The following is a 46,153-nucleotide window of genomic DNA, read 5'->3' on the forward strand; positions in this document are numbered from 1 at the left end:
ACGTCACGGGGCTGACGGTGAAAGATTTTGAACTCCTCGTCAGCCTCGGCGTCTTTAACAGCGCGCTGATGAACGATGCGGTGTACAAGTTCAAGCGCTATGAAGATCCAAGCCTGGTTTATACGGGTATTAACCGTCACGAAGGGGAAGATATTGGGCTGTACGATACCGTTTTGCGCCGCTCCGATGACTGGCTAAATCAATCTTTAGCCTAGGAAAAGGTGGCAATAGAGGCCTCTGTGGGCAGTGGTAGCCGAAAGAGATGACAGGCGTTGAGAGTTGTCTGCCGTTCTAGTTCCGCAAGGTCACATTGTCGCAGGCGGGCTACGGCTTCGGCCACAAAGCGCACATAGCTGGGTTCGTTCCGCTTTTCACCCCGCTTGGGCACAGGGGCCAAAAAAGGACAATCGGTTTCAATGAGCAGGCGATCGCTGGGAACTATCTGCGCTGAGGCGTGAATTTGTTTAGCGTTCTTAAAGGTGACCGTGCCGCTAAAGCTAATAAAAAGACCCAGATTGAGAAACCATTCAGTTTCTTCGGGAGTTCCGCCCCAACAGTGCATGACCCCTCGAACCGGACCGCGATCGCGCACAAATTGCTGCAGCAGATCCCGGGCCGCCGCCGCTGCTTCGCGACAGTGGATGATCACGGGTAAATCCAATGCCTGGGCGACCTCCAACTGTGCCCAAAAGGCGGCCTCCTGTTGCTCGCGGTTCGTGGCTTTGTAAAAGTCTAGGCCGGTTTCGCCAATGGCCACCACCTTGGGTTCATTGCTGGCAAGGCTGGCAATTTTCTCCTTGAGTTCTGGCTGCCACTGCTGGGTATCCAAGGGATGGAGACCCACGGCCATAAACACTTCTGGAAACTGGGCACTCAGGCGCTGAATGGCTGGAAATTCCTGCGGTTCGACACAAGCATGCACCAAACGCACCACCCCCGCCGATCGCCAGCGCTCAGCTACTGCTTCCAGATCGGCCGCGTACTCTGGAAAATTCAGATGGACGTGGGTATCCACCAACATGGGGATTAGGCGGCAGGTTGCAGTGTTTTGTTGAGAATCCGTGTCAAGCGCGCCTTGCGACGGGCACCGGTATTGCGATGGAGAACGCCGCGCTTAACGGCTTTGTCAATTTTGCTAAAGGCTAAGTTCAGGCGTTGGTGGACTTCCGCCAGTTTTTCTGGGGTGGGGTCGGCGCTGTACTGACTAATGGCATTCAAGTAATTTTTAATCAAGGTACGCACTGCCGAGCGATAGGCCTTGTTGCGCAGACGGTTGCGCTCAGCAATTTGGGCACGTTTAGCGGCAGATTTAATGTTAGCCACAGCTCACCTGATGATCAATCACACGTTAAGAACAAATAACCATTATAACCGTTGACTGAGCGATCGCAAGATCTTGGCCGCTAGCATGGCGGCCCCAAAGCCATTGTCAATATTGACAACACCAATGCCGGGGGCACAGGAATTGAGCATTGTGAGCAGCGCCGCCAAACCAGCAAAGTTCGCGCCATAGCCAATACTGGTGGGCACCGCAATCACGGGCACTGAGACTAGCCCCGCCACCACACTGGGCAGTGCCCCCTCCATACCGGCAACAACAATTAGCACCGCCATCTGCTCAAGGCGATCGCGCACACTCAAGAGGCGATGAAGTCCCGCCACCCCCACATCCCAAAACCGCTCAACGCTAAACCCTGAGAGCTGCAACGTCACTGCCGCCTCCTCGGCCACGGGCAGATCCGCTGTACCGGCACAGACCAAACCCACCTGAAGCGGAAACTGCGGCGGCAAAATGGGGGCTGTACTGCAAATCTGTGCCTTTTCAAAATAGTGCAGTCCCCCAAGGCGCGATCGCACCGCCTCAAAAACCTCTGGGGAAATACGCGTGGCCATCACACAGGGATAGTGGGGACGCATCCGCTCCAGAATTTCAGCAATTTGCTGGGGGGTTTTCCCAGGCCCCCAAATGACCTCTGGAAAGCCCGTGCGCTGCTGCCGCTGGTGATCAAGGCGCGCGAAATCGCCAACGGGTTCGTAGGCAAGGTGTTGCAATTGGCGATAGGCCGTCTCTACAGTCAGTTCTCCTTGGGCAACTGCCGTCAAAATTTGCCGCAGTGAATCGGGCATTTAGCCTCCAATCCCCAGCCGACCAGCCAGCCCCGGTGCCATTGGAATGAGGGTAGCTGCCATCAAGAACAACAACAGCAGCCCCAAACCGGCACGGGTATCGTCCGGTTCTGTTATTTCATCGAGACTGGGCTGATCCACATCCCGCTGCAATAGCAGGATCACCAACGCCCAATACAGGGCCAAGGGGTTGACAATTGCCACCAAGCCCAAGACCACAAGGGTAATAATCGTCAGTCGTTTGGCGGTTTTCGTACCGTAAATAGCTTGAATAATCCGCCCGCCATCCAGTTGCCCTGCAGGCATCAAGTTCAAAGCAGTCATGATCAGCCCCAGCCAGCCCAGAATCACCAAGGGATGCACCATCACCACTTCGCTGTGCAATTGCTGCCCCAAAAAGAGCTTGGCGATCGTCCCCACTAAAATCGATCCTTGGAAAAAGAGGGTCGGCACCTCTAAACCCTGACCTGTGGGCGAGAGGACAAAGCCAATGCTCAACAGCAGCAGCGAAACACTACCGGCGGCGATCGCCCCCGCGGCCCCCATATCAAACAGTTGACTGCGATTGGCCAGGAAGGATTCAAGGCGGGTCATCGCACCAAAAGTCCCCAACTGCCACGCCGGCAAAAAGATCGGCGGCCCCAAGCGTGCCCGATAGCGTTTGGCCATTAACCAGTGGCCCACCTCCCGCACAGCCGCAATGCCAAAGAGGCCGAGGGCAAAGGGGAGCGATCGCTGAAAGAGGCCGGCAGTAGGATTCCCCAGTAGGCTAAAGCCCTGCAAAATGGCACTGGTCTCGAGACAGGTGCCCAGGGTGGCCACCGCCAACAGCACCGCCGCTAGCTTTTGGAGCTTGCCGGAGCGGATCGGCTCAGTGGTCATCGGCAAGATGACCACCATGGGCTTGCCCTCACTATTGGGCACCATAAAGAGGCGATAGCGATCGGGCAAGGCGGCCTGTAGTCGTTCGGTGAGTTGCTGATGCACCGCTTTAGCCTCACCCCGCAGATTCCCTGGACAGATCACGCCTCCCTTGTAGGGAATGTAATCGGTGGCAAAGTAGGTATCAACACTAAAGATGCTTTGAATGGCTTGCAAATCCTCAGGGGGAAGGCTAGGTTTCTCGGTAGGCGGCGCGGCGGTTGTCTGTTCTGTGGTGGCTTGCTCCAGTTCAGAACGCCCAGAAGCAGCCAAGGGGAGTTCTGCGGTGACTGCCAGCGATCGCAACCACCGCCCCAGGGCAATATAGGCCACAATCGAAAACACCAGCCCAAAGAGGACGGCGGCAAAGTTAATCACAATCCCAAAGCTGAGGCTGCCGAAAACCACCAGCCAAGGAAGCATCAGGACAAGGGTTTGCAGCCATGCCACTATCCCCATCTTGCCATAGGGCAGGTTGCGGTAGAGTCCCCAGGCCAATAGGGCGATCGCTCCCGCCAATAAGCCTACCGTAACTATCATGGATTACCTCCCGTATCTGTAAAGGTTAGCGCGTGGCCATCGCTGTCAGTTGGGTTAGCACTTGACTGGCCCGCTCCGTAAATTGCTGCATACCATTGGCATCAAAGGCCCGCTGGGACATCAAGGCCAAATCGTAGATATACTGACACAGCTTTTCGACCAATGTACCCGTTTCTGAGGTGCCGCTGGTTTGAATAATCGTTCCTTGGTTAAGGCTGAGGAGATTTTGCACCAAGGGATGGGCGGTGTTGACAACTAAGATATGCTCCTCCGGCAACTGCGCATTAGCTTGCTGCTGCATCATTGCCATCATCTCCTGCATCCGCCGACTGGCTTCAGGGAGTAGGATCATCGCCGGCGGGGCATCGGCCTTGAGGGCCTCGGTGCGGATTGTCAGCTTTGGCTTTTTCAGCACGGATTCAAAGAGGGCTTTAATCTGCTCACTGCGGGTTTTGTTGGTGGTGGGGTCAATGAGTTCGCTCTCTTTGCTCTTATCAATCAGGGTTTCATCCAGCTCCGCATCCACCCGCAGAAACTTGACATTGCTGTAGTTCTGCTCCAGCCACGGTACAAAGTGAGTATCAATAAAACTGTCCATAAAGAGAACTTCAATCCCTTGGCTCTTGAGCAGTTGCACATAGGTGGCTTGGTTCACCTCATCGGTGCAGTAATAGACGCGATTGCCTTGGCGCTCCTTGTTGCGCTCTAGGTATTGTTTGAGGGTGGTATAGGTTTTGCCATCCACTTGAATGCCCCCCTCAGCTGCCCAAACGTCGTCGCTGTCTTTGGAGGTCAATTCGGCAGTGGTGCGGTAGATGAGAATGTCTTCCACCTGCTTTTTGAACTTCTCATCGTTGATGGAGCCAAATTTAACGAAGGTGCCAAGGTCTTGCCATAGGCGCACGTAGGCAGCGGGGTCTTCGCGATATAGCTCCTTCAGGCGATCGCCCACCTTCTTGGCAATGTAGTCAGCAATTTTACGAACAGTGCGATCGTTTTGCAGGAAACTGCGGGACACATTTAGGGGAATATCGCTACTGTCAATCACCCCCCGCAGAGGCAGCAAAAAGCGGGGAATGATCTCTTCGCAGCTATCGCTGACAAAGACCTGATTGCAGTAGAGCTTAATTTGCCCCTTGGTGACATCAATATCGGGGCGCAGCTTGGGGAAGTAGAGAATCCCATTCACCACAAAGGGGTAGTCGGTATTGAGGTGAACCCATAGCAGGGGGTCTTCTTGGAAGGGATAGAGATAGCGATAGAACTCCAGATAGTCCTCTTTGCTGAGGCTATTGGGGGCACTCTTCCACGGCGCAATTTGTTTATTGATTTGCTCCCCTTCAAGTTTAATGGGAACGGGTAAAAAGTCACAGTACTTGCGAACCAACTCACGAATACGGGCTGGCTCTAGATACTCCAATTCACTGTCTTGAAGCGTCAGGGTGACTGTGGTGCCCACAGTGGTGCGCTGGCCATCGGAAAGGGTAAATTCCGTGGAACCATCACAGGTCCAATGGACAGGAACGGCGCCTTCACGGTAGGAAAGGGTATCAATTTCCACACGCTCAGCCACCATAAAGGCGGAGTAAAACCCCAATCCAAAGTGGCCGATGATGGCGTTTTCCCCTTCCCCTTTGTACTTTTGCACGAATTCCTCGGCACTGGAAAAGGCCACTTGGGTAATGTATTTTTTGACTTCCTCAGCGGTCATGCCGATGCCATTGTCGGCGATCGCTAACTTTTTGTTTTCTTTATCAATCGTGATCGTCACTTCGGGGTGATCCACATCGCCGCTATATTCCCCAGAGCGTGCCACCATCCGCAGTTTTTGAATGGCATCGACGGCGTTAGAGACCAGTTCCCGCAGGAAAATCTCATGATCGGAGTAGAGCCACTTTTTAATGATTGGAAAAATGTTCTCAGTGTGGATTGAAATGGTTCCCTGTTCCAACATGATCCTTCCCGTGAGTGTATTCTTGGTCAGACAACCTCTAGTGTATCGGTAGGGGTTGCCCTTCCTGTTGGCGGAAAACCGATCCCTCCAATGCTTCCCAAAGACTGACAATGACGTGATTAGCCACTAGAAATCCCTCTGGCTGTGTTAAGTGCAGGCGATCGCCCGCCAAAGAAAGCAACTCTGGAGACATTTTTACCGCTGCTGCCTGTAGGGCCTCAACCCAGGACGCAGGAAATTCAGCCGCCAAAGCCCTCAAAGACAGGCCATCGCTGAGGCGCAAGCCCAACATCAGGGTTTCCAACCAGCGATCCCACAGGGAATCTGGACTCCCTTGATTGAGACTCTCTGGTAAGCTTTGTAGCCATTGATAGTATTCACGGCGGGTACGCGGGCGGCTGAGACGGCGATGTTGGAGATAACTGGTGGCGCCCATGCCAAAGCCATAGTAGGATTGATTGCGCCAATAGACTTGATTGTGACGACAGGCAAACCCCGGTTGGGCATAGTTAGAAATTTCGTAGTGATCGTAGCCCGCTGCTGTTAACATCTCGTGAGCAAGGTGATAGGCGGCGGCAGTCTGATCGTGGCTGGGTAGGGGGGCTGCTTCGGGTTGATAGCGTTTGCTGAAGACGGTTTTTGGCTCAATGATGAGGTCATAGATAGACAGATGCGTTGGCTTGAAGGCGATCGCTTGCGCTAGGGAGGATTGCCAGTCTGCTAAGGATTGTTGCGGCAGGCCCGAAATTAGATCCATGCTCCAGTTTGCTACCCCCGCCCTATGAATCATCTCAACTGCACGCTCAACATCGGCCCCATCGTGACTGCGGCCACACAGCCGCAATAGCTCACTGTCAAAGGCCTGTACGCCCAAGCTGACACGATTGACCCCTGCCCTGAGATAGCCCTGCAATTGTTCTAAGTGAAATGTCCCCGGATCCATTTCCATGGAAATTTCCGCTCCTAGGGCAATGCCCATCTGGCGATCGAGGGCTTCCAGCAGTTGGCCAAAGTATTGAGGCGGGACTAGAGAAGGCGTTCCACCACCAAAAAAGATAGTTTGCAGCGGTAGCCCCTCAGTGGGGGTGTGGGCAATTTCTTGACACAGCGCCGCCACATACTCTTGAATCAGTGAGTCCGCCAGCGTCGGAGAATCTCCCACCACCGTAATTGGAAAGTCACAGTAGAAGCAGCGGCGCCGACAAAAGGGCAAATGGAGGTATGCAGCTGTAGTCATAGGCGTCTTCACTGGTTTTTGCCCCTATTGCGGAAAGAGTCGTTTCAGGGCCTCCTCTAGGGTGGGTGCCATCACAATCCGCTGATTATCCATCACGATGACCCGTGCCAAGGTGGGCAGTCGATTTTGATCGGCTTCGAGGTAAAGGGGTTCAACATACAGGAGCGATCGCTGGATGGGGATAATGAGGAGATTGCCCTGCACCGATCTTGACCCTTGGCGATTCCAGAGGGAAATTTGCTGCGAAATGACGGGGTCCTGATTGATCCGCGCCTCCATTTGTTCAGGACCAAAGACCAGTTCTTGCTTGGGAAAGACGTAGAGCAGAAGCTTGCCATAGTTCTGGCCATCGGAACGAGCCGCTAGCCAACCAATGAGGTTGGGACGATTCACGGGCGTAAAGGGGACCAGGAGAATAAACTCCTCCGTGTAGCCAATGGGCAGCTTGGTAATGAGATAGTAGGGGGCAACCGCTTGGGGTTTTTCGCGGTAGATCTCCTTGGGAATCTGCCAGAGGTCTTCGCGGTTGTAAAACACCACGGGATCGGTCATGTGGTATTTCAGGAGCTGCTCGGACTGCACTTGCAGCAGATCAATGGGATAGCGAATGTGGCGATAGAGCTGGTGGGGCATCGTACTCAAAGGATGAAAAAGGGTTGGGAAGATCCGCTGCCACGTGCGAATCATGACATCCTCAGGTTCCACCACATAAAAGGTGACATCGCCGTTATAGGCGTCCACCACCACTTTCACAGAGTTGCGAATGTAGTTAAACGAGTGCTCCCCCGGATCGCTGTAGGGATAGTAGCGACTGACGGTATAGGCATCAATCATCCAGTAGAGATAGCTGACCCCCGCCGTGCTCGAGCTAGTAGCAATCTCCTGTTCAGAGCGTGGATCAGCCACAACAAGGTAGGGCTCACTGTCAAAGCGCAGGAAGGGGGCGATCGCCCGCACGCGATCCTGAATCAATCGCCGAAAGAGAACCCGTGAGTCTGGCCGCAAGTTGGGGGTCAACAGGAGTTGCCAATCTCGAAAATAGACACTGTAGACCAAGCGTCGCCACCAACTGGCAATGGGCACACCCCCCGTGCCGTCATAGTGGTTATAAACATTTTCAGCCCCCCGCGGAAAGTCCAGTTCCGGGACCTCAGAGGGGACAAAGATATAGGTATTGGTGAGTTCACCGTAATAGATCCGTGGGTAGAAAAAGGGAATACTCTCCCGAATCTGTGGGGGATTGACCAGTAGCTCACCCGTATCGCCAATATCGCGAACAAAGTACTTGGGCAGACCATTGGCTTCCGCCGTATTTACCGGACTGATCGTGAAGCCATAGCCGTGGGTAAACACGAGGTGCTCATTAATCCAACTGCGGGCAAACTGCTGAACCGCACTGTAGTCCACTTCACGAGCAGCAATGAGGACTTGGCGAATTTCTGATTGGTCTTGATCGGGAGCCAGTTTCAGATAGTAGCGATCCAGAAAAGCCGCTGGAAACCGATAGTAGGAGCGCAGTTGTTGCAGTTGGCGGTTGGTTTCGAGAAGGGGGCGGGTATCCCAAAGGCGAATATTGCGGGTGGTGGCCGCATTGGCAGCAATGATTTCGGCATTCAGGTTATTTTCCGGCTGGAAAGGTTCCACCCGCATTTTTTCAAGGTTAAAACCTTCGCAGGTGTGGGTAAGGGTGCGTTGAATGTAGGGGAGTTCCCGTTGCAGTTGGTTGGGTTGAACAATGGCTGCTTCAATGGCTGTGGGTAGGAGCCAATCTACAATCAGGATGACCACCAGATAGCCCAAGGTAAAGCCAAAGAGGCCAGGGGCAATGGGGCCCAACCGCCGCTGCCCTTCTCCGCCCCGTCGAATCGCTGACCAAGCCAACAAACAGGCAACGGCAAAGGCTGAGGCCGAGAGCCAACCATAAAGGGGTAAGCGTACGGTGACATCGGTATAGCCTGCGCCAAAGGCTGCCCCCTTGGTCGAATAGAGAAGTTTATAGCGCTCTAGCCAGAAGCTAAGGGCCACTGTGGCAAAGACAAAGGCACTTAAGCCCTGTAAATGCCGCCGTTGCGATCGCACGAAGCCGAGGAATTTGCCATGACTGAGACTTTCATTGGCAAGGAGATAGCCCAAGGCCGTTCCCCCTAAGCCGACAACACTGAGGTTCACCAACCATAGGCGCAACAGTTCCCACAGGGGGATTTGAAACAGGTAAAAGCTAATGGAATGGTGAAAGAGCGGCTCAGTATGGGGATCACTGGCGGCAAACAGTCCCTTGAGGACAACTGGCCAACTGAGGCTGGCGATCGCCCCCATCGCGAGGCTCAAGAGAATGCCCAATCCCTGAAAGAGACCTACAGGCAACCACAGCCCCAGTATCAAGGCCACCAAACTCAGCCCTAGTAGCCAAGGATTCTGCACCATTTGCAGCGATAGCTCCGCCACCCGCCAAACACTCAATTGCGGCAGCAAAGGGCTGTTAAATGTCATTTCTGAGCGCTGTTGCCACAGTTGCAGCGCGATCGCCCCAATGTGGTAAGTTGCAACAATGAGCAGCCAAGTTAAACCGCCAGCACACAACAAAAGCCGCCATAGCCCCAGCCCCCGATAGGTACTCTGTGCCCTCAGAACTGGATCAAGGGTCACCGTACGTTGCCGCAGCAGCCAGCGTTGCTGCCAGCCATAGAAAAGCTGCGATACCCCCGCAACCGCCAGAAACAGTAGGGCTTGAACACTCCAGCGCTGCCAAACCACCGCCAAATAGCCCAGTTGATGAAACCAAAGGCTCTCGGCAATCAGGCGGCACAGCCCCACCCCAAGGGCGATCGCCAGCACCAATGCACAGAGCCAGCGCAACCAACGGGGCATGAGCTGTACAACGGCGAGCGACGGCATCAACCTCGAAAACTCGAAAAATCGTTAAAAGTAGGGTACAGTGCAGCTAGATACGTTCCTAAGGCCAGTTTAGCGATTTCACTAAGCGATTTCACTATGTTCTTGCGCTCAGGACTTGTTGCCCTTTTGAGTTTGATCCTGTTTCTTAGCCCAGCAGCCCCCAGTTGGGCCCTCGGGGGTGAATTGCCGCCCCTGAATGCCCCCGCACCCGACTTTTCTCTTCCCAGCAGTGTCAACGGTCAGCTCATTTCCCTCAAGGATTATCGCGGTAAGTGGGTGGTGCTGTACTTTTACCCCAAGGACTTTACCGCTGGCTGTACTCTTGAGGCCCAACGCTTTCAGCGAGATATTGAGCAATTTCATGTCCACAATGCCGAAGTCATTGGCGTCAGTGCCGACTCCGTGGACTCCCACGCAGATTTCTGTGACAGTGAAGGCTTGACCTTTCCCCTCCTATCTGACCCCGATGGCCAAGTCAGCAAAGCCTATGGTTCGTGGTTGGGGTTTGTCTCGCTGCGCCACAGTTTCATCATTGATCCTGAGGGCATCCTGCGGGAGCGCTATGTGAAAGTGAACCCCGCTATTCACAGTCAGGAGGTACTGGCTCGCCTCGAGGAACTGCAGCAGCAAGTATAACTCTATTGCTGCGGTGAGGGTTCAGGGGTCGCTGGAGATTCCTTTGGCACCTGCTGGGCCGCCCGCTGAATGGCATCTTTATACTTGGCAGGAGCTAATTCCACCGCTTTAGCATAGAGGGAAGCCGCCTCGGTCTTTTTCCCCTGTTCCGTCAGTGCCATCGCTTGGGCAAGCACTGGGCGAAAATCGTTGGGATTTTCTTTGCCAAGATTTTGGAAAAGGGTTAGCGCCTCATCATAGCGTTTTTGAGTCATATAGACATCGCCAAGCAGGAGTTGTACAGCCGTGACATCCACGCTCCCCGGTTGGACTTTATTGGCTTGCTCTGCTCCTTGGAGGGTCTCTTCAATCAGACCAATGGCAGCTTGAGGACGATTTTCCTTGAGGTAGAGATCCACCAGTGCCCGCAGGGCATTGAGGTTCCCCGGCGATTTAGCCAAAACCCCTTGAAACGTTTGGGCAGCCCCCTCGCGATCGCCCGTTTGTTGTTGCGCTTGCCCTAGGAGAATGGCATAGTCTGTTTGTTCGGGTCGCTGAGCCGCCAACCGCCGCAGGGGGTCAATGACGCTGGCAATCTCTCCTTTGCCCAGTTGAATCAGTTGCAACCGCGCCAGCACTAAGCCTTCTAATGCTGTGGCATTGTTAGGTTCCCGCTCCAGCACCAATTGATAGCCCTTTTCTTGGGCTTGCAGCTCTGCAACTTTGTCCCCAGCGGCAGGACTAGCCATCGGGCTTGGGGTAGCTTGGGGTGGCGTAAAGGCACTAGTGAGCAGAGGCATCACAGAAATGGCAATGAAGGGAATCATCCCCAATAGCAACACGAACAGGGTGATCCATTTCTTGCGCATTTTGCCTCCTAACCAACGTTTCCCTTGCCAGTATGATTCTAGCCTAGGGGGCATGGTCATCACTGCCAATTTTCATTTGGCTTCCCCTTGCTAAAATTTGAAAAATTCCTCGGAGAGCTGCCATGAGTGAACTAACGCCAGAAACCATCAATTGTGCAGAGGCCTGTGTCAATGGCTGTGTCTTGGGCGATCGCTGTCCTAACCGCGAGTACATTGCTGCTGCCAGCAAGTTTATGCATGAGACCCCCCTCGATCAGATTTTGCAAATTGCAGCAGATAGCTACCCAAAACGCCTCTTGGCCTCAATTGAGCGCGATCGCCAGCGAGCAGCAAACCCACCCCAAGAATAACTCCAGCTGTTGATGTCTCGTCTGCGTGCATTGCAGGGGTACTTGCTCCTGCGGCTTTTACTTGCGCCACTCATGCTGTGGACAATTGTCACCGTCGTCTTTTTGCTGCTGCGAGCCACGCCAGGAGATCCCGTGGATGCGATTTTAGGCCCCCGTGCTCCGGCCGCTGTAAAGGAGGCCTTGCGGCAACAATTGGGCTTGGCGCAACCCCTATGGCAGCAATACTTGAATTATTTAGGGCAACTTCTGCAATTTGATCTGGGAACCTCCCTCACCAGTCAAGGGGAAGCAGTCACTAGTATCATTGCCAAGCATTTTCCGGCCACAGCAGAATTGAGCCTCGTCAGTCTGGCGATCGCCTTTGGCTTAGGAGTGCTCATTGGCAGTCTCGCTGCGGTTAAATCCGGAACTGCTTGGGATATGGCTGGCCGTCTCTTTGGCATCATTACCTATGCCTTGCCCCTCTTTTGGTTCGGGATGCTCCTGCAACTGCTCTTTGCGGTGAAGCTGCGTTGGCTTCCCTTGGGCAGCCGCTACCCCATCACCGCAACACCCCCCCAAGGCCCCACTGGGCTGTACATGCTTGATGCGCTCCTGAATGGCAATCTTCAGCAACTGGGAACTGCGTTGACCTACTTGCTTCTACCTGCGGTCACGCTGGCGATCGTCCTCAGTGGCATCTTTGAGCGCATTGTGCGGGTGAATCTCAAGCAAACGTTAGTGGCAGATTATGTAGAAGCCGCCCGGGCCCGTGGTATTCCTGAACATCGAATCCTCATTCACCATGCCCTCAAGAACGCCCTAATTCCCGTGATCACGGTTTTGGGCTTCACCCTTGCCAGCCTCTTGGGAGGAGCAGTGTTAACAGAGGTAACCTTTTCTTGGCCGGGACTGGGGCAGCGACTCTACGAAGCCATTACTCTGCGGGATTATCCGACGGTGCAAGGAATTGTGGTTTTCTTTGCCGTGATTGTGGTCGCTGCCAGCATTCTCATTGACGTGGTCAATGCTTGGATTGACCCCCGCATCCACTACTAACTTTTTGGCACCTACCGATACAATAAAGAGCGAAACAACGTAACAAATCTTAAAGCTAGGAGGTTATACACCATGGCTCTAGCCGTTGGTACACCCGCCCCCCCCTTTACTGCCAAAGACACCCATGGCAACACGGTCTCCCTCAGTGACTTTGCAGGTAAAACCGTGGTGCTGTACTTTTACCCCAAGGATGATACCCCCGGCTGCACTAAGGAGGCCTGTAGCTTTCGCGACAACTATGCCGCCTATCAGGACAAAAATATCGTCGTTTTGGGCGTGAGTGCAGATGACGAAACCTCACACCAAAAGTTCACTGAGAAATTTAACCTTCCCTTCCCCCTGCTGGCGGATGTTGATAGGTCAATTATCAAAGCCTACGACGTGGATGGGGGCGGCTACGCCAAGCGAGTTACCTATGTGATTGACGGCAATGGCATCATTTCCCATGTCTATACCAGCGTGAAAACCGAGACCCACGCCACCGACATTTTGGCGGATCTTGGCTTGTAGGCCACTCCAATAAAGGCATCATTAATAAACATTAATAAAGTAATAGTGAGGCGGCTAGAGCAGCTCTGGCTGCCTTTTTGTTAATTAATTGAACGGAGAGAGAGGGATTCGAACCCTCGGTGGCATCACTGCCACACTCGATTTCAAGTCGAGCGCATTCGACCACTCTGCCATCTCTCCCAGCATTCTTTATTTTAGCCTTAGTTCGAATGCCAAGGGCCAAGGAGTAGACGGCAACAGGTGAAGGATTAGCTGTTCTTCAGGCAGAGATCCCAGAGATCGAACTCATCTCTAAGTCAGTAGTCTGAGTTTGGAAGTTGCCAAACGCTTGGTTGGCCTTGGCTACATCATTCACCACAATCCCCAGAATCTTTTGCCGTAAACCCAGATCGCAGGCTTTCAGCACTTCGGCCAAGGCCTCCTGTCGTGTTTGCCTTAGGCGCACCACCAACAGAGCCCGCTCTAGTGCTGTCAGCACTCGATATGTATCCGCAGCAGCGAGGATCGCAGGGACATCAACAATCACGAAGTCAAAAGTTTCTTTAGTGCTGTCTAGGAAATCAAACCAGCGATAAGAACTAAACACTGCCATGGGTTCCTGCTGCGCCTGACCTGCCGTCAATACCCAGAGTCCTTCAGTAGAATTGGCCAAAAGACTAGACCAGTGGGGCAGAGGCATTGTTCCCTGCAACAGTTCCCCTAAACCAGTGACGTTGGGAATGCCAAGAGCTTGATGGAGGCTTGGCTGGTGCAAATTGGCATCCACCAGCAAGACCCGCTTTCCCGTCGCTGCTGCCGCCAAAGCAAGATAAAGGGCAATGGTGGTTTGTCTTTCTTGACCACTGATGCCCATAATTGCTAAGGAGTGGGGTAACCCCAACGCTTCTAACTGCGTCAACAGGAAGTAAAAACTTTCCTTAAAAGCAGGACTTACCCCCGGCAAACGGTGCTGCAACCCCCACAACGTCAACGGTGTCTCTAAACGACTAAAAGCCAGTTGATCAAAGGTCTTGGTCACAGGAATCTGACCCAAAATAGGTAAGGGGGTCTGTTGGCGAATCCGCTCCACCTCTAGACAGCGATCATCCAACCAATCCACGATCAAGGCAACCAGCACCCCAGAGACTCCCCCAAGCGCCAAAGCGATCAACAATGCTGTTGACAAACGCATGGTCAACTCATACCGCTTCAGATCCCCAATATCGGAAAGAAGCTTCCATGTAAAGTCGCGCTGGGCAATTTGGAGTTGCAGGTTTTGCCGTGTCTGCAATAGCAGTGTTAGGGATTCTAGTGTGGCTGCAAAACGTTGCTCAATTTTGCGGTAAGGGTTTGCAAGCCTTATCAGTCGGGATATTTCTGCTTCAGTTGCTTGAATTTGATTACTCAATTCCGTATCTGCTCTTTTGAGAGCTTCAAGCTCAACTTTTGCCTCTAGGTATTTCTCAATCAGGGAGTCAGAGACTGCACTTTCGTAACCAATTAAGGCTTCAGGGCGAGGAACTTGGTTCCGGTATCGAATCGTTATTTGTCGACCTTGGCGCTTAGCCTGAGCCAGTAGTTGCCGCTTTTGTTCTTCTAGGGCTTGGACTGTGGGCGATCTGTCCGTTAACTTGCTCCGCTGTTCCACCAACTGTATTTCCGTTTCGGTGAGTCCCTCCAGTAATTTTTCATAATTTTTCGAAGCAGCTAAGTTAGAAGCAGCTAATGCCTCATCAGGAGAGAGCTTTAACTGCGCCTTTAGGGAGTTAAATGCTTCCTGTGTAGATTCCAGTTTTACTCTATTTTCGTTTTTTTTAGATTCCAACTCAGTTAGAAGGTTAGCATAGAGCTGAAGATCACTGATCTCAGAGACTGGAGTTTTAGAAGTCGCAGAAGGTATAGAATCAGGACGTAAAACTCGATTTTGATACCGGAACTCATTGAGTTGACTGTCAAGATCATCAATTTGACTAAGGGCCTTTTGAATTTCTTGGTTAACGTAGCGAAGATTATCTGATATTTGCTCTTGTTTTTGTGTCTCATTAAACTTTTTTAATTCCTCAGCAATGATTTTTAAGGCAGATTCTACCTTTGTTTTATCTTTGGCAATAAAAGTAATATTTACTATTTTTGAGCTACCTTTGCTAAGCAATTTTCGTTCTTCTTGATTCTTACTAATTTTTATGGACTTAAGAAACCTTTTATAGGAATATTTCTCTCGATCTAAATCGGGATTATCTTGAAGAAACTTTTCATAAATGGGTTGGAGGATGGTATCACTACTGAGTATCTGAACTAGTGTTTCTACATCCCCCTCCGTTGATTCTGATTCTAGAGGTAGAGGCAGAGGTGCAAGATTACGGATTAAATCTAACCCTGCCGCTGGTCGAGTACCTAAGGGTTTGATGGGTTCAACTTGCAGCAAAATGGAGTATTGATAGTTCCTTACAAAGAGGTAATAGTACCCCAAGTAGCCAATTGCAACAAATGCACCAACTAATGCAGCAACCGCTGAACGCCGCTTCAAACCTCGCAATAGTTCGTCAATGGTGACTTTGTCAATGGGTCGCGGCTGCCACAAACTCAGTTGTGAAGCTTCAGGGGAAAAGGACAGATGGTTATTTTCACTGGACATGGTGGACTCTCAAGAAATCTTAAAGACGATAGTAGTCACGATACCACTCCACAAACTGTTGTACACCAATCTCAACAGGGGTAACGGGTTCATAACCTGTATCTTCTTTGAGGGCGGTTACATCGGCATAGGTATCAGGCACATCTCCCGGCTGCAAGGGTAAAAAAGTTATGAGAGCCTTTTTGCCAAGGTACTGCTCCAAAAGCTCAATGTAGCGGAGAAGCTCAATGGGACGATGGGCGCCAATGTTGTACACTCGCCAGGGTGCTAAACTGGTGGCGGGATCTGGTGTTTCGCCACACCAAGCAGGGTTGGGGACTGCTGGCCGATCCAAGACGCGCAGAATACCTTCGACAATGTCATCAATGTAGGTAAAGTCACGGCGATGTTTCCCATAGTTAAAGACGGGTAGGGGTTCATTATTCAGGATGGCCCTAGTGAACTTAAACAGTGCCATGTCAGGGCGACCCCAAGGGCCATAGACGGTAAAAAAGCGCAGTCCCGTTGTCGGAATATTATAGAGGTGGCTGTAAGTGTGTGCCATGAGTTCGTTGGCCTTCTTGGTTGCTGCATACAGGCTCAGTGGATGATCAACGTTATCGTGAACAGAAAAAGGTAACTTTCTATTCGCGCCATAAACACTGGAACTACTGGCATAGACCAAATGCTCTACTTGGTGATGGCGGCAAGCTTCTAAAATGTGGAGAAAACCAACGATATTACTATCAATGTAGGCAAAAGGATTTTCTAAGGAATAACGCACGCCTGCCTGGGCTGCTAAGTGGATCACCCTTTGGGGAGAAAAATCTGCAAAGAGCTGGTTTACCCCTTGGCGGTCAACTAAATCAATTTTTCGGAAAATAAACTGACCTGGCTGGCTAGAAGCATTCAGGTGCTCTAAGCGAGATTTCTTAAGGTTGACGTCATAGTAGTTATTCAAATTATCCAATCCAATTACGCGATCGCCCCGCCGTAGGAGTGCTAGAGCCACCCCATGGCCAATAAATCCGGCCACACCGGTTACCAAAACATCCATCACTACCTCCTTGAAAACTTAAAGGCGCCCATCTGCATCTTCCTTGGACAACACCCACTTGACATCATACAGAGCACTTGGGGTTTTTAAGCAACGGCGAATTCCAGCAGCACCCAATTCACAAAATTGACGATGAGCAACTGCAATCACTGCACCATCCCAGTACTCTGGGTACAACTCCTCAATCAGTGAAATGCCATACTCCTTTTTAGCCAATTCAGGATCAGCCCATGGATCATAAACATCTACTTGAATACCATAATCTCGCAACTCGGAAATCACATCCACAACACGTGTATTGCGAAGGTCAGGGCAATTTTCCTTAAACGTTAGACCCATGACGAGCACCCTTGCTTGTTGTGGATGAATTCCTTTTTGGATTAAAAGCTTAATAAACTGTTGAGCTACATAAATGCCCATATAGTCGTTAATTCGTCGGCCGGCTAAAATCAATTCAGGGTGATAACCGTAGGCAGATGCCTGATAGGTTAAATAGTAAGGATCTACACCAATGCAGTGACCGCCTACCAATCCCGGACGGAAAGGTAGAAAATTCCACTTTGTTCCTGCGGCTGTTAGTACCTCTTGGGTGTCGATCCCTAGGCGATTAAAGAGAATAGAAAGCTCATTCACTAAAGCAATATTCACATCTCGCTGAATATTTTCGATGACCTTAGCAGCTTCTGCTACCCTAATTGAGCTGCATTTATAGGTTCCTGCGGGTATATATTGAAGCATAGACACAATCTACAATCTCTGCCACTTCAGGAGTTGATCCAGAGGTAATTTTAACAATCGTTGTCAAACGATGTTCTTTATCTCCTGGATTGATTCGTTCTGGACTATAACCTACAAAGAAATCTTGATTAAAAATAAGGCCAGAAGCTTGCTCAAGAATGGGTACACAAATTTCTTCAGTGACACCTGGATAGACGGTGGATTCATACACAACAATACTGTTGCGAGGGAGAACACTACCGAGATGTTGAGAAGCGGTTTTAAGAAACCCTAAGTCAGGCACTTTGTGATCATCCACAGGAGTTGGAACTGCGACCACAAAAAAAGAACATTTTTTCAAGTCTTGAATATTGGCTGTGTAAGTTAAATATGAGGCACTTTTTAGCTCTTCAGAACTAACTTCACCTGTGTGATCATGTCCTTTGATAAGTTGTGATACTCGCAGCAAATTGAGATCATATCCTAAAGTAGGATATTTTTTGCCGAACTCTACTGCTAAAGGAAGACCCACATATCCAAGACCAATCACAGCAATTGAAAGTTTGTTATGTTCCATCTGAATCATTCTACTCTCCTAGCTCCTCTGCAAATAATTGAAGGTACTGGGCATTAATTTTTTTGATGTCAAAATCTTCAACAGCTTTTTGATAACTACGGTACCCCATTAAGGGAATCAACTCTGGTTGCTGAATAAATACTTCCATAGCTTTTGTTAAGGCACTGACATCACGCGGCGGAACCAAAAAACCACTATAGCTGTGAATAACGGTTTCACGACAACCCGGCACATCTGTGGTGATAATTGGTCGACCAATAGCCATGGCCTCCTGAATACTTCGAGGAATACCCTCTCGGTAATAAGAAGGGAGGACAAAAATACTGGTTTTGCCGAAATAGCTTTTACAATCCACAAAGCCAAACCATTGAATAATCCCAGCATCAATGAACTTCTGAAGATCTTCTTTAACTAGAGATCCAGGATTGGTATCAAAATCTCCCAATAGCCAAAATTCAACTTTTGGATAGTTTGCTTTTAGTCGGGATGCTGCTTGCACAAACTCCAAAATACCTTTCTCTCGGAGGAGACGTGCAGCTAGAGTAAAGACTAAAGGAGATGTAGGAGCAGGAGAAAACTGCCACTCATTGAAGTTAACACCAGTACCTTTAATCAAAGCTACTTTATCGCCTGGCAGTTGGCATAGCTTCTTAATTTCAGCACAGTCATCTGAGTTTTGGAAAATTACTTTTGTTGCTGATGGCAGAGTGATTTTATAAAGTAAAGCTAGTATATTTCCTATACATTTATCTCTCATTGATTTATCATTCATACAAAAGAAATATCCTAAGCCTGTAAACAGTGCAAATCTTTTTTCAATTCCTAGGAGCTTGGCAGCAGTTAATCCCCAAACAATTGGCTTAGCAGTAAATGCAAGAATACAGGATGGATTAATTTTTTTAATGAGACTCATTAAAGATACTAAAGTGTGAATATCATGAAATGGATTAGCACTATTCCGCTCAAGGTAGAACTCATCAAAAGATGCCCCTAATTCTAGGATTGCTCTTTTTTCCTTCTCTGAGGATGCAGGAACCATACAGTGAACACTATAACCAGATGTAATTAAGTCAATAATTAAATCCTTACGAAAGTTAACTAGCATAGAAGCTTTATTACCAATGATGGCAAGTCTATAGCTTTCTCTATTAGTAGAATTATTAAGTTTTGATTCAGACATAGAATACCCCATAATGGTGTTATACGAACGGATACATACGATAGGGCAGCCAAGCAAAAGCATGATCTGCAAAATTGAGCCAAACCCATAATACCGCAAAGCTATAAGCAATAATAAGTATTAGCCACTTGATAAATAGTTTCCAGCTCTTGTCTATAAATAGATAGGGGAACTGACCAAGAACATAGATCTGAATAGGAATAAAATAAAGGCTGAGACGATCAGCTGCGGTACTGGAGCCAGTTAAGAGCAGCAGTGGGGATAAAATAGCTAACCAAGACATTGATAAATAAACTCTACTTGATAGCCTAAAAAGATTTCTAGCAGTATAGCGCTCCAGTAAAAATATGAATCCTGGTAAGAAATTCATTAATAATCTGATAAGAGTACCGGAGGATTGCAGTTGTGCTTCAATATAAGAAGTTGAAAATGCCTGGTTTAAGCTTAAAATAAAGTTCGAAGCGACAGTAAATACAATAAATAAAAAAGATAGATTGATAATATTCAATACTTTTCTGTTTTCAATGGCAGTAATGATTTGTGCGGTCAGAGGGATTAAGAGAATAAATATAGCAGTCTTATGCAGTAAAGTAGCTAGAAATAGGTTCAGAAAAAATGCAGTCAATTTACCTTCAACTAAATCAACTAAGGCAATCATTTCAAAGCCAATGGCGCCGGATTGGCGTGTATATCCCATTGCAACGACAGTGGTCAGGTATGGAAATGCAACTAGTAAACCCGCGTAAGGGTTTTTAATTTGGCGACAGAAGTAAAATAGACCAGATGTAAATATCAAGGCAACCACTGAGTTAACAAAGTAGATGTCTTGGTTCAGAGTTCCTGCTAGTTTGTTTATTGAATGATAACCAAAGTCCTTCAAAATTGCTTCTATGCCAAACCAGGACTGAGATTGTGCTTCATCGAATATGCGTAAGTACGACCCCCAATCAGCACCAACTTCAAATCTTAGGCCAATGAATAAAACATACAAAAAAAACAGAAAAAAACCATACCATCTCGGTACTTGGAGAATCACTGGTATAGCTGTTAGGGCAAAAACAATGAGGTAGGGCAGCATGAGAGAGCCGTATCTTACTGTAGCTATCTATATTACTTCAAGTGAGCTTGAAACATTGCCGCTATCTACAGTTTAGCCATCCACTGTTTGTTCTGGCTCTAGGGAACTTGAGCTGCTAAACCTATTCCCACGGAATGCCCAGCCAGTCCTAAACGCTGCAGATCAAAGCACTTTAGGTGAGCAGCCACGCAGTTGCTAACTGGGATCGCATGCTGATCCGGTTCGCTATCAGTGTGTGGATAAGACTCGCCACTTCTCCTGCATCCGTGGCGATCGCGACAAAGCACCTCACCAGCCAAGGGTTCCCTGGTTTCCTTGGTACAATTCACGCCATGCCACACCATACAAACCTGAGGAACAAAAGCCCAATGATTAATGGAATAGGCTGTTGCCAATAATCAAGATTTGACCATCTCTAAGGTGGGCCCAGCGGCTCCACGAGAATGGTGCCAGCATCCCCTGCCCGTATAGCTACATCCGTCAGGGCACCCACCCGGACGGCCAAGGTTTGACTGCAGGGGGCACGACGCAGCGGGGTGACAGTTTGACCGACCGTAAGTCCTACGGCCGCAAGGCGGCGCTGCCAAGCGGCTGTCCCGCCAATAGCAGTGATCCGCGCCGGGGTACCCAGGGGAAGGTCAGAGAGCAAGACAGGGCAATTCATGGGCCTAAACGCCGTACCTCTTGAAGGGCTTCTTTTGCCGAGGGGTAGCGATCGCTAAAGTTAAATTTCACCATCTTATTGAGTACTGCCGCTAAACCTTCACTGACTCTGACACACCGTTGCCAATCCAGTTCACCCGTGCGCGCATCTCGCGGTAGATCACGGGGCTTAATGCCCGTTAACGCCTGAAGGATAATCATGCCGACAGCATAAATATCACTGCTGAGGGTGGGCTGACCAGAGAGTTGCTCAGGGGGAGCATAGCCCATCGTACCAATAACAACGGTACTCCCCTGGGCCTTCTCCACTTCTTGAGGTTGAATTTGCTTCACTGCCCCAAAGTCAATTAGGACCAGTTTGCGATCGCTGGCACGGCGAATAAGATTATCGGGCTTAATATCGCGGTGAATCACATAGTGACTGTGGACAAAATTCAAGACTTCTAAGATTTCCCGCAGGAGTTGGATGGCCTCGGCTTCCGTGTGTTTGCGTTTCAGTTCCTCACTCAGGGAGGCACCATCAATAAATTCCTGCACTAGATAGAATTCCCCATTTTCCTCCACATAGGCAAGCAAGAGGGGAATTTGATCGTGGCGTCCTAGCTTTTCAAGGATTTCTGCTTCGGTATGAAAGAGTCGCCGCGCCACCTGCATAAAGCGCTCGTCGGTGCGTCCCGGGCGCAGATGCTTGACGACACAGAGGGGGTTTCCCGGTCGCTGGGTATCCTGAGCCAAATAGGTGCAGCCAAAGCCCCCTGACCCCAAAACTTTTTGGATTTTGTAGCGACCACTGAGGAGGGAACGAGGTTTGCCAGTAATTTCTGTGGGTTCTCGCAGCGCTGCATTGAGGGCTGCCGTATCCTCGGCCATTAACGATCGCAACAGCGCCAAGGCTTTTTCTTGCTCCTGCACTTTTTTTTGGAAAGATCTTTGCTCCTGCTGCGCCTGATAGCTGACGTAGCCTACCATCCCCACACTGCTGAGCACAAGGGCGATCGCCGGCGGCACCACAGGAATCCAGCCACTCGCCATGACAAAAATGCCAAAGCCACCACCAAAGAGGACAATGAGCCCCCCCACGACCGCGCCTCCCAACCACAGGGGTTGCCGCAGCCACCAGCCAAGGACACTCCCCACCCCAGCCCACAGGAGAATCCAGCCTAGCACCAGCGGCAGCGGCCAATACCAAATGGGACCTTCCCCTTCAAGGGCAGCCCTCAGGAATTGACTCACCATTTGCCCATGAACCACCACCCCCGGCATTTGCTGCGTCACCGCCTCACTACCGCTATAGGGGGTGAGGAAAGTATCCTTAATACTCGGCGCAGACACACCAATCAAAACCACGCGATCGCGAATGAGGTCTTCGCTCACCCGTCCACTCAGTACATCCGTTAGGGAAACCGTTGGCCCCACCGCGCCGCGTGAGCGGTACTTAAGGAGGGTTTGCATGCCGCGATCGTCCACCCCCACATAGCCACCGGCATCACTGGTAAGGAGGGGAAAATGCACATCATTCAGCGTCAAACCCCTGTCATCGAGTTTGATAGTTTGAGAGGGGTCTTGTTGTAGATAGCGCAGTGCCAACATCAGAGCAAAGGAAAAGGGCGTTGTACACCGCTGCGCCTTGGGATTGCTGATCACAAATAGGTTGCGGCGAATGACACCATCGCTATCGAGGGGAATATCCGCAAAACCCACACGGTCTGGCACCTGTGCTGGGGGAATACTTGGTGGCGGGGGCACCTCGGGTTGTTCCACTGTTTCGCCCGCTGATTTGCACACTGGAATAATGCGTGGGTTGATACGAATCATGTTTTGCAGCTCATCGTGGCCGGGGGGCTGGGGCAAATCACGGAAAATATCCAAGCCAATGGCACGTGGGCTGGCGGCATTGAGGCGGGCGAGAAGTTCTGCCACAGTGGCATCCGGCAATGGCCACGTTTTTTGGGCTTGAATGTCCTGCTCCGTCACCACCACCGTCAGGATGCGGGAATCAGGATCACGAGCGGGTTGCGATCGCACATAAAAGTCATACAAACTCAGTTCCGACGGCTGAAGCAGTCCCAGTTGGCGCACACCGATCACCACAGTAGCCGCCCCTAGAGTCGTGGCAAGAACTGGCATCGGCAGCCATTTTGGCCAAGGGTAGGACACGATTTCAACTCCTCGGGCAATTGTCCAGCGGCTCCCCAAGAGCAACGCTAGACCGATTTTAGCTTTATCGGCAGAAAGCCCAGCGCTGTATTGGTGAATGCTGCTCGAGCAACAGGGTATGGCTTTAAGAAGCGGCCAGTGCAAGCACATGCTCGCGCGGTGCTAGATGGGCGATCGCTCGCTCCCCAGCCCAATAATGTAACAAAACAATGTAACAATTTGTAACAAAAATCAGTAATCGCGCGGGGAAAACCCAACCCTTACAATAGGTTTCAGACGTGCTATTTTGCGTTACTGGCACGCCAAGCTCAGCTTTCTTGTGCGGGGATACATACCATATTGGGCATGATTCCTGATAAGTTCAGAAAAACGCCTCTTGGTGGCACGCCTATGGCCTCAATGCCTATGTCCGAACTGCCCTTTTCCCTTGATCAATTGCGAATCCTCAAGGCGATCGCCCTCGAAGGAAGTTTTAAGCGAGCCGCTGACAGCCTCTACGTCTCCCAACCCGCAGTGAGTTTACAGGTGCAAAACCTTGAGCGCCAACTGGATGTTCCCCTATTTGACCGGGGGGGGCGCCGCGCCCAACTCACCGAAGCTGGACAGCTCCTACTGGCCTACGGCGATCAAATTCTCTCCCTGTGCCATGAAGCCTGCCGTGCCATCGAAGACCTGCAAAAATTACAGGGGGGTACCCTGATCATTGGCGCAAGCCAAACCACGGGCACCTACCTGATGCCCCGCATGATTGGGCTATTTCGCAGCAAATATCCCGAAGTCGCTGTTCAGCTACATGTGCATTCCACCCGCCGCACCTGCTGGAGCTTGGTCAATGGTCAAATTGATCTAGCGATTATTGGCGGTGAAGTTCCCTCAGAACTGAGTGAGCAAATCACTGTTACCCCCTACGCGGAGGACGAACTGGCACTGATCTTACCTGTGGATCATCCCTTAGCTAGTGCCGAAACCCTCACCAAAGAAGACTTGTATAAGCTGAGCTTTATTGCTTTGGATGCCCAATCCACCATTCGCAAGGTGATTGATCAGGTCCTTCAGCGCGCCAACATTGACCCTCGCCGCCTCAAGGTAGAGATGGAGTTAAATTCCATCGAGGCGATTAAAAACGCCGTGCAGTCGGGCCTGGGGGCTGCCTTCGTCTCCATTTCCGCCATTGAGAAGGAGTTACAACTGGGGAGCCTACGGCGGATGGGTATCGAAAATGTGGTGGTGAAACGTACTCTATCGCTGATTACCAATCCCAATCGCTACCGATCGCGGGCAGCGGAGGTCTTCTGCCGCGAAATTCTCACCCAATTTGCCACCTTCGCCATCGATACAGAACTGACAACGGCCAAACCGCCCATCTCCGATAGTGAAAAGCCCCTTAAGGAACTGCTGACGATCGCCCCCCTTGAGGAAAACAGCACCAATGTCAGTAATTCTTAGGGCAAAGCACGACCAGCCCAGGGGCAGAATAGTCCCCTTCACGGGAGTTTATTATTTCGAAAAATCGGAGTATGATAGTAGATCGCGCTGTTCATAACGGATGACCATGGCCCTGCAACACGACGTCAAACAAGAAATTATCAACACCTACCAGATCCACGGTACGGATACTGGCTCTGCGGATGTCCAAGTTGCCATCCTCACAGAGCGGATCAAGCAGCTTTCTGAGCATCTCAAGGTGAATAAAAAAGATCACGCCTCTCGCCGAGGACTCCTGAAAATCATTGGCCGTCGCAAGCGGCTATTGGCCTATATCCATCGCCACAATCCCCAACGCTATCATCAACTCATTGAACGTCTGGGAATTCGGGGTTAAAGACAATGGCAAAACGGTCGGATCTGCCTTTTGAGCCTAAAAAGAAAAAAGGAGCAACCAATTCTGCTAAAGCTCCTGCTGCCGCAGCCGTCCGTTCTAAGGCCCCAAAATCCTCAGCCAAGCAAGCCAAAAAAAGTACAGGTATTCCAGAAATTGTCAGCCAACGGATGGTCACTCGGATGGCAATCTTCTGCGGTACCCCCACCCTCTTGGGACTGATGACATTTCCCCTCAGCTATTTCATTGTCCATGAGGGCTGGTTCAAGTTGCCCAATGTGGTCGTTGTCATTGCTAGTCTCAGTCTTTTTGGCCTTGGGGCCCTGGGGCTAAGCTATGGGATTCTTTCTGCCTCTTGGGATGAGCACGAGCAGGGAAGTTGGCTCGGCTGGCGAGAATTCCGCACCAATTTTGGTCGTGTTGTCGAGAGTTGGCAAGCCTATCAGGCCAAGCGATCGCAAAATGCTGAATAGTCGGAATGCTGAATAGTCGAATAGGTGCGATCGCTGATTCGCGTATGCTTCTCTAATTAAGTTCAATTCTAATGTCTAATCAAGAAAATATCAGGAATTTTTAGAGATTTTTAGCAATTTCTGTAGATTCTTTACTATAACCTTATAAGCTTATATTTGCCATCAATTCCTATAGTTACCCCCTTTCGCGAATAACTGAGCACACTCAGCAGCACCTCAGGGGGAGTTCCTGCCAACATCCGGTGCTCTCAGCATGGCCAACGGCAAAGGGTGCTAAAATCGCTCAAACCCTGTTCCCCTCGGAGAATCCCTATGACAGCAAAGGAAATGTTCCGAGCTGAAGCCTACACAAACGTGGGAAATTTGCCCATTGACCTACAGTCCTCTAGCTTTCTGCAACATTTGCTGGGGTTAGTGGCAGAGACCCTTGAAGATATTGTCGGGCTGGATGATGCTTCTGGCTTTATTGCCCTTGTGGGACAGCAAATGGGCAATCACATCAACGAGCTTTACACCCAAGCCCTTGGCGATCGCCCCCTTGATGCTAAGACAGTGGCTCAAATTCTTGTAGATCTCAAAAACCGCATTGAAGGGGGATTTTTCCTGATTGAGCAAGATGAGGAACGCATTATTTTAGGGAATCAGCGTTGCCCCCTTGGCAGTGGTGTGATTGGTCATCCCTCGTTGTGCATGATGACCTCAAGTGTCTTTGGCGTCATTGTGGCGCACCACTTGGGCTATGCCAAGGTTTGTATTGAAGCGGCGATCGCCAATGGAGATCAAGGGTGCCGCGTGGTGATCTATACCCAACCCACTGCTGCTGCCGCTGCTGCCAAAGGACGAGAGTACTATCCCATTGAATCACATTAGGTCAGTCTAAGCTAGGCAAGTAGTTCATTGCAGCGGGGTCAAGATGAGCAACTTTACACTCGATATTGGCGCATGGATTGATCTGTTGCCGGAGCCAACGCTGGTCATGGATCCCCAGGGCAACATTGTGGCCATTAACTCCAGTGGCCGTGAATTTTTTGGCGGCAGCGTGCTTGATTGCAACCTTAGGGAACTCGTAGCCACTCCTGCGGAGAAACTCAAAAAATGGCTGCTTCTTTGGCAACAGGCGGCGCAAATGGTGCCCGGCACTCTGCGAGACCCCCAAGGCCAAAAAATTGAAGTGGAAGCTGTGGGCATCCACCGTTGCCAGCCCCCCTTGATTCTGCTGCGCGTCTTGCGCCAACCTCGGTTTCTACGGCAGTTTATTGTCCAACGGCAACAGTTTGAGCAGTTGCAACAGCAGATGGCACGGCAAACGGCCTTGATTGTAGAGCTCCAGCAGCGGCAAAAACAACTAGAGGCAGAAAACCACCATCTACAGGAGATCTCACAGCAAGATAGCCTGACCAAACTGGCAAATCGGTGTGCTTTTGAGTCCTATCTGCGGTTGGTCTGGAAGGAAGCGGCAGCAACCCATACTCCCTTTGCCATTGCTCTGCTGGATATTGACCACTTCAAGCGCTACAACGACACCTATGGCCATTTGGCGGGCGATCGCGCCTTGCAACAGGTTGCCCATGCCATTCAGTCCCAAGTGCGAAAGGCGGATCTGGTGGCTCGCTATGGTGGTGAAGAGTTTGTGCTCCTGTTGTGCCAGAGCCACCATGACGCTGCCATTTGTATCTTAGAGCGGATTTTTAACCACATCCGCAGTTTAGAAATTCCCCATGCCAGTTCACCGGTAAAACCCTATCTCACCGTAAGCGCTGGCATTTGCATTGCAACTGCAACCCCCAGGGACTGCCCAATCTCTGAGGTTATCGCAACCGCCGATGCCGCTTTGTACGAGGCCAAACGCTCAGGGCGCGATCGCTATGTGTTGCAAACCTATGCTTGGATGAGTGCGCCTATCTCCTCCAGCCAATAAATTCAGCCCTGTCCCTCGGGAAAGGCCCTGTAGCTGCCGCCGCTAGATATAATGTGGGTGACCAAAGCACGGCCATCCCGTAGCCAAAACGTGATAGTTGATCGCGGTTGGGACGTTGTGTTGCAGAATGTAAAGCTGAGTTAATTTTTGGAGATCGTGTAGCCCATGTACAATGCGACGAATTCTGACAGTCGGATGTTTCGCTATGAAGTGGTGGGACTGCGACAAAATGCCGAAACTGAGAAAACCAACTATGCCATCCGCAACAGTGGCAGTCAATTTTTCAACGTTCCCTATGACCGCATGAATCAGTTTATGCAGCAGATTACCCGTTGGGGGGGCAAAATTGTTAGCATTCAACCCCTCAATGGTACGGCTGCGCCCTTGGCTGCCACCACGGAACCTGCCTCCAATAATGGTGCTGCCCCCCTTAAAGAAAAGAAAGTTGATATTCCTGTCAATATCTATCGCCCCAACAATCCCTGCATTGGTAAGGTCATCTCCAATGAAGAGCTGGTGCGTGAAGGGGGCGAGGGAACGGTCAAGCACATTATCTTTGACATTTCTGGTACCGAGTTGCGCTATCTCGAAGGTCAAAGTATTGGCATTATTCCTGCGGGTACCGATGCCAATGGCAAACCCCACAAGCTGCGCCTCTACTCTATTGCCTCGACCCGCCACGGTGACTTTCAAGATGATAAAACGGTCTCCCTGTGTGTGCGGCGGCTAGAGTACAAGGACAAAGAGACGGGGGAAACCATCTATGGCGTTTGCTCCTCCTACCTCAACCAACTGCAACCTGGCGATGAGGTGAAAATTACAGGGCCCGTGGGTAAAGAAATGCTCCTGAGCGATGACCCCGAAGCCACAATCATTATGCTGGCAACGGGAACTGGGATTGCCCCCTTCCGTGCCTTCCTGTGGCGCATGTTCAAAGAAAATAACCCCGATTATCAATTCAAGGGGCTGGCATGGCTCTTCTTTGGTGTCGCTTACACTGCAAATATTCTCTACAAGGATGAGCTAGAGGCAATACAGGCCCAGTATCCCGATCACTTCCGCCTCACCTACGCCATCAGCCGTGAGCAAAAAACTCCTGACGGCGGCAAGATGTACATCCAAGGTCGCATTGCTGAGCATGCGGACGAAATCTGGCAACTCCTCCAAAAGAAAAATACCCACGTCTATATGTGTGGTTTGAAGGGGATGGAGCCGGGTATTGATGAGGCAATGACGGCAGCGGCAGCCAAAAATGGTGCCGATTGGCAAGAGTTCCTCAAGGGCACGCTCAAAAAAGAAGGCCGCTGGCACGTGGAAACCTACTAGGGAAATCATTGGGGGGCGATCGCCCCCTTTTATGCAATTGCCGCTTGGATCTGTCAGGATAGGAGTAAAGGGAACAGTGACCGAGCAATCAATGTCGGGTGTTAGGGTCACTAAAAGGTACCCTACTTGACGCTAAGTTGTCAGTATTCCCGTATTCTAATGGTGAGTCACCCAGCGATCGCGTATGATTTATCCTCGCTTTCTGCGCAAAGCCTACCGTAAAGAACCCATCTCGGCTTTTCTTCTGCTGATGGGAGGGGTGGATTCCACCATTGGTGGCTTGGGGGGCTACAACGGTCTGCTGCTATTGGGTCTAAGTGTGATGGGAAGTGCACTTCTCTATCGCCTGCTCCAGCGATCGCCCGAACGTCCTCTTCCTGAGAAAGTACCCCAGTATGCGCTGCCGCCCCAATCCTCCCAGCCCTTGCCGATGCTGACGATGACCCGAAAGCACCCCCCCCTGCGCTAGGCCAAAGCTGAGATCATTGTCTGAAATTTCCACAAGATTTCCTGCCATTCCCGTTCAGGGTGAGAGCCCTTGACAATACCTGCCCCAGCAAAGAGATGGGCATGGTTGTCCTGAAGGTGGGCAGAGCGAATTCCGACAATGAATTCCCCTTCTCCAGTGGGTGTTACCCAACCAAGGGGCGCAGCATAGCCATTGCGATCAAAGGGTTCCAGTTGCCGCAGCCAATGTTGGGCCCGGGCAGCAGGATAGCCCGCCACTGCTGGCGTCGGATGCAAGGCCGCCACCACTTGGAGAATATGAATCGGTTGAGGCAGGGGTGCCTGAATCAAGGTTTGCAGATGTTGAATATGACTCAATTCAAGGATGCGGGGTTTTGCGGGCACCTCACAGGTCATGCCCAGCCGTTGGAGGGTTTGGCAGAGAAATTCAACAATGACCTGATGCTCGTAGCGTTCCTTGGGGCTGTGGTAAAGGCCATGGCGCAGGTTTTGATCCTCCTGTTGGGTTTGCCCCCGGGGACGGGAACCCGCCAAGGCATCGGCCCAGAGAACGCCATTGGCAATTTTGACCAAGCGTTCGGGACTGGCTCCCAAAAAGACCTGCTGCCCCTGTTGGCCAACACTGAAGATGTAGGAATTGGTGTACTGCTGGCGCAGGTTTTGCAACGTTCCCAGCCAGTTAAACCCCTGAGGCTGCTCTAGGGTGAGGGCAGCGGCTAAGACCAATTTTTCGATGTCTCCCTCCTCGAGGAGCTTGAGGGCATGCTTGACCCTGCTAATGAATTGCCCATACTGCTCAGTCAGGGGCGGTCGGGCGATCGCCAGGGGGGGTGGACAGGGGGGCGGATCAGCGAGAATGTGTGCCATTGCCCGCTGCACCAGTTGCCCGTCTTGCCAGAGGCGATGGGGTGTAGTGGTCTCTAGGGCACAGTTGAGGGTGAGCCAAACCTGATCCAGACGCTGAATGACCTGCCAGCGGGGTAAGACCCCCCGGTTAGAGCCTGTGTGATCCCAAAAACTGAATTGACAGAACATACGCGGTTCGGCTGGAGCGATCGCCCACACGCGGCTGAGGATGTGTTCACTAAAACGCTGCAGTTCCCCAAACCGTTGATGTCCCTGAACACTGCTGGTCGCCACTGCACCACAGGCAGCAACAATCTCCCCCGCTTGCTCAAGGTAAAAATGCTCACTTTCACCACTGACGTGCATCAGACCAGCCAGTAGCATCAGGGGATCAACTGTTGGTAAAGCGATGCCTAAACTGAGGAACTGACAATTGGCCTGCTGTGCTGCCTGAATTCCAGCGCTGACCTGAGTATAAAACTCGGACTCAGAGGATAAATCAAAAGTAAGGGGCAGCGAAACCGGCATAACCAAACAAGGTCAAGATTGCCCTTACATTTTCCCCTTGCTAGGGAACCTTTGGCAAAAAGACTGGAACTTGCCAATGTCACTGATTATGCTGAGGAGTAGGATCACAGTCTATTTCTGAGGCAAGTATGACTAAGGTTGTGAAAACAGATGCAGAATGGCAAGCTCAACTGACTCCTGAGCAGTACTATGTCACCCGCAAAAAGGGAACGGAGCGCGCCTTCACGGGCTGCTACTGGAATAACAAAAAGCCCGGTCTCTATCGCTGTGTCTGCTGCGGCACACCCCTCTTTCGCTCCGAGACAAAGTATGATTCCGGCACGGGTTGGCCCAGTTTTTGGCAGCCCCTTGATCCCAACAATATCCGCATGGAGCGGGATCTTTCCCACGGCATGGTGCGCACGGAAGTCTTGTGTGCTGTCTGCGATGCCCACCTGGGTCATGTCTTTGAGGATGGCCCGCCACCCACAGGACTGCGCTACTGCATTAACTCAGCGGCACTGGCATTTATCCCTGAATCTGCCGCCTCTTCATGAGTCCCGTGATTGAGCAACTGCAAAGTCTCAACCGCATTTTGGTCAAACTGGCACGGCGGCAGCCCTTCCATGGGGCGAACTTTGAGGAGATTTTGCAGGATATTCTCTGTACGAGTGCCCGGAGTCTCAATGTGGCACGGGTGAGTCTTTGGTTTTACGCCAGCGATCGCCAGCAGATTGAATGTGTGCACCTGTTTCCAGCGTCGGGGCAAGGGTTGACGGCAGGGATGAAGCTGACCGCCAGTGACTATCCTCGCTACTTTGCGGCTTTACAAGAGGAGCGCACGATTACCGCCCATGAGGCCTGGGTTGATCCGCGCACCCAAGAGTTTCGCCAAAGTTACCTCGAACCCCTTGGCATTACCTCGCTGCTGGATGTGCCTATTTGGGTCGAAGGGGTGATGATGGGCATTCTCTGCCATGAGCACGTGGGGCCGCCTCGCCAGTGGACGGTGGCGGAGGAGCAGTTTGCTGCTTCCCTGGCTGATCTCCTGTCCTTGGTAGTGGCAAGTCGCGATCGCCACCGCGCCCTCAAAGCCCTAGAGGAAAGTGAAGCCCGCTTGGCCACCTTCTTTCAAGCCACCTCTGAGGCAGTCGTCATCCATGAGCAGGGGACAATTCTCGATGTGAATGCAGCCACCGAACGGCTGTTTGGCTATAGGGCTGCAGAACTGGTGGGTCAGTCGGTGTTATTGCTGACACATCCAGAATCGCGATCGCTGATTTTAGAGCGAATTCAGCAGCCAACGGATGTTCCCTTTGAAGCTCTTGCTCGCACCAAAAGTGGTGAAGTACGGATTGTTGAGGTTCAGGGAAAATCAATTGTCTATCAGGGGCGCTGGGCACGGGTGGTGGGGATCCGGGATATTACACAACGTAAAACCGCTGAACAGAAGGTGCAATTGGCTGCCCAACAGCAACAACTACTTGCGGAAATTGCCCTGCGCCTTCGCCAAACGCTGGAACTGCCAGAGGTGCTCAATACCACAGTGGTGGAAGTGCGCCGCTATCTCCTCAGCGATCGCGTGTTTATTGTCTCTTTTGATCCGAGCACAGAAGAAATTCAAGTGGTGGCTGCGGCCATGGCTCCCCAGTGGCACACGAACCTGGAGGCTCTCCTGCAAAACGTGCCTTATCGTTCACAGCTGCTGACGACACCGGCCCCCCTCTCCTGCGGGCAGGAAAGTCTTGATTCCCATCTGCGACAGGTGTATGAAGCGCACCACATCCAATCCTGCCTGCTGATTCCAATCCAACATCAGCCCCAAGGCCTGTGCTTTTTACTGGGTGTCCACCAATGTGACCGCCAGCGAGAGTGGCAGCCCCACGAACGCGCTTTCTTGGAGCAGCTGGCAACTCAGGTAGCGATCGCCCTCCAGCAAGCAGAACTTTATCAACAATTGGCAGCCTTGAATGCCAATTTGGAACAGCAGATAGCCGAGCGCACTGGGCAGTTGCAGCAGAAAATGAGTGAACTGGAGGAACTCAACCGCCTCAAGGATATCTTCTTGCATGCGGTGTCCCATGATTTACGCACCCCGGTCCTAGGTACCCTCATGCTGATTAACCATCTCTTGCAGAGCAACACCAGCGACACGATTGCTGTACCCCGCAGCACCTTAACCTGTATTCAGCACAGCCAGCAGCGTCAACTGCATCTGATTGACACACTGCTGCATATCCAGGTGGACCGGCAACCTTCCCTCTCCTTGGCGATCGCCCCCACATCCTTAGCGACGCTTGTCAACGACATCTTGGCTGATTTGCAACCGCTGCTTCAGAAAAATAAAGCGACGGTGAACCTACAAATTCCTCCCACATTGCCCCTTGTGCCCGTTGATCCTATCCAACTGCGACGAGTCTATGAGAATTTGATCACCAACGCCCTAAAACACAATTGTCCTGGGATAACCCTCACGCTGATCGCAGAGGAACAGGGAGATAGCGTTTACTGCATTGTCAAGGATAATGGCGTCGGCATCCCCCCTGAGCAGCAATCACACCTCTTTGAGCTCTATTATCGTGGCGGTGCAAGCCACCTTCGTACGGGCATCGGTTTAGGTTTATATCTCTGCCGACAAATTATTATCGCTCATGGGGGGGAGATCGGAGTCAAAGAGGGGGATTCCGAGGGAGCAACTTTTTGGTTTCGGATTCCCTTAGCCGACCGAATTTAGCGAATAGGCAGGCAGCCCCGCACTGTTACCCTTGACAAACCCAAGGCAAAAGCGAGACACTTAAGGCCAATATCATCTTTTTATCTCGGTTTTGTGTAAAATGGCCAGTTGAAGTTTCCTGTTTTAACTTTACTCTCGTGGACATTTGTGCATAGGTTCCCTTCTAGCCACGAAACTAAGATTGTTAAAACACGAGAAATCCCATCTGGCTTTTACATTTCTGACCTGTCGCGGCAACAATACCACGGCACTTCAGAAGGGTTATACAACTCATACATTTACATTGACTTAGGAGCAATAGTGAGTCGTTATGTTGGGCAAACTCCGTGACCTGATGGGTCTAACCCCCGAAAGTGACATCTACGATGAGGAATACCCTCAAGGAACGGCACGAACACTAACCAGAGAAGCTGATGTGGAACCGCTGCCCACATCGCGGCCAAGCCTGAGTCATGACTTTGACACCAGTTCATCCCCTTCGGTGACCACTGGTTCAGTACCGACAGGATCAACTGCCTCCAATGTGATTGGTATGCCTAATGCCGGCCGTTGGTGGGGGGCAGTGGCCGAAGTATTGGTGATGCAGCCCCGCAGTTTTAGTGAAATGCCTGAGGTGATCAAAGCCCTCAAGGAGCGCAAGTCTGTGGTGCTCAATCTGACCTTGATGGAGCCAGAGCAAGCCCAACGCTCGGTGGATTTTGTTGCCGGTGCCACGTTCACCATTGATGGCCATCAAGAGCGTATTGGCGAGAGTATTTTCCTCTTTACGCCAAGCTGTGTCCAAGTGAGTACCCAAGTCGGCGGCGTTCGCCCAAGTGCCACACCAACCCCCACACCCCCGCCCGCTTGGGGTATGGATGCCCAACAACAGCGTAGTGCCTAGGGTGCCTGCCGTTGGGATCATTGGCTGTGGCCGCATGGCGGAGGCAATGCTTTCGCGGCTGCTTGTGAATGGTCTATTGCCAGACCAGGTGTGGGTATCGGCGCGATCGCCCCAGCGGCAACAGTACTTAGCCCACACCTACGGGGTTAGAGTAGCAACGAACCTAGAGGTAGCCACTGCCGAAACGCTCCTAGTGGCGGTCAAGCCACAGGTCTTTGCCGAGATTGAGTCGGAACTCGCGGATACGCCGGTAGCTCAGGAGATGGGGGTTGTCCTTTCTATCATGGCGGGCATCCATAGTGGGCGGCTGCGGCGGCTTTTTCCCCAGCGGTTGATCTTTCGGGCGATGCCGAATACACCAGCACAGGTGGGTGCCGGCGTGATTGCCCTTGCGAGTGACAGTGCCGCCAGTGAACTGGAGGTTCAAAAGATTAAGAATTTGTTGGGGGTGCTGGGGCAGGTGGTGGCTGTCAGTGAAGGGCAAATGGATGCGGTCACGGCGCTGTCTGGCTCTGGCCCTGCCTTTGTTGCTCTAATTGTCGAGGCCCTCTGTGATGCTGGGGTAGCGGTGGGCCTATCGCGATCGCTGACACAGGAACTCGTTTATGGCACAATAGCAGGCACAGTACAATTACTTAAGGAGCGTGGGCTGCATCCGGCGCAACTCAAGGATGCGGTCACCAGTCCTGCGGGGACAACCATTGCGGGTCTCGAAGTACTGGAAGCTGCCGGTATGCGTGGAACCCTTATGCAAACGGTAAAAGCGGCCTACGAGCGTTCCCAAGCCCTCAATTAAGTGCCTATGCCCAACTCTCCCACAACCGCTGATCCCCCCGCCATTGAAGGTTTAGATGTGAAGGTGGTGTTCATTGACTCCTTTGCCTGTGTTACTGCCATCACCGCCCTGGGTTTGAGCCAAATTGGCCACTGCAGTCTATTGTCTTCTGTACCCTACCGTTGGGGATTCGCCGTGGGAGCGATCGCCGCCTATCGGAATCATACGAAAATTCTGGCGCTGACCCTCTCGCAACTGGTGCAGCGGGAGGCAGGGCTCAAGGACAAGGGCTACGCCGTGAGTGAAACCGCAGAGAAGTTGACCATTGATTGCTCGCCCCAAAGCTGGCAATGGGGGGCAACCATTCTGGAAAATTTGGGCGATCGCCGGCGCCTGTATAGCCGTGCGGTCACGATTCGGCAACTGCAACCACACTTGGCTGAGGGTGGACTGTGACTGACTTGGGACGTGTAATTACCGCCATGATTACGCCATTTACAGCCGATGGCGCGATCGCCTACGATGTGGCGGCAAAACTGGCACAGCACCTTGTGGCCAATGGCTCCGATGGCATTGTTGTTTGCGGCACCACCGGCGAATCTCCCACCCTCACTTGGGAAGAGGAATTTCAACTCTTTCAAACGGTGCAGCAGGCTGTGGCGGGCAAAGCCAAAATTATTGCCGGTACGGGTTCCAACTCCACGCGGGAAGCTGTTTATGCCACGGCAAAGGCCGCAGAACTCGGCCTCGATGGTGCGCTCTTGGTTGTCCCCTACTACAACAAACCGCCCCAAGAAGGACTCTACGCCCATTTTCAAGCGATCGCCAAGGCAGTGCCGGACTTTCCCCTCATGCTCTACAACATCCCCGGCCGCACCGGGCAAAACCTGCTGCCAGAAACAGTCATCCGCCTTGCTGAGTACCCAAACATTGTTGCCATCAAAGAAGCCAGCGGCAGCCTTGATCAAGCCAGTACCCTGCGCGCTGCTCTACCGCCGACCTTTCGCATTTACTCCGGCGATGATTCCCTGACGTTGCCACTACTGGCCGTTGGTGGTTATGGTGTAGTCAGCGTGGCTAGTCACCTTGTTGGCTCACGCATTCAAGAAATGATCCAAGCCTTTGTCCAAGGAGACACGGCCAAAGCCACAGCTATTCACTGTCAACTATTGCCACTGTTCAAGGTTTTATTTGTGACGACAAACCCGATTCCGATCAAAGCCGCCCTTAGCCTCCAAGGTTGGTCAGTGGGTGAACCCCGACTGCCCCTCACGTCTGCGAGTGACGCTGTGATTGGCCAATTGAAGGCTGTTTTAGATGACCTTGGCCTACTGCAGTCTTAAGACAACGCCGGGCATTTCCCAAGCTGCACCTTTTTTGTTCGTTTCATTGTAAGGAGACCTATGAGTCAATCCGCTGCAACTGCTGCCCTAAAAATTATTCCCCTCGGTGGGCTGCATGAAATTGGCAAGAACACCTGCGTTTTTGAATTCCAAGATGAAATTATTTTGTTGGATGCAGGGCTGGCCTTTCCCACGGATGGGATGCACGGGGTCACTATCGTCCTACCTGACATGACCTACCTGCGGCAAAATCGCGACAAAATCAAGGGGATGGTTGTGACCCACGGCCATGAAGATCACATTGGTGGCATCCCTTTTCATCTGAAGCAGTTTGATATTCCTGTCATCTATGGCCCGCGCCTTGCCATGGCGCTACTGCAAGGGAAACTGGAAGAGGCGGGGGTTGCCGATCGCACCGAACTTCGCCCTGTACAGCCTCGGGAAATGGTGCGCTTGGGCAAAAATTTCCTTGTGGAGTATATCCGCAATACCCACTCCATTGCCGATAGCTTCTCGGTGGCGATTCATACCCCCATTGGCGTGATTATCCACACAGGGGATTTCAAGTTTGATTTTACCCCCGTTGATGGCGAATGCTTTGACCTGCAGCGGCTAGCGGAGCATGGGGAGAAGGGGGTGCTCTGCCTCATTAGTGACTCCACCAACTCAGAAGTCCCCGGCCATACCCCCTCGGAGCGATCTGTCTTTCCCAACTTGGATCGTGCCTTTAGCCAAGCGGAGGGGCGGATTATTTTTACTACCTTTGCCTCTTCGGTGCATCGTCTCAGTATGGCCTTGGAATTGGCTCAAAAGCATGGCCGCGTGGTCTCGGTCTTGGGTCGCTCGATGCTCAATGTGATTGCCCATGCCCGGCAGTTGGGCTATATTCGCTGCCCCGATGATCTCTTTGTGCCGCTGCACATGATGCACAAGTACCCGGATCATCAGGTGATGTACCTCACCACGGGCTCCCAAGGGGAACCCCTCTCTGCCCTGACGCGGATTTCCAAGGGGGAACACAACAAAATTAAAATCCGCCCCGGGGATACTGTCATTCTCTCGGCTCACCCGATTCCAGGGAACACGATTGCCGTGGTGAACATGATCGATCGCCTGATGCTGCAAGGCGCCAAAGTCATCTATGGTCGCGAACAGGGCATTCACGTCTCTGGTCATGCCTGCCAAGAGGATCAAAAGCTGATGCTGGCCTTGACGAAGCCCAAGTTCTTTTTACCTGTGCATGGAGAACACCGCATGTTGGTGAAACACGCCCAAACGGCTCAGAGCATGGGTATTCCCCCTGAGAATATGGTCATTATTGACAACGGCGATGTGGTGGAACTGACCCGTGACTCGATTCGGGTCATAGATAAGGTACCCGCTGGCATTGAGCTACTGGATCGCGGTGGCATTGTCAAAGCCCATGTGCTGCAAGAGCGGCAACAACTGGCTGAGGAAGGCATTATCACCGTGGCGGTGGCGGTGGGGACTGATGGCAGTCTGAAAGCTACGCCCGAAGTTCACCTGCGGGGCGTGGTCACAGCCATTGAGCCACAGGCTTGGCAGGCTTGGGTACAGGCCACGGTTGAAACCGCCTTGAGCGATCGCTGGAGTGAATATGCCCGCAATGGCGATGTGGACTGGGCGGGGGTCAAAGCCCACATTGAACGGGAACTGGTGCGACTGGTGCGCCGTGAACTTCAGGGCAATGCCTCAGTCCTATTGCTCCTGCAACCCATCGAAGTCACCCCCCCTGTGGCAACAGGAATCCGCCGGCGTCGCAGCACGACTTCTGTGGTTGGCTAGGGACCAGAGCCACCCCTTGCCTAGGGTTCTGCGTTTGCAGGCGGCTGCTTTCCTAGGAAACATTGGGGAGATGGATGGCAGACAATGGCACTTTTCCCTGAGGGGTACGGGGAATGTGGTCAACCGGAACCCAGCGCTTGGGGCATTTGTAGGCGCTGCACTGCTGCTTGAGCCATCTGCTGAGGACTTCCGGGGAAGCCTCTCCCACATAGAGAGCAACGACCTGTTCGCCCCAAAGGGGGTCGGGGGCGCCGTAAATATAGATATCTTGCACAAGGCCGCTGTTGAGCAGTAATGCCTCTAGCTCTTCAGGGTAGATATTCTCGCCACCGCTGATGATTTTGCGGCTGCTGCGTCCCAAAATGTAGAGGCGCTCGTCTCGCCATTGAGCGCGATCGTCGGTTGGGAAGATGGCTGAGTGAAAGAACTCAGGGTAATAGCCAAGGGCAAGGGAAGCCGCCTGAATCTGAATCTCGCCCGTAGGGGTCAAATCAATCTGGGCATGGGGTAAGACTTGACCACAGGAGCGATCGCCCGCCCAAAATTCCCCCTGTCGCTGGGCACAGATCATACCTGCGGTTTCTGTCATTCCATAGGTGAGACATAAGGGCAATCGCTGCGTTGCCGCTTCCTCTAACAGTTGTAACCAGGTGGGGCCGCCGCCAATAAAAATCCCCCTTAACTTCCCTAACCACGGTAGCGGTTCCGTGAGCACCTGCTGCAGTTGCCGAGGCACCAGCGAGAGCCACAGATCAAGATTGGCAGGGGGTATGGTTTGCCGTAAGTCCTGTAAATGGCTCGCCAGATAGAGTTCTCCCCCACTCCATAGCGATCGCACCACGGGCATCAGGCCACTGACATGGTACAAGGGCAAAATACTCAGGCAATGAATCGTTGATTGCTGGAGATGACTTTGCAGCCCCATCACCGCTGCCTGCAGGCTGTCCACCGTGTGAATTGCCCAACGCAACCGCCCTTGCGTGCCGCCAGTGGGAATTAGAATCCAGCCCTGGGGCCATCGTTCTCCAGATCCTTGGGGGTCTAGGGGGGGCACCCTTCCCCAAGCCATAAAATTCTGCGGCAAGATTGCTGCCACCTGCTGCCACTCTTGGGACTGCCATTGGGGATTGGCCAGTAACAGGGGCGTGCCTGTGGAGAGTGCTGCTAGAAAACCCCTGAGAAAAGAGAGGGGATCGGGTTCGGCGAGCACGAGTACCGTTGGCTGCTGCTGCTGGAGTTGCGCCTGACCGTGGGCTAATTGTTCGAGGAGGATGGCGGTAGCACTGTGCCATTGTCCGTGGCGGGCGCACCACAGCCAGTGAGGGGCAATACTCGTAAGGTTTTGTAACAAATTTGTCCTGCACCTCCCGAAACCAATGGGTAAAATCAAAGGATGAAGGAGTGCGTTTAGGAGAGAGCAGCCTGAGTATTCAACAGATGCAACGGGTAGCGGCAATTACTGACCCTAGCCTTAAACTAGCATGGACCGCCGCCTATGCCGCCGACGATCGCAAGGGAGTGGATATCTGTCTTTTAGATGTAAGGGGCGTGTCCTACCTCAGTGATTACTTTGTGATCATTACGGGACTCTCAAAAACCCAAGTGCGTGCCATTTACCAAGGGATTGAGGAGGCGGCTCTCGAACATTGCCAACGCCAACCCCAACATATTGAAGGCCAAGCGGAATGTTCATGGGTGCTGATGGACTACGGTGATGTGATTGTCCATGTGCAGTTGCCCAAGGAGCGCCAATACTACAACCTTGAGGCCTTCTGGGGCCATGCCCAGCGCCTTCCCTTTGCGCCCTTGGTGACGACCTAGGGGGTACAGGTAGGCGGTTCTTTTTGGCCTGCTACGGGGGGCGATCGCCAAACATAGCGCCATACCGCTTCTCGCACCCTTGACCCCTATTGCTGCCCCATTCCCAGAGTCAGGGCCCGACTGATTTGCTCACGGGTTCTCCTCCTAGCCGAACAACTACCCCTAACTCTGCCCGTTATCCTCTATCAATCGCAACTGGCCGCGAAACGCTACACGCTGTTGCAAAATGCGAGCGATCGCACCGCAGTACTCACCTTTGATCTGGCAACCTGAGCACCCTTGCCGCCTACAAATCGTAGCCCCGCCATCAAGACACTGGGGCAACGGAACAGTGTGGGGTTTTGGACACAGCCTGAGCAACCCCTAACGCTTACGGGGACTATTGGCAGCGGTTTGGTATGGTGAAGATAAAGAAAGGATAAAAACAGTTTATCTGCCCATCCACCATGACCTCCTCCAACGCCACCTCCAACCTTGATCGTGAGTCAGTTTGGCATGCTCTGAGTGCCGATGAAGCCATTAGCCGTCTTGGGAGTGATCCCCAACAGGGGTTAAGTTTTGCAGAAGTGCAACGGCGACAAGCCCAATATGGGCGCAATGAACTTGTTGACAATGGCCGCCGCCCCCGCTGGCAGATCTTCACGGATCAGTTTCGCAATGTAATGCTGATCATGCTGCTGGTGGTGGCCTTCATTTCTGGCACATTGGAGATTCTTGAATCCCTCCAGGAAAACAGGATTCCCTTCCCCAAGGACGCAACCGCAATTCTGGTGGTGGTGATTCTCAATGCCATTTTGGGCTATGTTCAAGAAGCCCGGGCTGAGGAGGCTCTAGCAGCCCTGAAAAATATGGCCGCACCCAAGGTGCGTGTCCTGCGGGAAGGCAAAGTCATGGCAATTGACTCCCCTGAACTGGTTGTCGGGGATATTTTCTTTTTGGAAACGGGGGTAAAAGTGGCTGCCGATGGTCGGCTTCTAGAAGCCGTTAACCTGCAAATCCGCGAGGCTGCCCTTACAGGTGAAGCAGAAGCCGCTAGTAAAAATGCTGCGAACATTTTGCCCCTTGATACTGAAGTGGGCGATCGCGCCAATCTAGTGTTTGCAGGCACAGAGGTCAGCCAAGGGCGAGGGGTCGCCGTCGTCACCGCGATCGGCATGGATACCGAACTCGGGAAAATTGCTGCTGCCCTCCAAGGGGTCGAGCAGGAACCCACACCACTGCAAAAACGGATGACCGAGCTGGGAAATCGCTTAGTGGGGTTTTCCTTGGTGCTGGTGAGCATTGTTGTGATGGCGGGGGGGCTGTACGACCCTTCACTGCTGCGGCATCTCATTGAAGTTTCCCTGAGTATGGCGGTGGCAGTGGTCCCCGAAGGCTTGCCCGCTGTGATTACCGTCACCCTTGCCTTGGGAACGCAACGGATGGTGAAACGCCATGCCCTGATTCGTCGGCTGCCGGCAGTAGAGACATTGGGGAGTGTGACAGTTATCTGCTCCGACAAAACAGGTACCCTCACCCAAAACAAAATGGTGGTGCAGGCGATCGCCACAACGTCCTATCGTGCCAAGGTGAGGGGCAATGGCTATGAACCCAAGGGGGACTTTTACGACGCCAATACCGATGACCCCTTAGCACTGTACGAACGGCACCTACTGCTACTGGCAGGGGCACTGTGTAATGATGCCCTGCTCAAACAACACGCAGCCGAATGGGTGATCCTCGGTGACCCGACAGAAGGCTCCCTCCTGCCCTTGGCCGCCAAGGGGGGCATTGATCTGAAAGCGCTACGGGAAACGGCGGAGCGGGTCGCTGAGTTTCCCTTTGATGCCAATCGCAAGCGCATGAGTACCCTCTATCGCAGTGAGTCTGTTCCTGCGATTCCCGCCAAGGAACCCTACTGGATGATCACCAAAGGGTCACCCGAGCTAACCCTGGAACGCTGTCAATGGCGGCAGGTGGGACAAGAGATTCAACCCCTAACACTGGCGGAGCGCCAAGAGATTCTCGCTGAAAACGATCGCTTTGCCGCTCAGGGTCTGCGGGTCTTGGGGATTGCCCATCGCTACTGGTCAGAGTTGCCGCCGCCAGAGAGTGTCGAGACCAGTGAGCAGGAGTTAATTTGGTTGGGGCTGGTGGGCATTCTTGATCCCCCCCGCCCGGAGGTGCTGGAGGCCGTCGCCACCTGTCGCACTGCCGGCATTCGCCCGATGATGATTACAGGCGATCATCCACTGACTGCCCAGGCGATCGCCAGTCAAATTGGCATCTGTGAGTGGGGCGCTCCGACCCTCACGGGTCGGAACATTGAAAAAATGAGTAGCGAGGAATTGGATGCTGTCACCCCCACCGTCAGCGTCTATGCCCGGGTTTCCCCAGAACATAAACTGCGGATTGTCAAATCGCTGCAACGTCACGGTGAAATTGTGGCCATGACTGGCGATGGTGTGAATGATGCCCCCGCTCTTAAACAAGCGGATATCGGGGTAGCCATGGGGATGACGGGTACTGATGTCACCAAGGAAGCCAGTGATATGGTGCTCTTGGATGATAACTTTGCTACGATTGTGGCCGCTACCGAGCAAGGGCGAGTCATTTACAGCAACATTCGTCGCTTTATTAGATACATTCTCGGCTCCAATATTGGCGAAGTGATTACGATCGCCTGCTCACCCCTGCTGGGACTAGGGGGCGTTCCCCTAACGCCCTTGCAAATTCTCTGGATGAACCTAGTCACTGATGGCCTACCTGCCCTTGCTCTGGCCGTTGAACCGGGGGACCCTGAGGTCATGAAGCGCCCTCCCATTCAGCCGAATGAGAGCATTTTTGGCCGCGGCATGGGTTCCTACATGATTCGCGTTGGCTTGATCTTGGCCATCGTCGGCATTGCCCTCATGGTATGGGCGTATAGCTACACTGCCGAGCACATGGAGGGGGGTCTAGATCCACAGCGTTGGACAACTATGGTCTTTACCACCCTCTGCCTTTCCCAAATGGGTCATGCCCTTGCTGCTCGTTCGAGTACACGACTGACCATTGAAATGAACCCCGCCTCCAATCTCTTTGTTTGGGCATCGGTTATTTTGACAACGATTCTGCAACTACTGCTAATCTATGCTCCACCCCTGCGGCAGTTTTTTGGTACCTACCTGATCTCGGGAACTGAGCTAGCCGTCTGTATTGGCTTTAGCATGCTTGTCTTTGTCTGGGTGGAGCTGGAGAAACTGGTGTTGCGGCTATTCAATAAGGGCCCAGAACTCAAGCTATTGGAATAGGCTCCCTAAAAGCCCATCACCTTGGCCACGGTTTGTTCTGTGGGTTCAATGTGGCGGTGGAAGCGATCGCTCTCCTGCTTGAGCGCTGTTTCTGGATCCTTGAGGCCATTGCCCGTCAGCACACAAACTACCGTGGCACCGCTGGGCACCTGATCTGCTAACTTCAAAAGGCCAGCCACAGAAGCGGCACTCGCAGGTTCACAGAAGATTCCTTCCTCGGAGGCCAGCAGACAATAGGCATTCAGGATTTCCTCATCCGTAACGGCATTAAAGGCACCTTGGCTGGCTTCCTTGACCGCGATCGCCCGTTGCCAGTTGGCAGGATTGCCAATACGAATGGCCGTCGCAACCGTTTCGGGATGCATAACAATCTCACCCTTGACAAGGGGGGCAGACCCCGCTGCTTGAAAGCCCATCATCCGCGGCAGGCGATCGCAACGGTTTTGCTCACGATACTGGCAAAAGCCCATCCAGTAGGCGGTAATGTTACCGGCATTGCCCATAGGAATGCAGAGCCAGTCGGGGGCATTGCCCAAGCTATCTACCACCTCAAAGGCCGCTGTTTTCTGTCCTTCCAGCCGATAGGGATTGACGGAATTGACCAGGGTCACGGGGTAGGTTTCCGCCATGAGGCGCACAATTTCCAAGGCTTTATCAAAGTTGCCCTCAATGGCAATGACTTCAGCACCATACAGAAGCGCTTGGGCGAGTTTTCCTTGGGCAACATAGCCCTCTGGCACCAGGACATAGGCGCGTAGTCCAGCTCGTCGGGCATAGGCCGCCGCAGCGGCTGAGGTATTCCCTGTGCTGGCACAAATCACCGCCTCAGCACCTACTTCCTTGGCCTTGGAAATGGCCATGGTCATGCCGCGATCCTTGAAGCTCCCGGTGGGGTTAAGGCCATCGTACTTGACATAAACTGAGACGTTGCGGCCAATCCGCGCTGCAATTTGAGGCACCGGAATCAATGGCGTATTCCCCTCATAGAGGGTGATCACTGGGGTGCGATCGCTCACGGGCAAAAAGTCACCGTAGGCGTGAATTAGGCCATGCCAAGCAGGACGGATGGGGGGAGCAGAGAGGGTTACAGGCACAGGTACGCAGTCAAGAAATATGAATAAACTTGAGGCTGAGGATAGAGTGCAGCCACACAGTAGGATAATTTTAGCCATCAGGGGTTACACTTGCCAATTGCCTCGCTGGGGGAGAGCTACACAATGCGTTTAATTTTGATTCGTCATGGAGAAGCTGTTGGCAATGATTCGGGCGTCATGCTGGGACGGCAAGATGTGCCCCTCACAGAACGGGGACGGCAGCAAGCCCTTGCCCTGCGGGAAAAACTCCCCCGACCGAATACCATTTACACCAGTCCACTGCAACGCTGCTACGATACGGCTACGCTGATGAATCCCTGTCCCGACTTAAAAATTCAAGAGCTAGCGGAGTTAATTGAAATTGATCAAGGAATTTTTACGGGACTGACATGGGCACAGGCACAGGCACGACATCCTGGCCTCTGTGAAGAACTGGAAGAGAGCGATCACCTGATTCCAGTCCCCGAAGCCGAGTCAATGGCCATGGCTTGGCAGCGGGCAAAACAGGCTTGGAAACAACTGCGACGCCACAGCGATGAGGACTGCGTTTGGTGTATTAGTCATGGCGGTTTTTTGCAGTGCCTCATTAGTGTGGTGCTGGGGAGCGATCGCCTCTGGGGAATGGAGATTCCCCCCGCCGCTTGGTTTGACTTCTCAGTACGGCTGGATTTAGATGGACGCTTTGAAGCGGAAAATACCCGCTGGTGGCGCATCAATGCCTTCAATCAGTTCCCCTAGCCATCCAGCCGCATTAGGTTGTCAACAAACTGCACTGGGCGCAACTAGGGTAAAGATGGCGCCCGCAAAACACTGAGACCCTCAGCTAAGGAATTGTTACCCAGCACGCTTCTTCATCAAATTCATCAACTAAACGAAAGCGTTGAAATGTTCCTCGGCCGCTTTGGCGATCGATCCAGATGGGCAGGCTAATCAGACCGCGGTTGTCCCGAATGAGCCAGTGGATTGAACCGTCGTTGTCACGATAGGGGCGGATGCCATTCACCAGTGCCCAGGATTCTCCTAGACTGAGCCCCCCAAAGCGAGTGATTTGAGCGGGGGTGGAAAGGGCCCTCGCCACCCGGTCGGCGAGCTTCACTGTCCCCGCTTCTTTATTGGAATCAATCTGGACAACCACTTTCAAATCTGTGAGCAGTTCGTGGTAATTGGGTTTTGAGAACTGGCTAGTTGAATAAGTTCCCAAGTTTTGTTTGCTGTACTTATGATGCCGTTGCTTCCTCAAAATTCGGGAGATTGGTGGATCGCCACCGATGATGCCAATGGCTAGCTTCACTCCCTGATGTTTGTTTATGTCAACTTCCCCTACAAGGGATAGAAGAAGTCCATAAATTGTGGATGGCGGTGGGTAACGATAGGTTTCTTTGTAGTCTCGGGCAAAGTTGCGGGGAAAACTGGTACAGGGACAATCAATGTAAAGTTGCATTAGGCAGGCACCTTAATGTTCAGTTGTTGCTGGAGTTGTTCTTTGGCTTGGGCGATCGCTTCCTTTACCCCACGGTAGACTTGAACCCCTAAGGTCTTTAACTGCTCACCATAGGGAGTATCCGCTATCTCACCGCCAACAATTAACTCATTAGCTTTTACATCCCCCACTTCAATCAGCCGCACTAGCTGTGGGCAGCCCACCGATTCCCCAATGCGTTTGAACACGCCCATAATCCAAGGGCTTGGATCATCTGTTATCCGCAGAACAATTGACTCTGGGCGAAAGTCGTACAAGAAGCGAGCATGGTTGCCCCCCACATGACGTACAGCGCCAATGGCATCCAAGGCTAACAGTGCCCGCTCAGGTTTGCTCAGGCCTTCAGGCGTGAGGGCAATCGTGTATTGATAGGCAGTGTGGTGAACCTCAGTGTTATGAATCGAGGTTTTGCCCTTCTCACCTCCCTTGGAACCAAAGGTCACATCGCCCCAGTAGGGGTCAAGGCTCATAGCACGGCTAACTTCCAAGGCACCGCGCCGTTTTCTGGTG

General features: G+C 52.2%; 40 protein-coding genes, 1 tRNA gene and 2 pseudogenes. 22 read left to right on the forward strand and 21 right to left on the reverse strand.

What is annotated here, in order from left to right:
- Positions 1 to 215: hypothetical protein (locus IGQ16_RS07725; RefSeq protein WP_297060918.1), on the forward strand; the 215-nt coding region annotated here is incomplete at its 5' end.
- Here IGQ16_RS07725 and IGQ16_RS07730 read toward each other — a convergent pair.
- The 7 genes from IGQ16_RS07730 to IGQ16_RS07760 are packed head-to-tail and all read right to left on the reverse strand — an operon-like array spanning position 212 to position 9,647.
- Positions 212 to 1,021 (reverse strand): TatD family hydrolase, encoded by an 810-nt coding sequence (locus tag IGQ16_RS07730; protein ID WP_297039367.1) that lies wholly within the window; start codon positions 1,019 to 1,021, stop codon positions 212 to 214. The two genes, IGQ16_RS07725 and IGQ16_RS07730, sit on opposite strands and share 4 nt — an antisense overlap.
- Before the next feature lie 5 nt (positions 1,022 to 1,026).
- Positions 1,027 to 1,323 carry a 30S ribosomal protein S20 gene (gene rpsT, locus IGQ16_RS07735; RefSeq protein WP_024124494.1) on the reverse strand — a complete coding sequence of 99 codons (297 nt, stop codon included), beginning with the start codon at positions 1,321 to 1,323 and terminating at the stop codon, positions 1,027 to 1,029.
- 42 nt (positions 1,324 to 1,365) lie between these two features.
- Complete coding sequence (gene larB, locus IGQ16_RS07740) at positions 1,366 to 2,127, reverse strand: nickel pincer cofactor biosynthesis protein LarB (protein ID WP_024124495.1); 762 nt, start codon at positions 2,125 to 2,127, stop codon at positions 1,366 to 1,368.
- Positions 2,128 to 3,588 (reverse strand): site-2 protease family protein, encoded by a 1,461-nt coding sequence (locus tag IGQ16_RS07745; RefSeq protein WP_297060920.1) that lies wholly within the window; start codon positions 3,586 to 3,588, stop codon positions 2,128 to 2,130.
- 25 nt (positions 3,589 to 3,613) lie between these two features.
- On the reverse strand, positions 3,614 to 5,542 hold the full coding sequence (htpG, locus tag IGQ16_RS07750; RefSeq protein ID WP_297060922.1) for a molecular chaperone HtpG: 1,929 nt from the start codon (positions 5,540 to 5,542) through the stop codon (positions 3,614 to 3,616).
- A gap of 37 nt (positions 5,543 to 5,579) precedes the next feature.
- Positions 5,580 to 6,779 carry a radical SAM family heme chaperone HemW gene (gene hemW, locus IGQ16_RS07755; protein ID WP_297039380.1) on the reverse strand — a complete coding sequence of 400 codons (1,200 nt, stop codon included), beginning with the start codon at positions 6,777 to 6,779 and terminating at the stop codon, positions 5,580 to 5,582.
- 24 nt (positions 6,780 to 6,803) lie between these two features.
- A complete protein-coding gene (locus IGQ16_RS07760) occupies positions 6,804 to 9,647 on the reverse strand; it encodes a UPF0182 family protein (protein ID WP_297060924.1) in 2,844 nt (947 codons plus the stop codon).
- A gap of 123 nt (positions 9,648 to 9,770) precedes the next feature.
- Here IGQ16_RS07760 and IGQ16_RS07765 point away from each other — a divergent pair, with 123 nt between their 5' ends.
- The gene (locus tag IGQ16_RS07765; RefSeq protein ID WP_297039383.1) at positions 9,771 to 10,310 is read left to right on the forward strand and encodes a peroxiredoxin; all 540 of its coding nucleotides are present in this window, start codon (positions 9,771 to 9,773) and stop codon (positions 10,308 to 10,310) included.
- A 2-nt stretch (positions 10,311 to 10,312) separates the two neighbouring features.
- On the opposite strand, the gene IGQ16_RS07770 is transcribed toward IGQ16_RS07765, so the two are convergent.
- Positions 10,313 to 11,158 (reverse strand): tetratricopeptide repeat protein, encoded by an 846-nt coding sequence (locus IGQ16_RS07770; protein WP_024124501.1) that lies wholly within the window; start codon positions 11,156 to 11,158, stop codon positions 10,313 to 10,315.
- Between the two features lie 122 nt (positions 11,159 to 11,280).
- Between IGQ16_RS07770 and IGQ16_RS07775 the strand changes: the two genes are divergently transcribed.
- The 3 genes from IGQ16_RS07775 to IGQ16_RS07785 all read left to right on the forward strand — a co-directional run bounded on the left by IGQ16_RS07775 (position 11,281) and on the right by IGQ16_RS07785 (position 13,056).
- On the forward strand, positions 11,281 to 11,508 hold the full coding sequence (locus IGQ16_RS07775; RefSeq protein WP_011057038.1) for a hypothetical protein: 228 nt from the start codon (positions 11,281 to 11,283) through the stop codon (positions 11,506 to 11,508).
- Positions 11,509 to 11,520: 12 nt separating this feature from the next.
- Positions 11,521 to 12,546: an ABC transporter permease gene (locus IGQ16_RS07780; RefSeq protein WP_297039390.1), complete on the forward strand. Its 1,026-nt coding sequence runs from the start codon at positions 11,521 to 11,523 to the stop codon at positions 12,544 to 12,546.
- A 72-nt stretch (positions 12,547 to 12,618) separates the two neighbouring features.
- Positions 12,619 to 13,056 carry a peroxiredoxin gene (locus tag IGQ16_RS07785; RefSeq protein WP_024124504.1) on the forward strand — a complete coding sequence of 146 codons (438 nt, stop codon included), beginning with the start codon at positions 12,619 to 12,621 and terminating at the stop codon, positions 13,054 to 13,056.
- A gap of 93 nt (positions 13,057 to 13,149) precedes the next feature.
- Here the strand turns inward: IGQ16_RS07785 and IGQ16_RS07790 are convergent.
- From IGQ16_RS07790 to IGQ16_RS07830, 8 genes and pseudogenes are all read right to left on the reverse strand, one after another.
- Positions 13,150 to 13,236 (reverse strand) — tRNA-Ser (locus tag IGQ16_RS07790).
- A 79-nt stretch (positions 13,237 to 13,315) separates the two neighbouring features.
- The gene (locus IGQ16_RS07795) at positions 13,316 to 15,670 is read right to left on the reverse strand and encodes a polysaccharide biosynthesis tyrosine autokinase (protein ID WP_297060927.1); all 2,355 of its coding nucleotides are present in this window, start codon (positions 15,668 to 15,670) and stop codon (positions 13,316 to 13,318) included.
- Between the two features lie 19 nt (positions 15,671 to 15,689).
- On the reverse strand, positions 15,690 to 16,706 hold the full coding sequence (locus tag IGQ16_RS07800) for an NAD-dependent epimerase (protein WP_297060929.1): 1,017 nt from the start codon (positions 16,704 to 16,706) through the stop codon (positions 15,690 to 15,692).
- A gap of 18 nt (positions 16,707 to 16,724) precedes the next feature.
- Positions 16,725 to 18,009, reverse strand: a pseudogene (locus IGQ16_RS11750) (nucleotide sugar dehydrogenase).
- 1 nt (position 18,010) lies between these two features.
- Positions 18,011 to 19,180 (reverse strand): glycosyltransferase family 4 protein, encoded by a 1,170-nt coding sequence (locus IGQ16_RS07815; protein WP_297060934.1) that lies wholly within the window; start codon positions 19,178 to 19,180, stop codon positions 18,011 to 18,013.
- A gap of 19 nt (positions 19,181 to 19,199) precedes the next feature.
- Positions 19,200 to 20,258 carry an EpsG family protein gene (locus IGQ16_RS07820; protein WP_297060937.1) on the reverse strand — a complete coding sequence of 353 codons (1,059 nt, stop codon included), beginning with the start codon at positions 20,256 to 20,258 and terminating at the stop codon, positions 19,200 to 19,202.
- A 415-nt stretch (positions 20,259 to 20,673) separates the two neighbouring features.
- Positions 20,674 to 20,922: a FeoA family protein gene (locus tag IGQ16_RS07825; RefSeq protein ID WP_024124507.1), complete on the reverse strand. Its 249-nt coding sequence runs from the start codon at positions 20,920 to 20,922 to the stop codon at positions 20,674 to 20,676.
- Positions 20,919 to 23,078, reverse strand: coding sequence for a CHASE2 domain-containing serine/threonine-protein kinase (locus IGQ16_RS07830; RefSeq protein WP_297060939.1), 2,160 nt, complete (start codon positions 23,076 to 23,078; stop codon positions 20,919 to 20,921). The genes IGQ16_RS07825 and IGQ16_RS07830 overlap by 4 nt, the downstream gene beginning before the upstream one ends.
- Positions 23,079 to 23,483: 405 nt before the next feature.
- Between IGQ16_RS07830 and IGQ16_RS07835 the strand changes: the two genes are divergently transcribed.
- The 7 genes from IGQ16_RS07835 to IGQ16_RS07865 all read left to right on the forward strand — a co-directional run bounded on the left by IGQ16_RS07835 (position 23,484) and on the right by IGQ16_RS07865 (position 29,083).
- A complete protein-coding gene (locus IGQ16_RS07835) occupies positions 23,484 to 24,524 on the forward strand; it encodes a LysR family transcriptional regulator (RefSeq protein ID WP_041429052.1) in 1,041 nt (346 codons plus the stop codon).
- A 106-nt stretch (positions 24,525 to 24,630) separates the two neighbouring features.
- Positions 24,631 to 24,900 (forward strand): 30S ribosomal protein S15, encoded by a 270-nt coding sequence (gene rpsO / locus IGQ16_RS07840; RefSeq protein ID WP_297060965.1) that lies wholly within the window; start codon positions 24,631 to 24,633, stop codon positions 24,898 to 24,900.
- Between the two features lie 5 nt (positions 24,901 to 24,905).
- Positions 24,906 to 25,370 (forward strand): PAM68 family protein, encoded by a 465-nt coding sequence (locus tag IGQ16_RS07845; RefSeq protein WP_297041153.1) that lies wholly within the window; start codon positions 24,906 to 24,908, stop codon positions 25,368 to 25,370.
- 312 nt (positions 25,371 to 25,682) lie between these two features.
- On the forward strand, positions 25,683 to 26,240 hold the full coding sequence (locus IGQ16_RS07850) for a methanogen output domain 1-containing protein (RefSeq protein WP_041429053.1): 558 nt from the start codon (positions 25,683 to 25,685) through the stop codon (positions 26,238 to 26,240).
- Positions 26,241 to 26,283: 43 nt separating this feature from the next.
- Complete coding sequence (locus tag IGQ16_RS07855; protein ID WP_297041150.1) at positions 26,284 to 27,288, forward strand: GGDEF domain-containing protein; 1,005 nt, start codon at positions 26,284 to 26,286, stop codon at positions 27,286 to 27,288.
- A gap of 165 nt (positions 27,289 to 27,453) precedes the next feature.
- Entirely contained in the window at positions 27,454 to 28,614 is a 1,161-nt protein-coding gene (gene petH / locus IGQ16_RS07860) for a ferredoxin--NADP reductase (RefSeq protein ID WP_297060943.1), read from the forward strand.
- 184 nt (positions 28,615 to 28,798) lie between these two features.
- Positions 28,799 to 29,083 carry a hypothetical protein gene (locus tag IGQ16_RS07865; protein WP_297041146.1) on the forward strand — a complete coding sequence of 95 codons (285 nt, stop codon included), beginning with the start codon at positions 28,799 to 28,801 and terminating at the stop codon, positions 29,081 to 29,083.
- Here the strand turns inward: IGQ16_RS07865 and IGQ16_RS07870 are convergent.
- Positions 29,080 to 30,456 (reverse strand): isochorismate synthase MenF, encoded by a 1,377-nt coding sequence (locus tag IGQ16_RS07870; protein ID WP_024124515.1) that lies wholly within the window; start codon positions 30,454 to 30,456, stop codon positions 29,080 to 29,082. The genes IGQ16_RS07865 and IGQ16_RS07870 overlap by 4 nt on opposite strands.
- 128 nt (positions 30,457 to 30,584) lie before the next feature.
- Here IGQ16_RS07870 and msrB point away from each other — a divergent pair, with 128 nt between their 5' ends.
- From msrB to IGQ16_RS07905, 7 genes are all read left to right on the forward strand, one after another.
- Positions 30,585 to 30,992 (forward strand): peptide-methionine (R)-S-oxide reductase MsrB, encoded by a 408-nt coding sequence (gene msrB, locus IGQ16_RS07875; protein ID WP_024124516.1) that lies wholly within the window; start codon positions 30,585 to 30,587, stop codon positions 30,990 to 30,992.
- Positions 30,989 to 33,169 (forward strand): GAF domain-containing protein, encoded by a 2,181-nt coding sequence (locus IGQ16_RS07880; protein ID WP_297060945.1) that lies wholly within the window; start codon positions 30,989 to 30,991, stop codon positions 33,167 to 33,169. The genes msrB and IGQ16_RS07880 overlap by 4 nt, the downstream gene beginning before the upstream one ends.
- Before the next feature lie 310 nt (positions 33,170 to 33,479).
- A complete protein-coding gene (locus tag IGQ16_RS07885; RefSeq protein WP_024124518.1) occupies positions 33,480 to 34,052 on the forward strand; it encodes a cell division protein SepF in 573 nt (190 codons plus the stop codon).
- Positions 34,027 to 34,848: a pyrroline-5-carboxylate reductase gene (gene proC / locus IGQ16_RS07890; RefSeq protein WP_041429055.1), complete on the forward strand. Its 822-nt coding sequence runs from the start codon at positions 34,027 to 34,029 to the stop codon at positions 34,846 to 34,848. Before IGQ16_RS07885 ends, proC begins: the two co-directional genes overlap by 26 nt.
- A 6-nt stretch (positions 34,849 to 34,854) precedes the next feature.
- Complete coding sequence (locus tag IGQ16_RS07895) at positions 34,855 to 35,283, forward strand: hypothetical protein (RefSeq protein WP_297060949.1); 429 nt, start codon at positions 34,855 to 34,857, stop codon at positions 35,281 to 35,283.
- Positions 35,280 to 36,170: a 4-hydroxy-tetrahydrodipicolinate synthase gene (gene dapA, locus IGQ16_RS07900; RefSeq protein ID WP_297060951.1), complete on the forward strand. Its 891-nt coding sequence runs from the start codon at positions 35,280 to 35,282 to the stop codon at positions 36,168 to 36,170. The genes IGQ16_RS07895 and dapA overlap by 4 nt, the downstream gene beginning before the upstream one ends.
- 60 nt (positions 36,171 to 36,230) lie before the next feature.
- Positions 36,231 to 37,976 carry a ribonuclease J gene (locus IGQ16_RS07905; protein ID WP_297039555.1) on the forward strand — a complete coding sequence of 582 codons (1,746 nt, stop codon included), beginning with the start codon at positions 36,231 to 36,233 and terminating at the stop codon, positions 37,974 to 37,976.
- 52 nt (positions 37,977 to 38,028) lie between these two features.
- Here IGQ16_RS07905 and IGQ16_RS07910 read toward each other — a convergent pair whose 3' ends face one another.
- Entirely contained in the window at positions 38,029 to 39,327 is a 1,299-nt protein-coding gene (locus IGQ16_RS07910; RefSeq protein WP_297060954.1) for an AMP-binding protein, read from the reverse strand.
- 50 nt (positions 39,328 to 39,377) lie between these two features.
- Between IGQ16_RS07910 and rsfS the strand changes: the two genes are divergently transcribed.
- On the forward strand, positions 39,378 to 39,797 hold the full coding sequence (rsfS, locus tag IGQ16_RS07915) for a ribosome silencing factor (RefSeq protein ID WP_297060956.1): 420 nt from the start codon (positions 39,378 to 39,380) through the stop codon (positions 39,795 to 39,797).
- 446 nt (positions 39,798 to 40,243) lie between these two features.
- Entirely contained in the window at positions 40,244 to 43,069 is a 2,826-nt protein-coding gene (locus IGQ16_RS07920; RefSeq protein ID WP_297060959.1) for a cation-translocating P-type ATPase, read from the forward strand.
- A gap of 5 nt (positions 43,070 to 43,074) precedes the next feature.
- On the opposite strand, the gene thrC is transcribed toward IGQ16_RS07920, so the two are convergent.
- Positions 43,075 to 44,163 carry a threonine synthase gene (gene thrC, locus IGQ16_RS07925; protein WP_367116119.1) on the reverse strand — a complete coding sequence of 363 codons (1,089 nt, stop codon included), beginning with the start codon at positions 44,161 to 44,163 and terminating at the stop codon, positions 43,075 to 43,077.
- A 123-nt stretch (positions 44,164 to 44,286) separates the two neighbouring features.
- Here thrC and IGQ16_RS07930 point away from each other — a divergent pair, with 123 nt between their 5' ends.
- Entirely contained in the window at positions 44,287 to 44,901 is a 615-nt protein-coding gene (locus IGQ16_RS07930) for a histidine phosphatase family protein (protein WP_297040878.1), read from the forward strand.
- A gap of 85 nt (positions 44,902 to 44,986) precedes the next feature.
- Here IGQ16_RS07930 and cas5 read toward each other — a convergent pair whose 3' ends face one another.
- Positions 44,987 to 45,604: a type I-MYXAN CRISPR-associated protein Cas5/Cmx5/DevS gene (cas5, locus tag IGQ16_RS07935; RefSeq protein WP_297040879.1), complete on the reverse strand. Its 618-nt coding sequence runs from the start codon at positions 45,602 to 45,604 to the stop codon at positions 44,987 to 44,989.
- Positions 45,604 to 46,153, reverse strand: a pseudogene (locus tag IGQ16_RS07940) (type I-B CRISPR-associated protein Cas7/Cst2/DevR); the annotation flags it as partial. The gene cas5 and the pseudogene IGQ16_RS07940, both read right to left, overlap by 1 nt.

The organism is Thermosynechococcus sp. M3746_W2019_013 (assembly GCF_015296045.1).
In the GTDB taxonomy this organism is placed as follows: Bacteria; Cyanobacteriota; Cyanobacteriia; order Thermosynechococcales; family Thermosynechococcaceae; genus Thermosynechococcus.

What these genes read in the sequence shown, in the direction of transcription:
- IGQ16_RS07825 (WP_024124507.1), bottom strand. Translation starts at nt 20,922, where the DNA reads ATGAATTGCCCTGTCTTGCTCTCTGACCTTCCCCTGGGTACCCCGGCG.
- rpsO (WP_297060965.1), top strand. Translation starts at nt 24,631, where the DNA reads ATGGCCCTGCAACACGACGTCAAACAAGAAATTATCAACACCTACCAG.
- IGQ16_RS07820 (WP_297060937.1), bottom strand. Translation starts at nt 20,258, where the DNA reads ATGCTGCCCTACCTCATTGTTTTTGCCCTAACAGCTATACCAGTGATT.
- IGQ16_RS07745 (WP_297060920.1), bottom strand. Translation starts at nt 3,588, where the DNA reads ATGATAGTTACGGTAGGCTTATTGGCGGGAGCGATCGCCCTATTGGCC.
- cas5 (WP_297040879.1), bottom strand. Translation starts at nt 45,604, where the DNA reads ATGCAACTTTACATTGATTGTCCCTGTACCAGTTTTCCCCGCAACTTT.
- IGQ16_RS07835 (WP_041429052.1), top strand. Translation starts at nt 23,484, where the DNA reads ATGTCCGAACTGCCCTTTTCCCTTGATCAATTGCGAATCCTCAAGGCG.
- IGQ16_RS07795 (WP_297060927.1), bottom strand. Translation starts at nt 15,670, where the DNA reads ATGTCCAGTGAAAATAACCATCTGTCCTTTTCCCCTGAAGCTTCACAA.
- IGQ16_RS07880 (WP_297060945.1), top strand. Translation starts at nt 30,989, where the DNA reads ATGAGTCCCGTGATTGAGCAACTGCAAAGTCTCAACCGCATTTTGGTC.
- proC (WP_041429055.1), top strand. Translation starts at nt 34,027, where the DNA reads ATGCCCAACAACAGCGTAGTGCCTAGGGTGCCTGCCGTTGGGATCATT.
- IGQ16_RS07845 (WP_297041153.1), top strand. Translation starts at nt 24,906, where the DNA reads ATGGCAAAACGGTCGGATCTGCCTTTTGAGCCTAAAAAGAAAAAAGGA.
- IGQ16_RS07760 (WP_297060924.1), bottom strand. Translation starts at nt 9,647, where the DNA reads ATGCCCCGTTGGTTGCGCTGGCTCTGTGCATTGGTGCTGGCGATCGCC.
- IGQ16_RS07855 (WP_297041150.1), top strand. Translation starts at nt 26,284, where the DNA reads ATGAGCAACTTTACACTCGATATTGGCGCATGGATTGATCTGTTGCCG.
- IGQ16_RS07785 (WP_024124504.1), top strand. Translation starts at nt 12,619, where the DNA reads ATGGCTCTAGCCGTTGGTACACCCGCCCCCCCCTTTACTGCCAAAGAC.
- IGQ16_RS07905 (WP_297039555.1), top strand. Translation starts at nt 36,231, where the DNA reads ATGAGTCAATCCGCTGCAACTGCTGCCCTAAAAATTATTCCCCTCGGT.
- msrB (WP_024124516.1), top strand. Translation starts at nt 30,585, where the DNA reads ATGACTAAGGTTGTGAAAACAGATGCAGAATGGCAAGCTCAACTGACT.
- larB (WP_024124495.1), bottom strand. Translation starts at nt 2,127, where the DNA reads ATGCCCGATTCACTGCGGCAAATTTTGACGGCAGTTGCCCAAGGAGAA.
- hemW (WP_297039380.1), bottom strand. Translation starts at nt 6,779, where the DNA reads ATGACTACAGCTGCATACCTCCATTTGCCCTTTTGTCGGCGCCGCTGC.
- IGQ16_RS07870 (WP_024124515.1), bottom strand. Translation starts at nt 30,456, where the DNA reads ATGCCGGTTTCGCTGCCCCTTACTTTTGATTTATCCTCTGAGTCCGAG.
- htpG (WP_297060922.1), bottom strand. Translation starts at nt 5,542, where the DNA reads ATGTTGGAACAGGGAACCATTTCAATCCACACTGAGAACATTTTTCCA.
- IGQ16_RS07765 (WP_297039383.1), top strand. Translation starts at nt 9,771, where the DNA reads ATGTTCTTGCGCTCAGGACTTGTTGCCCTTTTGAGTTTGATCCTGTTT.
- IGQ16_RS07780 (WP_297039390.1), top strand. Translation starts at nt 11,521, where the DNA reads ATGTCTCGTCTGCGTGCATTGCAGGGGTACTTGCTCCTGCGGCTTTTA.
- IGQ16_RS07800 (WP_297060929.1), bottom strand. Translation starts at nt 16,706, where the DNA reads ATGGATGTTTTGGTAACCGGTGTGGCCGGATTTATTGGCCATGGGGTG.
- IGQ16_RS07730 (WP_297039367.1), bottom strand. Translation starts at nt 1,021, where the DNA reads ATGTTGGTGGATACCCACGTCCATCTGAATTTTCCAGAGTACGCGGCC.
- IGQ16_RS07885 (WP_024124518.1), top strand. Translation starts at nt 33,480, where the DNA reads ATGTTGGGCAAACTCCGTGACCTGATGGGTCTAACCCCCGAAAGTGAC.
- IGQ16_RS07815 (WP_297060934.1), bottom strand. Translation starts at nt 19,180, where the DNA reads ATGTCTGAATCAAAACTTAATAATTCTACTAATAGAGAAAGCTATAGA.
- IGQ16_RS07865 (WP_297041146.1), top strand. Translation starts at nt 28,799, where the DNA reads ATGATTTATCCTCGCTTTCTGCGCAAAGCCTACCGTAAAGAACCCATC.
- IGQ16_RS07920 (WP_297060959.1), top strand. Translation starts at nt 40,244, where the DNA reads ATGACCTCCTCCAACGCCACCTCCAACCTTGATCGTGAGTCAGTTTGG.
- IGQ16_RS07770 (WP_024124501.1), bottom strand. Translation starts at nt 11,158, where the DNA reads ATGCGCAAGAAATGGATCACCCTGTTCGTGTTGCTATTGGGGATGATT.
- petH (WP_297060943.1), top strand. Translation starts at nt 27,454, where the DNA reads ATGTACAATGCGACGAATTCTGACAGTCGGATGTTTCGCTATGAAGTG.
- IGQ16_RS07930 (WP_297040878.1), top strand. Translation starts at nt 44,287, where the DNA reads ATGCGTTTAATTTTGATTCGTCATGGAGAAGCTGTTGGCAATGATTCG.
- IGQ16_RS07775 (WP_011057038.1), top strand. Translation starts at nt 11,281, where the DNA reads ATGAGTGAACTAACGCCAGAAACCATCAATTGTGCAGAGGCCTGTGTC.
- IGQ16_RS07850 (WP_041429053.1), top strand. Translation starts at nt 25,683, where the DNA reads ATGACAGCAAAGGAAATGTTCCGAGCTGAAGCCTACACAAACGTGGGA.
- IGQ16_RS07895 (WP_297060949.1), top strand. Translation starts at nt 34,855, where the DNA reads ATGCCCAACTCTCCCACAACCGCTGATCCCCCCGCCATTGAAGGTTTA.